The organism is Actinomadura sp. J1-007, assembly GCF_009793335.1.
GTDB classification, from domain to species: domain Bacteria; phylum Actinomycetota; class Actinomycetes; order Streptosporangiales; family Streptosporangiaceae; genus Spirillospora; species Spirillospora yumaensis.
In genome coordinates this window covers 4,206,231-4,263,901 of record NZ_WING01000001.1, presented here as the reverse complement: position 1 = coordinate 4,263,901, position 57,671 = coordinate 4,206,231, and the positions used below count along the sequence as shown (strand labels likewise).

The window sequence follows — 57,671 nt, the reverse complement described above, 5'->3', positions numbered from 1 at the left end:
TGCCGGGGAAGTCCATCTCGCGCTGGACCTCCCACAGCTCGTCGTGGCGGCCGGGCGGGAACGCCTCGGCCGGGTCGCCCGCGGCGATCCAGCCGATGGGCAGGACCGCGCCGGGGCCAGCCGCGAGTTGACGTGCAGGACGCTGTTGATCCGCAGCTCGGAACGGGCGCCCGCGACGGCGCCGGGGAACACCGACGCGCCGGTCGCGACGAAGACCTCGTCCTCGATCGTCGCGCCGTTGACGTGGGCGTGCGGCCCGATCAGGACGGCGTCGCCGATGACGGCGGGGCGACGGCCCCTGTGCTCGATCAGCAACGGCCCGTCAGAGCTTCTCGACCGGGGCGTAGCGCAGGACCAGGCGCTTGACGCCGTACTCGCCGCCGAAGTCGACGCTGGCCGCCGCCTTCTCGCCGCCGCCGTCGACGGAGACGACCGTGCCCAGCCCGAACGAGTCGTGCGTGACCTTGTCGCCCGGCGACAGGGACGGGACGGCGCGGTTGCCCGGGGAGCGGACGCCGGGGCGGGACGCCATCGACGCCATCGCGGGGGACGTGGTGGACGTCTCGCGCTCCCACTCCATGAGCGACGGCGGGACCTCGCCGAGGAACCGCGACGGCGGGTTGACCTGCGGGGCGCCCCACGAGCTGCGCATGGTGGCGCGGCTCAGGTAGAGGCGCTGCCGGGCGCGGGTGATGCCGACGTAGGCGAGGCGGCGCTCCTCTTCGAGCTCCTTGGGGTTGCTCATGGCGCGCAGGTGCGGGAAGACCCCGTCCTCCATGCCGGTGAGGAACACGACCGGGAACTCCAGGCCCTTCGCGGTGTGCAGGGTCATCAGCGTGACGACGCCCTGCTCGGTCTCCTCCGGCTGCTCGCCGGGCGGGACGGGCGCGCCCTTGGCGCCGCCGGGGATCGAGTCGGCGTCGGCGACGAGCGCGACCTGCTCCAGGAAGTCGGGCAGGCGGCCCTCGGCGGACTCGCCGTCGAGGCGCTCCTCGAACTCGCGGGCGACGGCCTCCATCTCCTGGAGGTTCTCCACGCGGGTCTCGTCCTGCGGGTCCTTGGACGCCTGGAGCTCAGCGAGGTAGCCGCTCTTGGTCAGCACCTGGTCGACCAGCTCGGCGGGCGTCGCCGACTCCGCCGCGCCGCGCAGTTCGTCGAGGAGCGCGACGAACTCGCGGACCGCGTTGATCGAACGGGTCGCCATGCCCGGCACGTCCTCGGGGCGGCGCAGCGCCTGCCAGAACGAGATCCGCTCGCGCGACGCGTACGCCTCGACGCACGCCTCGGCGCGGTCGCCGATGCCCCGCTTGGGCACGTTGAGGACGCGGCGCAGCGAGACGGTGTCCTCGGGGTTGGCGAGAACGCGCAGGTAGGCGAGCAGGTCGCGGATCTCCTTGCGCTCGTAGAAGCGGACGCCGCCGACGACCTTGTAGGGCAGGCCGACGCGGATGAACACCTCTTCGAAGACGCGGGACTGCGCGTTGGTGCGGTAGAAGATCGCGACGTCGCCGGGGCGGGCGTCGCCCGCGTCGGTGAGCTTGTCGGTCTCGTGCGCGACGAACGCGGCCTCGTCGTGCTCGTTGTCGGCCACATAGCCGATGATCTTGTGGCCCTCGCCCTGGTCGGACCAGAGCTTCTTCGGCTTGCGGTCGGCGTTGCGCTCGATCACCGCGTTGGCCGCCGACAGGATCGTCTGCGTGGAGCGGTAGTTCTGCTCCAGCAGGATCGTGGTGGCGTCGGGGTAGTCGCGCTCGAACTCCAGGATGTTGCGGATCGTCGCGCCGCGGAACGCGTAGATCGACTGGTCGGCGTCGCCCACCACGCACAGCTCGGCGGGGCCCACCCCCTCGACCGGGGCGGTCAGCTCGCGGACCAGCTCGTACTGCGCGTGGTTGGTGTCCTGGTACTCGTCGACCATGACGTGCCGGAACCGCCGCCGGTAGTGCTCGGCGGCCTCCGGGAAGACCTGGAGCAGGTTGACCGTCATCATGATCAGGTCGTCGAAGTCCATCGCGCCGGCCTGCTGGAGCCGCGCCTGGTACATCTCGTACGCCTCGGCGAGCGTCTGCTCCATGTGCGTGGACGCCCGCGCCTTGTAGGTCTCGTAGTCGATCAGCTCGTTCTTGAGGTTGGAGACCTGGGCGGAGAACGACTTCGGCGGATAGCGCTTGGGGTCGAGGTCGAGCTCGCGGCAGACCAGGGCCATCAGCCGCCGCGCGTCGGCCTGGTCGTAGATCGAGAAGCTCGTCGGGAAGCCCAGCCGCTTGGCCTCGCGCCGCAGGATGCGCACGCACGCCGAGTGGAACGTCATCACCCACATCGCGCGCGAGCGCGGGCCGACCAGGTCGTCCACCCGCTCCTTCATCTCGGCGGCGGCCTTGTTGGTGAACGTGATCGCCAGGATCTGCCCGGGGTGGACGTCGCGCTCGCCCAGCAGGTAGGCGATGCGGTGGGTCAGCACGCGGGTCTTGCCCGAGCCGGCGCCCGCGACGATCAGCAGGGGTCCGCCGGAGTGCTCGACGGCGGCGCGCTGCTGCGGGTTGAGGCCATCGAGCAAGGGGTGGGCTTCGGTCTTCGACATCATGTGCGAGTCTACGGCCCGCCGCGGACGAAATGCCGCCACTCCGGCCGCCGCGCACGTTCGCGGAACCGTCCGCGGGGCGCCGCCGCCCGGCCCGCGACATGGGTGTCCGGCCGGTCGCTCCTGGTCATCGGTCCGGATGCGGACAAACGATCGGGGACGCCGTTCACCTCGCTTGACGCACCCCGCCGTCCGGCGGACCGTAGGCCGGACAGGACGGCGCCGACGGCCCCTGATCACCTCTCACCTGGACGTGCTCCCCGCTCAGGGGACCGTCGTGTCCGCCCGCGGCAGCGGTGGGCCAGCAGGGGCCCACGCCCGGTGACGGAAGGTGGCATCGACGATGATCCACCAGCAAGCCCCAACCCAGCAGGCGGGCGAGCGGACGCTCGCGGGCCTGGAGGTCCCCGAGGCGCAGCTCGGCCGGCTGCCCGCGGCGCTGCGCGTCGAGGGCGCCGCGCCCTCCGCGCCGGACAGGCGCGAGGTGCCGGTCCCGGTGCCCGTGGTGAACGGCCACCGGTTCCTCGTCTACAAGCAGGACCCGTCGGTCACCTCGCTCGGGGTGCGCGTCGTGTTCGTCCCGACGGTCGTGCTGAACGGCCCGAAGGACACCCGCATCCAGACCGAGCTGGCGGACGTGGCCCCGGTCGCCCGCAACGCCGGAGGCGACTTCATCTTCACGCCGAACACCCCGCAGTTCGACTGCGCGCACACGTTCGCCGTCGCGCGCCTCACCCTGTCCATGTACGAGCGGCACAACGGGGGCGACCCGATCCCGTTCGCGTGGAACGTCGGCGGCAACACCGACCGCATCACCGTGCACCCGCACGCCGGAGTGGGCGCCAACGCGTTCTACAGCCGTACGGCCAAGGTGCTGAAGTTCCTGTTCTTCGTCCCGCAGGGGCAACCGGCGGACGGCAAGGTCTTCACGTGCCGTTCGCTCGACATCGTCGCGCACGAGATGGGCCACGCGATCCTCGACGGGCTGAAGCCCGGCTGGCTCTCCGCGGACAACCCGCCGCAGACCGGCGGGCTGCACGAGGCGTTCGGCGACCTCACGGCCATCTTCGTCGCGCTCGGCCAGCCCGACCAGGCGGAGGCGCTCGTCGCGCTCACCAAGGCCAACCTGCACGACCGGTCGTTCCTGCCCGCGCTCGCCGAGGAGTTCGGCCGGGCGCTCGGGCTGCCGACGGGCCTGCGCGACGCCGACAACGACCTCAAGCTGAGCGAGGTCGGCAACGAGGTGCACGCGATCTCGCAGGTGTTCACCGGCGCGCTGTACGACATCCTCGCCGACGTCTACGCGTTCGAGCTGGACCGGCAGCGCCGCACCAAGGACCCGACGGCCGTCCTGATCGAGGTCGCGAACGGGCTGTGCAAGCTGCTGTTCGACGCGATCGTCGCGTCCCCGGCCACCGGCGCCGCGTACGCCGACGTGGCCAACCAGATGCTCCAGCTCTCGGCGAGCCGGGGCGACCCGGCCGTGTACCGGACGTTCATCCGCAACCGGTTCGCGGTCCGCGAGGTCACCACGGCGGCGACCCCACTGGCGGACCTGATGAGCGGACGGATGAGGATGACCGACGCCGACTACACCGGCGACGGCCGGGACGCGACCGAGGTCGAGCCGTACGACGAGACCTCGGCGAGCCTGCGGGCCGAGCAGGACCGTTCGCGGTGCTGCGGCACCATGCAGATGCCGGAATACCGGGCCATCGGCGCCGACAGGCTCGCGCAGCGCGGCCCGCTGGACGACGACGACATCCTGCGCGACGATCTGGAGGAGCTGCGGCGGGCGTTCAGCAAGTAGCCCGCCGGACGACGCCCGAGGCCCGGCCGCCGCCCCGCGAGGACCGGCGGCGACCGGGCGGACGTCGGGCGGCGGGCGGTGGCCGCGGCCGGGTCGGGCGGTGGGCGGCGGAAGGCGGCGGGGTGCGATGCGGGTGAAGATCGAGAGCACGGGCGGGTTCGCCGGGCGCGAGGTGATGGTCGCCCTGTACGACACCGCCGACCTGCCCGCCGAGCAGGCCGAACGGGTCCGGGCGGCGGTGGAGGAGCTGGCGTCCGCCCGCGAGCCCGAAGAGGTCGGCGCGGACCTGCCCGCCTACCGCATCACGATCGACGCCGACGAATCCGGCGGGACCGACCGGACCGGCGGGACCGACGAATCCGGCGGGACCGATGAGGCCGGCGTTTCGGCGCCGCGCGTCTTCGAGGTGAGGGGCGACCCGACCGGGCCCCCGCTGACGTCCTCTCTCGCCACCCTCCTCCAAGGCCCCGGCTGACCCGGCCGCGAAGCCGCGCCCGCCCGCACGGCGCGGACGGGCGCCGGTCGCGGGCTCACGTCTTGCGGTGGTCGCGGGCCGATTCGGCGGCGGCCCGCACCGCGTCCAGGTCGGCGCCGGTCGCGGCCATGGACGCGGCGGCGATCGCGCCCTCGACCAGCGGGGCGTCCGCCAGAACGAGCCGTACGCCCCGGCCCGCCGCGCTTGCCGCGCCTGCCGCGCCTGCCGGGCCGTCGGCGTCTTCCTCCGCGTCCTCGATGGCGAGCTTCGCCGTCAGGACGGAGCTGCCGAGGTCGGCGAGCAGGACGACGCCGTCGCCGTCGTCGGCGGCGGCGATGGCGCGTTCGACCAGTTCGGGGCTCGTGCCGAGGCCGCCGCCGGTGTCGCCTCCGGCGGGTTCGACGACGGCCTTGCCGACGCCCATGGCCTGCGCGACCTCGGCGGTCCCGGCCGCCAGGGCGGCGCTGTGCGAGACGAGAACGATCCCCACCATGTTCGACTCCCCCTTCCGGTCAGCGGGACGACGCGACGTCGGCCAGGGCGCGCAGCAGCAGCGCCGTCGAGGCGGCCCCGGGGTCCATGTGGCCGACGCTGCGTTCGCCCAGGTAGCTGGCGCGGCCCTTGCGCGCCCGCATGGCGACGGTGGCCTCGGCCCCCTCGGACGCGGCGTCCGCGGCGGCCCGGACGGCGGACGGCAGGTCGGCGGCGGCGAGGGCGGCGGCGGCCGCCGGGCCGAGGGCGTCCACCATGGTCTTGTCGCCCGGCTCGGCCTGGCCGAGCTCGCGGACGCCGTCCAGCGCGGCCTGGAGTCCCGCGCCCAGGGCGGCCGCGTCGATCTCGGCGGCGTCGCCGAACGCCTTGCCCGCGCGGCGCAGGGCCGTTCCGTAGAGGGGGCCCGACGCGCCGCCGGTCTTGGACACGATCGCGCGCCCGGCGGCGATCAGCACCTTGCCCGGGGCGGCGTCGCCGGACGGCAGGGCGGCGACCGCCGCGGCGAACCCGCGGTCGAGGTTGAGGCCGTGGTCGCCGTCGCCGATCGCGGCGTCCAGTCGGGTCAGGTGCTCGGCGTCGGCGGCGACCAGTTCGGCCGCGCGGCGGATCCAGGCGGCGACGTCCGCGGCGGACAGGGCGGACGGGGCGTCCCCGGCGCTCACCGGCCCCACCTCAGGGCGGGCGTCTCGACCGGGGCGTCCCAGAGGCGGGTCAGCTCGGGCGTGAGGCGGCAGACCGAGACCATGCACCCGGCCATCTCCAGGCTCGTCACGAACGGCCCGACGAGGGGCCGCGCGACCGTCGCGCCGTGCCCGTCCAGCCACTCGGCCGCCGCCGCGTACGCGACGTACTGCTCGATGAGCGGCGTGCCGCCCATGCCGTTCACCAGGACGAGCAGCTCGGAGCCCGCGAGCGGCATGTCGGCGTCGATCGCGGTGAGCGCGGCGTCCACGATCTCCGCCGCGGTCGCGATCTTCACGCGCTCGCGGCCCGGCTCGCCGTGGATGCCGATGCCGAGCTCCATCTCGTCGTCGCCGAGCTGGAACGTCGGGGCCCCCGCGGCGGGCACGGTGACGGGCGACAGTGCCACGCCGAACGAGCGGCTGCGCTCGTTGACCTCCCGGGCGACGGCGGCGACGGCGTCCAGCGGGGCGCCCTCCTCGGCCAGCGCGCCCGCGATCTTCTCGACGAACAGGGTCGCGCCGGTGCCGCGCCGCCCGGCGGTGAACGTGCTGTCCTCCACCGCGACGTCGTCGTCCACCACGACGGAGACGGCCTCGATGTCCTCGTCCTCGGCCAGCTCGGCGGCCATCCGGAAGTTGAGGACGTCGCCGGTGTAGTTCTTCACGACGTACAGCACGCCCGCGCCCCCGCTGACGGCCATGGTCGCGGCGATGACCTGGTCGGGCACGGGGGAGGTGAAGACCTCGCCGGGGCAGGCCCCGTCCAGCATCCCGTACCCGACGAACCCCGCGTGCAGCGGCTCGTGGCCGGACCCGCCGCCCGACACCAGGGCGACCTTCCCGCGCCGCGGCGCGTCCGCCCGCACGACGGTCCCGGCGCCGGGGTCGACGCGCAGCGACGGGTGGGCCGCGGCGAGCCCGCGCAGCGCGTCGGAGACGACGTCCGCGGGGGCGTTGATGAGTTTGCGCATGTCTCTGCTGTACCCCGGTCCGGCCCCGAGTCCCAGCCCCGATCGAAGATCGCCGAGAACGCCGGGGCGGGCGCGGGCGCGGACCCGGCGGGAGTCGAGCGGGAGTCGAGCGGGGCTCGACCGGGCCTCGACCAGGGGGCGAGGGCGGGAAGGGCGTGAGCGGGCGGTCGGCGCATATGGTTGAAAGCGTGACCAACGTTATGGACGACAGTGACGTGCGGCGGATCCTGGCCGTGATGGCGCATCCCGACGACGTCGACTTCGGCGCCGCCGGAACGGTGGCGGGCTGGACGGACCGCGGGATCGAGGTGGTGTACCTCATGGTCACCGACGGCGACGCGGGCGGGTTCGACGACGGGATCACCCGCGCCGAGATGGCCGCGCTGCGCCGGGACGAGCAGCGCGCCGCCGCCAAGTGCGTGGGCGTGAGCGACGTCCGGTTCCTCGGCTATCCGGACGGGCGGGTGGAGGCGACCCTCGGCCTGCGCCGCGACATCGCCCGGGTGATCCGGCAGGTCCGGCCCGACCGGGTGCTGATGCCGAGCCCGGAGCGCGACTACCAGCGCATCTACCCGAGCCACCCGGACCACCGCGCGGTCGGCGCCGCGGCGCTCGACGCCGTCTACCCCGACGCCCGCAACCCGTACGCCTTCCCCGAGCTGCTCTCCGAGGAGGGCCTGGAGGCGTGGACGGCGCGCGAGGTGTGGATCAGCGGCGGACCGGCCGCCGACCACCACGTGGACATCACCGACCGGTTCGACCGCAAGGTGAGCGCGCTGCGGGCGCACGCCAGCCAGACCGGCCACATGGGCGACGGCCTGCCGGAGATGCTGCGCGGCTGGCTGTCGGCGAACGCGGCGTCCGCCGGGCTCCCGGAGGGACGGCTCGCCGAGTCGTTCCAGGTGGTCGACACCGCCTGAGCCGTCCCCGTCCACGGGTCCGGCGGCTAGACCAGCTCGTAGTACTCGTCGTGGTACGTGGCGTCGGGGGTCCCGTAGCCGACGGTCCTGGACCGGTAGACCGCCTGGAGGGCGTTGAGCCAGCGGAGCCGTTCGGCCCCGGTCTCGAAGAGGCACGACCCGAAGGCGAGCGCGCCGGTGCCGTGCGCGGTGTCCATGCGGCCGGTCCCGTGGAGGTAGACGACCTCCCCGTCCTCGGTGGCGACCTGGCCGCGCCAGTCCATCGTCCCGACGCCGTCGGGCGCGACGGCCATCCAGTCCGCCGCCGCGCCGGTGAGGCGGGCGGTGAGCCCGCGGCCCCGGAGGAACCCGTCCGTGATGCCGACGATCACCCGGGCGCCGGACGGGGTCCCGGGCAGCGCCAGCGGCGGCGCGATCCGCCAGACGCCGCGGAACAGGGGCTTGAGCCCGGCCGGCTCCGGCGTGCCCGGCAGCTCGCCGGCGATGTCCTCGATGGTCAGCATGGCGCGTCCCTCCGCAGTTACCTTGGCCCATCAATGTAACCGCTCGCCTTGAGAAGTCAAGGTAAGGTCGGCGGTATGACACCACGCGTGCGCCGGGATCCCGAGGAGGCCAGGCGGCTCATCCTGGAGGCGGCCGAGCGGCTGCTCGCCACCGGCGGGGTCGCCGCGGTGCAGGTCCGCGCCGTCGCCGCCCGGGTCGGGGTCACCGACGCCGCGGTCAACCACCACTTCGGCAACCGCGACCGGCTCCTCCAGGCGCTGCTCAGGCACGGCGGGGTCCGCCTCAAGCAGCGGCTGGAGAAGGTCGGCGGCGACGACGTCGAGCAGATCGTGGGATCGCTCGCCGCGGTGTACGCCGACGGCTACGCCGAGCTGGCCCTCGCGCTGCACCGGTCCGGGTGGCGCGACTCCGGCAGCGGGATGCTGGCGCCCGTCGTCGACGCGCTCTGCGAACGGGCCCGGGCCGAGGGCCGCGCGCGGCCCGACCGGCGGCGCGTCCAGCTCGCGGTCGCCGCGCTGCATCAGGGCGTCGCGCTCGACCCCGTGGTGGGCGCCGAGTTCCGGCGCAGCGCCGGCCTCACGGACGCCACGTCCGCCGAAACGCTCGCCTGGTGGACGCAGGCCATGATCCGGATGCTCGACTCCTAGGGCGCTCCCGGGCCGGGGCCGCGGATAGGATCACCGCCCGTCCGCACGTTGGGACGGCGGCCGTCCAGGCGCCCTCCCACGTCCCTTCCGGCTCCCAGGACGGCGCCTGTGCACAAGATCCTCTTCGACTGCGACACCGGCATCGACGACGCGATGACCCTGCTCTACCTGGCGGCCCTCGTCCGCGAGGGCGACGCGGAGCTCGCGGGCGTCGGCACGGTGCACGGCAACATCGACCCGATGACCGGCGCGCTCAACACCCTGCGCGTGCTGGAGCTGACCGGCGTACGGGACGTCCCGGTGGCGGTCGGCGCGGCCCGTCCGATGGCGCAGGCCGTCCACTACGCGCTGGACTGGCACGGGACGGACGGCCTCGGCGACACGCACCTGCCCGAACCCGCCGGGCGCCCCGTCGCCGAGACCGCGCCCGCGCAGCTCGTACGGCTCGCGCGCGAACACCCCGGCGAGCTGACGGTCCTCGCGACCGGCCCGCTGACCAACCTCGGGGCGGCGCTGCTGCTGGACGCCGAGCTGCCGTCGCTGGTCCGCGAGGTGGTGGTGATGGGCGGCGCGTTCGGCCACCCGGGCAACATCACCACGCACGCCGAGGCGAACATCTGGCACGACCCCGAGGCCGCAGACCTGGTGTTCGCCGCCGGATGGCCGGTCGTGCTGGTGCCGCTCGACGCGACGCACCCGACGGCCGTCCACGAGGACTGGCTGATCCGGCTCTCCGAGCACGACTCGGACGCGGCGCGCTTCGCGAGCGGCATCCTCCAGTTCTACGCCGACGCCTACACCGCGACGCTGGGGCGGCGCGGCGCCGTCATCCACGACGCGCTCGCCGCGATGCTGGCCGTCGACCCGGACCTCGGCGAGTACGTCGAACGAGCCGTCCGCGTGGAGCTGCGGGGCGAGCTGACCCGGGACACCACGATCTGGGACGCCCGTTCCCTGCCCGCCGAGGACCACCGTTCCCCGATCAAGGTGGCGGTGGGCAGCGACGTCGCCGCGTTCCAGGAACGGCTCCTCCGCGCCGTCCTCTCCCTGTGAGGCGTCAGGCAGGCGGGCCCTCGTAGGGGACGCGGCGGGCGAGGATCTCGTCCACGGTCTCCTCGACGGTCTGCTCCGAGGTGTCCAGCCAGAGGCCGATGCGGGGCGTGGTCGCGCGGAGGACGCCGTCGAGGTCGGCCACGCTGAACGTCCCGTACGCGCTCTTCGCCCGCGACGCCTCGCGCGCGGCGACCGCGTCGGGGCGCGGGGCGAGGACGACGACGTAGAGCGGACGGGTGCGCACGCGCGCGGCCGTCCACGTGAGCAGGTCGCCGAGGATCACGTCCTGGAGGACGGCGGTGAAACCCGCCTCGGCGTAGGTGTCGGCGGCGTCCGCCGCGAGCCGGTGCCGCAGCCGGAGCTGTCCCAGTGCCTCGGCGGACGGCTCGGCGTCCATCTCCTCGCGGCCCGACACGACGAACCGGCGGAACGCGTCGCCGCGCACGTGCGCCGACTTCGGGAACCGTTCGGCGAGCGCCTGCGCGACCGTGGACTTGCCCGCGGCCTGCACGCCGGTGATGAGGAAGACCGCGGAAGACATAGGGACCATGATGGCCCGCTCCGGCCGCCAACCTCTCCGATGGGAATAGTCGGGAATCAGCCGGGGTTGCCGCCGCCATGAGCATCGGAGTAGCGCTGTACACGCCGCCGTCCGGGAACTCCGTGGACGCGATCGTCGCCGACGCGCGGGAGGCCGCGGAGGCGGGCCTGCGGTCGGCCTGGCTCGGGCAGCGGACCGACTACGACGCGATCGCCCTCGCCGGGATCGTCGGCCGCGAGGTCCCCGGGCTCGCCGTCGGGACGTCCGCGGTGCCGATCTTCCCGAGGCATCCGCTGCTGGTCTCGGGGCAGGCGCAGACCGCGCAGGCGGCGACGGGCGGCCGGTTCCACCTCGGGCTCGCGCTCGGCGCGAAGGCGTTCGTCGAGCCGGTCTTCGGCGTGCCGTACGAGCGGCCGATCACCCGCATGGCCGAGTTCCTCACCGCGCTGCGGGGACTGCTGGCGGGCGGGCCGGGCGACTTCCAGGGCGAGACGCTGACCGTCGCGCCCGCGATGCCGACCGTCCTGCCGGGCGGGACCGAGCCGCCGGTGCCGCTGCTGGTGGCCGCGATGGCCCCGCGGGCGCTGCGGGTGGCCGGCGAGCTCGCCGACGGCACGCTGCCGCTGCTCGCGGGCCCGCGCACGCTCGGCGAGCACATCGTCCCGGCGATCACCGCCGCCGCCGAACGCGCCGGGCGTCCCGCGCCGCGCGTCGTCGCGTTCGTCGTCGGGGGCACGGCCTCCGACGTGGACGCCGCGCGGGAGGCCGCCGCGCGGCGGACCTCGTTCTACGACCGCATCCCCTCCTACCAGCGGGTCATCGCGCTGGAGGGCGCGGAACGGGCCGCCGACCTGGTCGTCCTCGGGGACGAGCGGAAGGTGGCGGACGCCGTGCGGAGCTACCGCGACGCGGGCGCGACCGAGATCGTGTTCACCCACTCCGACCTCGCCGGTCCGGCCGACCGGGCCCGTACCTGGAAGCTGCTCGGCGGCCTCGCGGGCTGACGCGCGCCGCCGGGCGGGTCGGCGCGACGCGGCGCGCGCGTCAGCGCGCTGACGGTGGCGCACGGCCTCTGTGAGCGTCCCGTCAGCGTTCCGTCAGCGCCTTCACCGACCCTTCGGAAGCAGGGACGCGGAAAGCACGACGACGAGAAGGCGGCGGAACATGAACGTACTCATCTCCGGGGCCAGTGTGGCGGGCCCGGCACTGGCGTACTGGCTGAGGCGGCACGGGTACGGGGTGACGGTCGTCGAGCGGGCGCCGGGCCTGCGCCCCGGCGGCCAGGCGATCGACGTGCGCGGCCCGGCACTGGCCGTGGCCGAGCGCATGGGGGTGCTGGAGGCGATCCGGCGCGACGGCACGAACCTGCGCGGCGTGTCGATGGTGGACCCGAACGGCGAGGAGCTGTTCCGCTCGACCGACTACACCGCGAGCGGCGGCGCGGTGGAGAGCCCCGACGTGGAGATCCTGCGCGACGACCTCGTCTCGATCATCGTCGGGGCGGGCGGCGACGGCGTCGAGTACCTGTTCGGCGACTCGATCGCGGCGCTGGAGCAGGACGAGCACGAGGTGCGGGTGCGGTTCGACGGCGGTACGTCCCGCACGTTCGACCTGGTCGTCGCCGCGGACGGGCTGCACTCCTCCACCCGCGCGCTGGTGTTCGGCCCCGAGCGCGAGCACCTGCGCCCGCTCGGCACGGGCCTGATCGCGGTCTGGACGGCGCCGAACTTCCTCGGCCTGGACCGCTGGCAGACGATGTACCAGGTCGAGGGCGAGCCGATGGGCGGCATGGCGATGAGCGTGCGCGGCAACGCCGAGCTGCGCGTCTACTTCGGGTTCGACGACGAGGAGGCGGCCGCCTCGTTCGACCCGCGCGACGCTGAGACGCACAAGCGGCTGATCGCGCGGCGGTTCGGGAAGGCGGCGCCGCCGGTCGACCGGTTCCTGGAGTACATGTGGGACGCGCCCGACTTCCACTGCGACACGATGGCGCAGATCCACATGGACACGTGGTCGGACGGCCGCGTCGCCCTGCTCGGCGACGCCGGGTACTGCGGCTCGCCCGCCTCCGGCCAGGGCACCAGCGTGGCGATGCTCGGCGCGTACGTGCTCGCCGGCGAGCTGAAGGCGGCGGACGGCGACCACCGCAAGGCGTTCGCCGCGTACGAGGAGGAGCTGCGCGGCTACGTCGCCGCCAACCAGCAGCTCGCGATCACCAACGCCGAGCGGATGCAGGCCGTGCACGCCTCCGCGATGGGGGAGGCGAGCGAGGAGCAGGAGCGGGCCGCGGCCGCCCTCGAAGAGGACTACAAGATGATCAATTCGTTCGTCCCCAAGGAGTACTAGGACAGGACGGCCGCGCCCGGGGCGGACGCCCGGGCGCGGGGCCGCTAGACGAGGCGGCGGGCGGCGGCCCAGCGGGACAGCTCGTGCCGGTTGGAGAGTTGAAGCTTGCGCAGGACGGAGCTCACATGGGTCTCAACGGTCTTGACCGAGATGAACAGCTCCTTCGCGATCTCCTTGTAGGCGTAGCCGCGCGCGATCAGGCGCAGCACGTCGCGCTCCCGCTGGGTGATCTGGTCCAGCTCCGGGTCCACCGCGGGCACGTCGCTCGCCGCGAACGCGTCGAGCACGAACCCCGCGAGCCGCGGCGAGAACACCGCGTCGCCGCCCGCGACCCGTTCGATGGCGTCGGTCAGCTCGGGGCCCGAGATGGTCTTGGTGACGTAGCCGCGGGCGCCGCCGCGCACGACCCCGATGACGTCCTCGGCGGCGTCCGACACCGACAGGGCGAGGAAGCGGGACGGCACGGCGCCGTGCAGCCGCCGCAGCACCTCGATGCCGCCCCCGCCCGGCAAGTGCACGTCCAGCAGCACCACGTCGGGCCGGACGGCCTTGATCACCGTCACCGCCTCGTCCACGTCGCCCGCCTCGCCGACGATCTCGACGGCGCCGCCGAGCTCGGCCTTCACGCCGGTGCGGAACATCTGGTGGTCGTCCACCAGCACGACCCTCTTCAACGGCTCGCTCACGTCGCTCACGACTTCCCGATCTCCAAACGCACTTCGGTGCCCTCGCCCGGGGCGGTACGGACCGTGGCCTTGCCCCCGTTGCGCTCCATACGTCCGATGATGGACCCCCGGACGCCCATCCTGTCCCCGGGGACCTGCTCCAGGTCGAACCCCTTGCCCCGGTCCCGGACGAAGATCTCGACGGTGTCGCCCTCGACCTCGGCGTACACCGACACCGACGGGGCCCCGGCGTACTTCGCCGCGTTCACCATGGCCTCGCGCGCCGCCTGGAGCGCCGAGCCGAGCCGCTCGTCCAGCTCGGTGTCCCCCACGCACACCACCTCGATCGGAACGCCGTGATCGTCCTCCACCTCGCCCGCGATCCGCTTGATCGCCGGCGCGAACGTCTGGTCCGGGTCGGCGCGCGGCTGGTACAGCCAGGTGCGCAGCGTGCGCTCCTGCGAGCGGGCGAGGCGCTGCACCTCGCGCGGGTCGGCCGCGTTGCGCTGGATCAGCGTCAGCGTGTGCAGCACCGAGTCGTGCACGTGGGCCGCCAGCTCCGCGCGCTCCTGCGAGCGGATCCGCTCGTGCCGCTCGGCCTCCAGGTCCTGCCAGAGCCGCACCAGCCACGGCGTGACGATCACCGCCACCCCGGTCAGGATGATCAGCATCGCGATGACGACCTCGCGGGCCTGCCCGGCGTCGACGTTGCGCACCACGAAGCCGCCGATGCCGCCGACCACCAGCAGCAGGCCGAGCAGGCTGCGCAGCCACCGCTGCCGCAGCGGCACCACCCAGCGCTGCCGCTGGTCGCGGTCGGCCTGCTGCCACAGGATCGCCGCGCCGACGCCGCCGACGACGAACGGCCACAGCCACACCTGCGCGACCCGCGTCCCCCACGGCAGGGCGGCGAGCCCGCACGTCACCGCGATGTACGCGGCGAGCTGGGCCCAGTCGCGCGCGGCCCAGCGGGACCGGGCGGGGGCGGCGCCGGCCGGCTGCCTCGGCGTGAGCACCCAGAACGCGATGTAGACGGCGAAGCCGATCCCGCTCGCGACCGTGAGCAGCACGAACGCGGCGCGCACGAACAGCACCTGGATGCCCAGGTTGTCCGCCAGCCCGCGGCACACGCCCGCGACCAGCCGCCCGTCGCGGCGGCGCTCCAGCCGCGGCGCGGACGGCACCGCCTCGTTCACCGTCGCCGCTCCCGCCATCAGTGGTCTCCCCAACATCAACGTCCCACGTCAACGATCGTCACATGCCCGGCCGCCGCGCGCATCAGGGCACGGCCCCGACCGGGCGCGCCGTTCCTCAGGGTCGGCTCAGGGGTTCCCCCGATGGCGGGCGCCCGCGCGAGCGGCGACGATGGTGGCCATGGCCGAGGAGCAGCACGCGACGACCGCGACACGACCGCCGGAGGAGGGCTACCGGCGGCTGACCCGCGACCCCGAGCGGCGGGTGCTCGCGGGCGTCTGCACGGGCATCGGGCGGTTCACCGGGATCGACCCGGTCGTCTACCGGGTCGGCTTCGCGGTCCTCGTCCTCGCGCACGGGCAGGGCATCCTGCTCTACATCGCGGCGGCGCTGCTGATGCCGGGGCGGCCCGGCGAGAGCTCGGCCGCCGAGAAGCTCTTCAAGCGGTGGCTGGACGGCGCCGGAGTGCTGTCGGTCCTCGGCGCGCTGCTGTGCGCCGGGGTGGCGCTGAGCCTGTTCGGCGGCGTCTCGACCGACTCGATCGCGGTCCTGACGGTCTTCGGCCTCGTCCTGCTCGTCGCGCACGCCCGGGGCGTGGACCTGGTCGGCACGGCGCGTTCGTTCCCCGAACGGCTCGCCGGGCATCCCCCGCGCCCCGCCCCCGCGTACGGGGAGGCGGCGTTCCAAGGGTCCGGCTCCGGGACGAGCCTGCACCAGGACGTCTTCGGGACGTCGCGCGGCGCGGGCGGCGGGCTGCCGGAGGGCATGATCGACCTGGCCACGCTCGGCTCGCCGCGCACGCCCGGGGCCGGGCAGGGCACGCCTCCGGCGGACGACGGGCCGTTCGGGACGGGCCTCCCGTTCCCGGGCGACGCGCCGTACCCCGGCGGGACGGCGGGCGCGACCGCGGCTCCCGCGCGGACCCGCGCGCCGCGCGCCAAGTCGCCGCTGACGCCGATCACGCTGCTGGCCGCGATGGCCGCCGCCGCGGCGATGACGCCCGTGGCGCACGGCCGGGAGCCGCTGGACGCGGCGCTGGTCATCATGGCCCCGGCGCTCGCCGTCGTGGGCCTCGGCATGGTGCTGGGCGCCTGGTTCCGGGTGCGGGGCCTCGCGACCGTCGGCGCCCTGCTCACCGTCGCCCTGCTGACGACCTCGGCCGCGACGGCGGTCCCGGCTGATATGAGGTACATGGACGTGGACTGGCGACCGACCGACGCGACCCTCTCCCATCAGGAGTACAGGCTCGGCATCGGCACCGCACGGCTCGACCTGACCGCGCTGCCGGTGGACCGCGGCCGCCGGGTGACCATCGACGCCAAGGTGACGGCGGGCGACCTGCGGGTCGCCGTCCCCCGCGCGACCCGCGTGGTGCTGGACGCCCGCGTCGGGCTCGGCGACCTCTCGGTCGGCGGCCGGACGATCAGCGGCCCCAACGCCAAGTCCGCCGACGTCCTCGAACCCGAGGGCGCGGCCGTCCGGAACCCGCCGGAGATCGTCCTGCGCATCCGCGCCCGGCTCGGAGACGTGAAGGTGACCCGTGACTGACCGGCCCGACACCACCAGGCCCGGGGACGCGGCGGACGCCGCGGCCCCGCCGCCCGCCAGGCACCCGTTCGACGCGGGCACCCTCCTCGCAGGGCTGTTCTTCCTCACCGCGGCGGGCGTGTTCCTGGCGGGCGGGCTCTCCGGCGCGTCCGTCATGGGCATGACCGCCCTCGTGCCGACCGTGCTGATCGGGCTCGGCGTGGTCGGCATCCTGCGCATCGTCACCCGCTCCCGCCGCCGCTGAGCCCGTACCTCCGCGCCCGATGTGACCAGGATCACACCCCTGCCCGGGAATCCACAAACCGGACATCAGGGTTAACTGTGCCCGTGAGGTTCTCCGAGAAGAGCGTTGTGCTCGTGGCCCGGCTGCACGTGGACCTGTGCCGCCTCGCCAGCGTCCTCTGTCGCGCCTGACCAGCTCCCCGCCCCCCTTCTCTTCTCCTTCTTCTCACCCCTCCGCCCTCCGGAACGTTCCGAGCCGCACCAGCGCCGGGCGCCCCGGGAACCGCCGCCCCGCGACGCGTCCGCGCCGTCCCGCCGGGGGCGTCCCGCCGCGCAGGCGGCGCCGCGCGACCGCGACCCGACGCGCACGGAAGCGACCCCCGGCAAGGGCGGACCCGACTCCTGGAGTCCCACCCGTGAACCTGCGCGTCTGGAAGTGGCAGTTCTGGCAGCAGATCGTGCTGTCGCTCGTGCTCGGCGTGATCGCCGGCGCCCTGATGAACAACCTCGGCGACGGCGAGAAGATCGCCGGGAACTGGCTCGACCCGTTCGGCGACGTCTACGTCAGCCTGCTGAAGGTCGTGGTCGTCCCGCTCGTGTTCGCCGCGATCGTGGTGAGCGTCGGGCGGCTGCGCAACGTCGGCAGCGTGGCCAGGCTGACCGCCAAGACCCTCGGCTGGTTCGTCGCCACCTCCGCCATCGCCACCGCGATCGGCCTGGCCGTCGGGCTGATCATCGAGCCGGGCAAGGGGCTCGGCAAGCTGGCGAGCGAGTCCACCGAGACCGACGCCGTCACCTGGACGCAGGTGCTGCACAACCTGTTCCCGTCCAACATCGTCAAGGCGATGTCGGAGGGCAACGTGCTCGGCGTCGTCACGTTCGCCGTGCTGTTCGGCGCCGCGCTGGTCGCGATCGGCGACCGCGGCGAGCGGCTGACCGGCCTGATCGACGACCTGTACCTGGTCATGCAGAAGGTCGTGTGGTGGGTCGTGCGGCTCACCCCGATCGGCTCGTTCTTCCTGATCGGCTCGGTCGTCGCGACGTACGGGCCGAGCTCGCTGTCGCCGCTGGCCAAGTTCACCGGCGCGATCTACCTGGCCGTCGCGATCATGCTGTTCGTCGGCTACCCGGTGCTGCTGCGGGTGTTCGGCCGCGTCTCGCCGCTGACGTTCCTGCGCAACTCCTGGCCCGCGATCCAGTTCGGCTTCGTCTCCTCGTCGTCCCTGGCCACCCTGCCGATCGCGCAGAAGGTCCAGATCGAGCGCAACGGCGTGCAGACCGAGTACGCGAGCTTCGCCCAGCCGCTCGGCGCCACGATCAAGTTCGACGGCTGCGGCGCGATCTACCCGGCGGTCGCCGCGATCTTCGTGGCCCAGTACACCGGCGTCCACCTCGGCATCGCCGACTACGCGCTGATCGCGCTCGCCGCGGTGATCGGCCAGCTCGGCACCGGCGGCACCCCCGGCCCCGCGCTGGTGGCGCTGACCCTGACGCTCACCACGGTCGGCCTGCCGCTCCAGGCGGTCGGCTACCTGATCGCGATCGACAAGGTCATCGACATGGCCCGCACCGCGCTGAACGTCACCGGCCAGCTCACCGTCCCGGTCCTGGTCGCCAGGTCCGAGGGCCTGCTGGACGAGAAGGTCTTCAACGGCCGCAAGGGCGACCTGACCTCGGGCCCCACCGAGCGGCCCGCCCCCGCCGAGCCCGCGCCGAAGACCGCCCCCAAGCCCGCCACGGCCTGACCACCCGTCCCGCCGGAGCGCACCCCGCGCCCCGGCGGGACACGTGCAAGGCCCCGCCGGAACGCACGCCGCTCCCCGCCGGAGCGCGCACCCCGCGCCCCGGCGGGGCGCGCGTCGGGCCCCGGACGCACTCCCCGCCGCCGAAGCGCTGCCGCAGCGCCGCTGAAGCACGGGTCGGCCCTGGGCGGGGGCGCGCGGGGGCCGTCGTTTCGGAACGGCGAGTAGTCTGTTCCGGACGGGCGGTCAGCGGGCCGTTCCGTTCAGGAGACCGAGAGACCGCGAGTTGCCGATGTCCGGGGATTCGGGGGCGGACGCGCTTCCAGGGTCGCGTTCCGCCCGGGAGCCGGAGCGGGCCATCAAGCCGGGACGGCACGGCCTCCCGCCCGAGACCGTCGCCGGGATCCAGCGCGACCGCCTCATCGACGCGTTCGTCCAGGTCGTCGCCCAGCACGGCTACCGCAACACCACGATCAGCCGCGTGACCGGCGCCGCGGGCGTCACCAAGAAGACGTTCTACGCCCACTTCGGCGACCTGGACGGCTGCTTCCTCGCCGCGTACGAGCGCGGCACCGCGATCGTGCTGGGCCGCATGGGCCGCGCCTACGCCAACGAGTCGTCCTGGGCCGAGGGCATCCGGGCCGCGCTGCGGGCGATGCTCGCCACCATGGCCGCCGAGCCGCACTTCGCGCGCGTCTCGCTCGTCGAGGTCAACGCGGCGGGGCCGCGCGTGCGGCGGGCCCGGATCGAGTACCTGCACGGCTTCCGCGGCTTCTTCACCGACCCCGCGTTCGACCTTGAGCCCGTCCCCGTCGCGGTCGTGGACGCCATCGTCGGCGGCGTCTACAGCGCCCTCTACGTACGGATCGAGTCGGGCGAGACGGCCGACCTGCCCGCGCTGCTCCCCGAGCTGACCTACTTCGCGCTGCTCCCCCTCGTCGGCAAGGAGGCGGCCGCACCCCACCTGGCCCGCCGCCCCTGACACACGGCCCGCCCCTCGGGGCGCTCGCGCACGGACGCCTCCTGCCGTCGCCGGTTGTCTCCCTGACCACAAGCGGACCGTCCCGAACGACCTCCTTGACGTGAAACACCCACGGGTTTCTATTAACGCTCACACGAGAAACCCGCGCCGTCGCGCGAAAACGCGCCGTCCCGGGCAAAAGCCGAAGGAGGCGATGGCATGGGCCATCGAGGTAGGCGGGCCGGGGCGCTCGCGCTGGCGGCCGTGGTGGGTACGAGCTCGTTCCTCGCGATCCCGGCCGCGCCGGGGCTGGCCGCGCCGGGCAAGGTCACCGAGATCGGCCTCCCGATCCCGGACGTGGCGCCGCTCGGCATCGCGAACGGCCCGAACGGCAGCGTGTGGTTCGCCGAGAACGGCGGCGGCGTCGGCAGGATCGACGGCGCGGGCAAGGTCACCGAGTACCCCGTGGCCGCCAACTCGCAGAAGAACCTCGGCATCCCCGACGCGATGGCGGCCGGCTCGGACGGCTCGCTCTGGTTCACCGACATCTCCGTCAGCGTCCCGCGCGTCGGCCGCGTCGATCCCGCCACCGGCGCGTCCACGCTGTACGAGCTGCCCCTGACCGGCGCGGTGAACTTCGCCAACGCCCAGGTCACCGGCATCGCGGCCGGCGCGGACGGCGCGATGTGGTTCACCGGCGGCTACTCCGGCGCGCTCGGCAGGATCGACGCGTCCGGCACCGTGACCGCGTACGCGACCGGCCTCACGCCGTACGCGGTGACGATCGGCCAGGACGGCGCGGTCTGGTTCACCAACAACGACGCGTCCATCGGGCGCCTGGACCCCGCGACCGGCAAGGTCACCTCCTACACCGCGCCGTCCGCCGGAACGGGGCTGCCCGCCCTCGGCGAGATCGTCCCGGGCCCGGACGGGCGGCTGTGGTTCACCGAGCCGGGCGTCGGCAAGATCGGCGCGCTGAACCCGTCCGACGGGCAGATCGCCGAGTACGGGGTGCCGACGGCCGACTCCAAGCCGACCGGCATCGTCGCCGGGACCGACGGCAGGCTGTGGTTCACCGAGTCGGCCGCGAGCAACGTCGGCTCGATCGACCCGGCGTCCGGGAGCGTCACCGAGCACCCCCTGCCCGCCACCCTGTCCTCCCCCATGCGGATCATGAACGGGCCCGGCGGCGAGCTGTGGTTCACCTCGCCGGGCCGCGGGAGGATCGGGCGCCTGGACCCGGCGGCGCCGCCGACCGGGACGCCCAACCAGTCCGTTCCGCCGCTGTCGGCCGGGTACCCGAACAACGCGGCCCGGTTCCAGAACCAGTGCCCGCGCGGGTCGATCTGCCAGACGCAGGTCACCACGGGCGGCAGCGTCAAGATCGGCACGTTCGAGCAGAAGCTGCCGAGCGGCGCGATCCGCATCACCGGCTACCTCGGCGACCCGGACGAGACGGGCGAGCCCGTCCTGAAGCCGCCGGTCACCGGGCAGCAGTTCGAGTCCGCGCCGGTCGAGGTGCCGGGCGGCCTGATCGGGCAGCTCCCGCTCGTCGGCCCGATCCTCGGCAAGACCCCGGCCGCGATGTGGGCGGTCAACAAGCTCACCGTCACGCAGTCGCTGGCGGGCCCCATCCACGTGTTCGTCACCGACACCGGCATCGGCGCGAAGGCCAGCCTGAACGTCAAGCTCAACAACACCCTGCTCGGCGGCAACTGCGTGATCGGCCCGATCGAGGCCAAGCTCGCGCCGACGTTCCGTTCCGGCGGGCTCGCGCTCGACCCGCAGCTCGGCTGGGTCGCGGCGCAGATCGGGATCGACGCGCCGATCGCCGTCCCCGCCGCGAAGGGCTGCGGGCCGTGGGGCATCCTCGACGGCGTCATCAACCAGATGATGGGCCTGCCGGCCGACCCGTCCAAGAACTCGATGAACCTCACCGGTGTGATGGCGCTCGGCAGCGGCATCAACGCCAGCAATGTCCCCGGCAACGCGCTGACGTCCGGGCCCGTCGCGGCGAAGGCCGGCAAGATCCTCAAGCAGCGGCAGGCGAAGCACGCCACCCGCAAGGCCCCGAAGAAGGTCACCCTCAAGCTCAAGGCCCGGCGCTGAACCCCCGTCCGTCCGGGGCGCGCCGCGGCGCACCCCGGGCGGGCGCCGACGAAGGAGGACCGATGATCCGGACGGCCGCCGCCGCGCTCGCGGCCGGGCTGCTGGTCACCGGCTGTAGCGGGAACGGACCCGACAGGGCGGACCCGCCCGCCTCGCACCCGGCGCCGTCCACGCCGTCCGCGTCCCGCCCGTCGCCGCCCACGGTCAACGGGGTGCGTCCGGGCGCGGAACGGCGGTCGAGCCTGGACGGCACCTGGACGTCCGGCAAGGTCGCGCTGCACCTGTTCCGCGGCGCCGCCGCGCTCAACCGCCCCACGTTCTGCTCGGGCACCGTCGCCGCGTCCGGCGACATCACCCTCACCTGCGCGAACGGCGACCGTACCCGGACGCGGGGGCGCGCGTCCCTGACCAGCCGCACGCTCACCGTCGGCTGGACCGGCGGCGTGCGGGACGTGCTCAGGAGGCGGTGACCGCCACCGCGTGCAGCGTCACCGCGTAGGCGGGGCCGGGGTTGGTCAGCTCGTGCGCGTGCCCGCCGCCGTGCACGCGCACCCGGTTGGTGCGCAGGGGCCGTTCGGCGACGCCGTCGGACGCGATCGTCACCTCGGCCAGCTCGCCCGCGATGACCGTGCTGACCGACGTCCCGCCGTGGTCGTGCACGCCCGTGCGGTGGCCGGGCGGCCAGGTCACCAGCCACGTCCGGACGCCGCGCGCCTCGCTCAGCGCGACCCGTACGGGCGCGTCGGGATCGAACGCGACGCGGTGCCACCAGTCGCCCGGGCGGGCGGCGAGCTCGCGCAGCCGGACGGCGAGCTGACCCACCGTCGGCGGACGGCTGCGCACCGTACGCCCGTGGGGATCGTCGTGACCACGCATCGTGAGGTCGGGAACCATGGGTCCAAGGTCCTTCGTGTGTTCGGAAGCCGGGCCGGTGAACGGGTCAGCGACAACACGAAGGACACAGCGCGCTGGCCACGCGGCGGAGGGCCACAGGGCTGGCGTGGGAGACGCGCGCTGACATGCCCCCAAGGAGACACGCAGCTACGGAGCGTTGTCAAGTCGCCCACGAAACGATCAACGCCGTTCACACCGCGGCCACCTCCGGTCCTGGCCGCGTACGCCGCCCGGCGAGACCATGCGCCCGGACCACCCTCAAGCGGAACGGAGCGGGCATGGACAGGCGGACACTCTTGCGCGGCGGCCTACTGACCGGCGCGGCGGTCGCGCTGCCGGGGCCGCGTCCGCGTCGGCCCTCGTCCGCCCGCGGCCGGGCCTCACCCACGGCGTGCAGAGCGGCGAGGCCACCGCGCACGGCGCCGTCGTCTGGGCCCGCGCGGACCGTCCGGCGCGGATGCTGGTCGAGGTCAGCCGCCGCCCCGACTTCCGGAACGCCCGCCACGTCCGGGGCCCCGTCCTCACGCCGCGCACCGACCTGACCGGCCGGGCGTTCCTGCGCGGCCTGCCGTCCGGCGAGGAGCTCCACTACCGGGTGCGGCTCGCCGACCTGGACCGGGGCCTGCTCTCCGCGCCCGCCGCCGGACGCCTCCGCACCGCGCCCCGCACCGCCCGCGACGTCTCGTTCGTCTGGTCGGGCGACCTCGCCGGGCAGGGCTGGGGCATCAACCCCGACATCGGCGGCTACCGCATCTTCTCCGCGATGAACGACCTCGACCCCGACTTCTTCCTGTGCAGCGGCGACCTCGTCTATTCGGACGGGCCCCTGGACGAGACCGTCAAGCTCCCCGACGGCCGTACCTGGCGCAATATCGTCACCCCGGAGAAGTCGAACGTCGCGCAGACCCTCGCCGAATACCGCGGCCAGTTCCGCTACAACCTCCAGGACCGCAATTTCCAGGCGTTCAACGCCCGCACGCCGATGCTCTACCAGTGGGACGACCACGAGGTCCTCAACAACTGGTATCCGGGCGAGATCCTGGACCTCCCCCAATACACCGAGAAGCGCGTGGACGTCCTCGCCGAACGCGCCCGCCAGGCGATGTTCGAGTACACCCCCACCGCCGCGCCCCGTTCCGGCCGGATCTACCGGAAGATCTCGTACGGCCCGCTCCTCGACGTCTTCATGCTCGACATGCGCACCTACAAGGACCCGAACGGCCCGAACAACTCCCCCACCTCAGAGAGCGGCCTCCTCGGCCGGACCCAGTCGGCCTGGCTCGAACACGAACTGCGCCGTTCCAAGGCCACCTGGAAGGTCATCGCGAACGACCTCCCCCTCGGCCTCGTCGTCCCCGACGGAACGGCCCAGGAAGCCGCAGCCCAAGGCGACCCCGGAGCCCCCCTGGGCCGCGAACGCGAAATCGCCGAGATCCTCTCGTACGCCAAACACCACCGCGTCCGTAACATGGTCTGGCTAACGGCCGACGTCCACTACACGGCGGCCCACTACTACGACCCGTCCAAGGCGTCCTTCAAAGACTTCGACCCGTTCTGGGAGTTCGTCTCAGGCCCCCTGAACGCCGGCGCCTTCGGCCCCAACCCCCTGGACGCCACGTTCGGCCCGCAACTCAAATTCCACCAGGCGCCTCCGCACGCCAACACCTCCCCGGCCGAAGGCTCCCAATTCTTCGGCCAAGTCCAAATCGACGCCGAATCCCGAACCCTGACCGTACGCTTGCGCGACCAGGACGGCACAGTCCTCTACACCAAAGCACTCACCCCAGCGACGCCGTGAGGCCCAGCGACCTGGCGAACACCTCGCGCGCCAGGGCGTTGACGGCCGTCGCGGGCGTTCGGCGTTGGCTGGAAGGGTGTCTGGGCGGGGGGCTGGCTGTCCGGAATGGTGGTTCTGGGGTGGTCTTTGGGGTGGGTGGGGATTCGCGGTTCCGGGGGCGGTGATGACCCCGCGCGGCTGTGCCGTGCAGGTACCGCGCGGTGACACCCATCCTGAGAGACACATGTGCGTTGAGCCGCGGATGGGTCTTGACGGAAAAGCCGGAGAAAGCAAGACAGTGCCACTACCGTCGGTGTCGGGTCGCGCACGCTACGCGGCGCGGCGGTGGTGCGGAACCTTCTGGAGGCGACGTGACTCGGACCGATGCCGAGGAGCTGACGTACATGAGGCAGGTGGACGTGCATCCCGACGTCCATCGGGCCACCGAGACCGACGAGGAGACCCTGCTGCGGGAACTGTACGGCGAGCCGGACTCCGACGGCGTCTACCGCGGGGAGGGCGACCGGTGAGCGCCGCGGGGATGCTGGCGCAGGCGCGCAAGACGCTGGGGATGTCCGGCCGGCCCAACAAGATCACGCGGGAGTACGCCAAGAGGCACGGGGACGAGTTCCTCAAGGCGTCCTGGTGCGACATGGCCGTGACCTACTGGGCGCGGCACAGCGACAACGCCGACGCCGTCCTGCCGGGCGGCGACCGGGCCTACACGGTGTGGCACGCGCAGGACTTCCAGAAGGCCGGGCGCTGGCACAGCGGCACGACGGCCAACGTCAACAAGGCCAAGCCCGGCGACATCGTGTTCTTCGACTGGGGCGCGACCAACTCCGTCGGCGCGATCGACCACGTCGGGATCGTGGAGAAGGCGCTCGGCAACGGGCGCGTGCAGACGATCGAGGGCAACACCTCCGACGCGTGCAAGCGCCGCGTCCGCGCCTCGAACGTCATCGCCGGGTACGGACGGCCCGCCTACGGCGGCAACGACTGGATGGAGGCCATGGTGAAGAAGCTCCCGCAGCTCGCGAAGGGCGACCACGGCGAGCACGTCGAGTCCGTTCAGGGGCTCCTGCTCGCGCGCAGCCACCCGGAGGTGAGCGTGACCGGGCGGTTCGACGACACGACGGAGAAGGCCGTGCGCGCCGTCCAGAAATGGGGCGGTATCGACGCCGACGGCGTCGTCGGACCGAAGACCTGGCCCGTCCTGCTCCGCGTGCACTAGGCGCCCGCCGGGCCCCGTCCCCGCGCGGGACGGGGCCCGTGCAATTAGGGAGAACGGGGGACTAGTACGCGGTTCGGCCCCGTCATACCTTCGGATGGTCGCCTTTCCCGGAGGTGGGCCCCGATGGCGTGGCCGGACCGTCAGCGCGCCCCTCCCGCCGAGGACGTCTCTCCCGTGCAAGCCCGAACCGAGACGCCCCTGGGGAGGAACGCATGCCACGAATCCGCGTCGAGGTCGACGGAACGGCGTACGAGGACGACGTCGAACCGCGCCTCCTGCTCGTCCACTACCTGCGCGACCGGCTGGGGAAGGTCGGAACCCCCGTCGGCTGCGACACCACCAACTGCGGAGCCTGCACCGTCCTGATGGACGGGCTGAGCGTGAAGAGCTGCTCCGTGCTCGCCGTCCAGGCGGACGGCCGCGACATCACCACCGTCGAGGGGCTCGGCGGCGACCACCCCATGCAGCGGGCGTTCCACGAGGACCACGCGTTGCAGTGCGGTTACTGCACCCCCGGCATGATCCTGGCCTCGATCGACCTGCTGCGCGACAACGCCGACCCGTCCGACGGGGAGATCCGCGAGGGGCTCGAAGGCAACCTGTGCCGCTGCACCGGCTACCAGAACATCGTCCGGGCCGTACGGCGCGCGGCCGACGAGATGCGGCGGCCCGCAGACCAGCGGCCCGCGGGGCAGGAGGTGGCGCCATGACCGCGGCGCCGGAGGCCGGGGCCCCGGAGGTCGGCGCCCCGCGCCGGAGGTCCGAGGACGCGCGGCTGGTCACGGGCAGGACGCGCTGGACCGACAACATGCAGCCCGCCGGGACGCTGCACGTGGCGTTCCTGCGCAGCCCCCAGGCGCACGCGCGGATCGTCCGCGCGGACGCCGAGCGGGCGCGGGAGCGTCCGGGCGTCGTCGCGGCGTTCACGGGCGCCGACCTGGCGGACGAGCAGGGATCGCTGCCCTGCGCGTGGCTCGTCACCGACGACATCAAGCATCCGGACCATCCGCCGATGGCGGTGGACGAGGTGCGGTACGCCGGGGAGCCCGTCGCGTGCGTGGTGGCCCGCGACCGCTACGCGGCGTTCGACGCGCTGGAGGAGATCGACGTCGACTACGAGCCGCTCGCGCCCGTCGTCGACATGGACGCGGCGGTCGAGGACGGCTCGCCCCTCGTGCACGAGGGCCTCGGGACCAACAAGTCGTACACGTGGGTGTTCGAGAACGGCGACCTCGACGCGGCGCTGCGCGACGCGCCCGTGGTGCTCGAACGCCGGTACGTCCAGCAGCGGCTGATCCCCACCGCGATGGAGCCGCGGTCGGTGCTGTGCGTGCCGGAGGGCGACGAGTTCACGCTGTACTCCGCCACGCAGATCCCGCACATCCTGCGGCTGATGCTGGCGACGGTGACGGGGATCCCCGAGCACCGGCTGCGGGTCGTCGCGCCCGACGTGGGCGGCGGGTTCGGCTCCAAGCTCCAGGTGTACGGGGAGGAGGTCATAGCGCTGCTGCTCGCGCGCCGGCTCGGCCGCCCGGTGAAGTGGACCGAGTCGCGCAGCGAGGGCAACATGGCCGTCCACCACGGCCGCGACCAGATCCAGCGGCTGACCCTCGCGGCGGACGAGGACGGGCGGATCCGCGGGCTGAAGGTGGACCTGCTCGCCGACATGGGCGCGTACCTGATGCTGGTGACGCCCGGCATCCCGATCCTCGGCGCGTTCATGTTCAACGGCATCTACAAGATGGACGCCTACTCGTTCACGTGCACGGGCGTGTTCACGACGAAGACGCCGACCGACGCGTACCGGGGCGCGGGACGTCCCGAGGCGACGTACGCGATCGAGCGGCTGATGGACGAGCTGGCGGCGGAGCTGGACCTCGACCCGATCGAGGTGCGGCGCCGCAACTGGATCGCCAAGGAGGAGTTCCCGTACGAGACGGTCGCGGGGCTGACGTACGACTCGGGCAACTACGAGGCCGCGACCGAGAGGGCCCTCGCGCTGTTCGAGTACGACAAGCTGCGCGCCGAGCAGGCCGACCGCAACGAGCGGCGCGACCCGGTGCGGCTCGGGATCGGGGTGTCCACGTTCACCGAGATGTGCGGGATCGCGCCGTCCCGGGTGCTCGGCTCGCTGTCGTACGGCGCGGGCGGCTGGGAGCACGCGTCGGTGCGGATCCTGCCGTCCGGGAAGGTCGAGGTGGTGACGGGGTCGTCCGCGCACGGGCAGGGCCACGAGACGGCGTGGGCGCAGATCGCGGCCGACCGGCTCGGCGTGCCGTTCGAGGACGTCCGGGTGCTGCACGGCGACACGGCGATCGCGCCGAAGGGCATGGACACCTACGGGTCGCGGTCGCTCGCGGTCGGCGGGGTGGCGCTGTACGCGGCGTGCGACAAGGTCGTGGACAAGGCCCGGAGCATCGCCGCGCACCTGCTGGAGGCGGCGGAGCAGGACCTGGAGTTCACCGGCGGCCGGTTCGGGGTGCGGGGCGTCGCGGGCGAGGGCGCGACACTCCAGGAGGTCGCGCTCGCCGCGTTCGCCGCGCACGACCTGCCGGACGGGCTCGAACCGTCGCTGGACTCCGACGCGACGTTCGACCCCGACAACTTCTCGTTCCCGCACGGGACGCACCTGTGCGCGGCGGAGGTCGACACCGAGACGGGCATGGTCAGGCTCCGCTCGTACGTCGCGGTCGACGACGTCGGCAAGGTCGTCAACCCGCTGATCGTGGAGGGGCAGGTGCACGGCGGGCTCGCGCAGGGCATCGCGCAGGCCCTCTACGAGGAGGCGGTGTACGACGCGGAGGGCAACCTGACCACGACGACGATGGCCGACTACCTGCTGCCGTCGGCGGCGGACCTGCCCGAGTTCACGACCGACCGCACCGAGACGCCCGCGACGTCCAACCCGCTCGGGGTGAAGGGCGTGGGCGAGGCGGGCACGATCGCCTCGACCCCCGCGGTGGTGAACGCGATCGTGGACGCGCTCAGGCCGTTCGGCGTGTCCGACGTCCCGATGCCCTGCACGCCCGAACGCGTCTGGCGCGCCCTGCGCGGCGAACGCGGCGAACGCGGCGGCGAGGGCGCGGAGCCCGGGGCCGGGGGCGGTCTCGGATCGGCTGGAGGTGCGCGGTGATCCCGGCGGCGTTCGAGTACGTGCGGCCCGCGTCGGTCGAGGAGGCGGTCGCCGCGCTCGCGGAGGCGGGCGAGGACGCCAAGGCGATCGCGGGCGGGCAGAGCCTGATGCCGCTGCTGCGGCTGCGGCTCGCCTACCCCGACGCGCTGGTGGACCTGGAGCGCATCGGGGAGCTGCGCGAGATCCGCGACGACGGCGACGCGCTGCTCATCGGCGCGACGGCGACGCACCACCAGGTGATGCGGGACCCGCTCGTCCGCGAGCACGCGCCGCTGATCGCGGCGGCGACCGCGACGGTGGCCGACCCGGCGGTACGGCATCGCGGCACGTTCGGCGGCTCGCTCGCGCACGCGGACCCGGCGGGCGACCTGCCCGCCGCGGCCCTCGCGCTCGACGCGGTCGTGCTCGCCCGGTCGGTGCGCGGCGAGCGGCGGATCCCGGCGGCCGAGTTCTTCGTGGACTGGATGACCTCCACGCTGGAACCGGACGAGGTGATGACCGCCGTCCGGATCCCGAAGCTCGGCGCGGGCTGGGGCGTGCACTACGAGAAGTTCCACCGGACGGCGCAGGCGTGGGCGATCGTCGGCGTGGCGTGCGCGGTCCGCCGCGAGCGCGGCGCGATCGAGGACGCCCGGGTGGCGCTCACCAACATGGGCCCCGTCCCGGTGCGCGCGTCCGCCGTCGAACGCTTCATCGAGGGCCGAACGGTGTCGGAGAACTCGTTCCGTTCAGCAGGCGAACGGGCCGCCGAAGGCACCGAGCCCCCGACGGACCTGCACGGCTCGTCCGAGTACCGGACCCACCTCGCCACGGTCCTGACCACCCGGGCCCTGACCGCCGCCGCGACCGTCTGACCCCGCCACGGGCGGCGCCGTTCCCGAGCGACTCCATGGGGGCGGCGCCGCCCGCGCACGGGGGCGTGGGCGCGCGGGCGGGGCGTTCGTGGGGCGGGTGGGTGGCGGGGCGGCGCGGGGGGTGTCTGGCGGCGGGACGGGTGACCGCCGTAAGGTCACGAACAAGCCCCCCGGATGAGAAGGGTCCACGACATGGAGCTCGACCACGAATTCACCGTCCCCGTACCGGTGGATCGGGCCTGGTCGGTGCTGCTCGACGTCGAGCGCGTCGCGCTCTGCATGCCGGGTGCCACGCTGGACTCGGTCGACGGCGAGGAGTACGCGGGCCGGCTGAAGGTCAAGGTCGGCGCGATGACCGTCACCTACCGCGGCACCGCCCGCATCGTCGCGGCGGACGAGTCGGCGCGGACGGTCACGATCGAGGCCGCCGCGAAGGAGGCCCGCGGGCCGGGCACCGCCTCCGCGACCGTCCAGGCGCGGCTGCACGACGGCGACGGCGGGACGACACGCGTCACCGTGCACACCAAGCTGAACGTGACGGGCCGTCCCGCGCAGTTCGGCCGCAACATCCTCTCGGAGGTGGGCGCCAAGCTCATCACCCGCTTCGCCAAGGCCCTCGCCCAGGAGATCGAGTCGCCCGCGGCGGCGCCCGAGATCGAGCCGAAGCCCGCTCCGCGGATCGAGGCGAAGCCGGACGCGCCCGCCGCGCTCGCCGAGCCGCCCGCCGCGCCGCCCGCCGCCGAAGCCGAGGCCGTCTCGCCTGTGGAGCGCGTTGAGCCCCCTGAGCCCGTTGAGCCTGTGAAGCCCGTGCCGTCCGTTCCGCAGCAGCGGCCCGCCAGCTCGGTCGAGTCCACAGCCTCGGACGCCGAACGCGAGCCGAAGAAGCCGGAGCCCAAGGCCGAGGCGGCGTCCGCGGCCGCGCCGTCAGCTCCCGTCACGCCGCTGCGGCGGCGGGAGGACGACGACGCTATCGACCTCCTGGAGGTCGCGGGTCCCTCGGTCGCCAAGCGGGCCGTTCCGGCGGTCGGGGCCGTGGTGCTGTTCCTCCTGGCGGTCCGGTTCCTGGTCCGCCGCCGGCGGCGCCGCTGAACGCCGGGACGGGACGAACGCCAGCGCCACGGCCAGCGCCCCGAACGGGAACGCGGGCAGCACGTACCGGTAGTCGAAGTCGGCCGTAGCGGCGGGCACGACCAGCAGCCCGAACGAGACCGTCCACGGCAGCACGGCACGCGACGCCGCCCCGTTCCGCCGTCCGCGCACGATCCCGGCGGCGGCGGCGAGGAGCAGGACGCCGAGGACCGTGCCGGGCAGGTACGCGCCGCGCTGGTAGGCGCGCATCCAGCGGGCGTACGGCTCGATGACCGGCCGCGTCCCGGCCGCGCCCGCGTAGGGCCGCGCCACCTTGGCCTGCCTGGCGTTGAGCCGCCGCTCGCGCGCGGGGAACTCGTACTTCGCGAACGTCCACGGCGACGGGTACACCGTGCGGCTCCAGGCGAACGCCCGCGCCGTGTCGCGCACCACGATCCGCAGGTAGTCGAGGGGCTGCGCGCGGATCGCGGCCCAGGCGAACTCGCCCGCGATCCGGTTACCGCCCGCCTTCCCGCCGGGCATGGCGGCGAACGGCGACCGGTCCGTCCACAGGGCGGCGTACGCGGGAGACACGTCCTCGGGCGGGGTGCGCGGGCACAGCCGCGCCAGCGCGGGACGGGGCCTGATGGCGCCGCAGTCGGCGAACGCGGCGGTCCGCCCGTACAGGAAGACTTTCTCGGTGCTGGTGAGCGCGAACCTCCCGTGCGCGGCGCGGAACCACGTCGCGTACAGCCCGATCGGCACCGCGCACGCCACCGCCAGCGCCAGCGCGGGGACGACCGCCGCCCGCCGACCGCGCCGACCGCGCAGGGCGAGCCAGGCGAGGGCCACAAGCAGCAGGGGGAGGGCGACGGTGCGGGTGACCGCCGCCAGGCCGAGGAGCAGGCCCGCGAGGACGGCCGCGCGCGCCGTGACGTCCGTCCGCCACAGCAGCGCGGCGACCCCGGCGACCAGCAGGAACGTGAACAGCGTGTCGGACAGCAGGAGGTGTTCCAGCTCGATCTGGTACGCGTCGAACAGCACGGGCGCGGCGACCGCCGTCCCGGCGGCGCTCGGCGCCCACCACCGGCCGCCCCACGCCGACGCCCGCACGTGCCTGTGGACGAGCGCGTACAGCAGCACAGCGGTGGCGAGGCCGATGAGGTGCTGGACGGCGGCGACGGCGGTGAGGCTCCGCAGCGGCGACAGCGCCCCCAGCATCACCGAGTAGGCGCTGGCGCGCGTCCCGGACGGCGTCAGGGTGAGCGCCGACCGCAGGTAGCCGACCGAGTCGCCGAACCACAGCGCGCCCGGATACCCGAGTACGGCCAGCAGCCGCAGCGACGCGGCGACGACCAGCGCGAACGCCATCAGCGCATGGGCGCGCGCGAAGGTGGACGACGCCCTCGGCATGGAGTGACCCCCCGATCACCTCGGTCCGGTCCGCGATCACCGGCACCGTTCCGTTCCTGCCCCGGGACCGCGCCGCTCACGCACCGTGCGGGCGCGGTGCCGGAGCGTTCCGCCGCCGGTCCGGCAGCGGGCCGGGCGCCTCGCGATCTTCCGGCCAAGAACGGGTCAACGCTGTGCCGGGCGCGGCCCTGACGCTGGCGGGCGGCGTCCGTGATCACGTCGGCTGGTGCCGTGGACACCATCGAGATCCAGCGGATCGCCGAGGTCGAGGACGAGAGCTGGTGGTACCGGGAGCGCCGGGCCGCCGTCGCCCGCGAGCTGCGCCGGATCGGGACGCCGGGCCGGGCCGTCGACATCGGCGCGGCCGGGGGCGGCAACACCCGGGTCCTCGCCGCGCACGGCTGGGACGCGGTGGCCGTGGACGGCTCGCCCGCCGCGGTCCGGCTCGCGCGCGCACGCGGCGTCGAGGCGTACGAGGGCGACGCCGCGTACCTGCCGCTGCCGTCCGGGCACTTCGACTTCGCGATGGCGCTGGACGTTCTGGAGCACGTGGAGGACGACCGGGCGGCGGCGGCCGAGATGGCGCGGGTGCTGCGGCCCGGTGGGACGGCGCTGGTCTCCGTGGCGTGCGACCTGTCGCTGTGGTCGGCGCACGACGTCGTGCTGGGGCGCGTCCGCCGCTACAGCCGCCGGGCCCTCGCCGAGGTGATCGAGGGGGCGGGCCTCCTGGTCGACCGGATGTGGAGCTGGAACGTGCTGCTGCGCCCGTTCGTCCGCTGGCGGCGGCACCGCGCGGCCGGCTGGGGCCTGGAGCGTTTCCATCCCGCCGTCAACGCGGGCCTGCGCGCGGTCGCGACCCTCGAACGCCACCTTCCGGTCAAGCAGCTCCCCGGCGTCACCCTCTTCGCGAGGGCCCACCGTCCCGTCTGAACGCCGGAGTCAGCCGTCGGCCGTCAGCGTCCGGCGCGGCGGACGGCGACGACCGTCTCCCGGCCGGCGCGCGTCACGTCCCACCGGTCCGGGGTGAAGTTCAGCGGGGTAAAGCGCACCGCCGGCTTGTGGTGCAGGGGACGCCACGTCCAGACCCGCCCGGCGTTCTCGTTCCGCAGGACGAAGACGTCGATCGGGCCGAACGGGGTGGCGGCGGAACGGCGCGCGAAGGCGGCGGCGTCCCCGGAGGCCGCGAGCGCGCGCAGGGCGGCGAACCGGTCGTCCCAGCGGGTCGGGGTCAGCGCGGCGGTGCGGTCCACCGCGATGTAGCCGCGCCACGGCAGGTACGAGAAGAGGCGCTCGTCGTAGGCGAGGGTGCGCGGGCGGGCGCCGCGCCCGAGACGGGACTCCACGGCGGCGCGTACCTGCTCGACGGGGAACCGCCCCTGTCCCGGCAGCGCGCGCGGGAAGTCGCGGCGGCCGTCCGGCGCGGGCTCGGCGTGCGCCCGCGCGACGGGCGACGTGCCCGCGGCGCGGACGGCGGCGCGGCCCGCGCTGCCCGGCATCCACGCCTCGTAGCAGGTCGCGCCCGTCCAGGCCGCCGCGCAGGCGAGCCCGAGCGCGCCGAGGCCGCGCGGCGGGACGGCGCGCAGCCGCCGCCCGAGCCCCGGCAGCGCCCGCGCGGCCGTGAGGACCCCGGCGAGGACGAGCAGCGCGTCGGTCATCACCGCGGCGTGGTGGATCATGCCGGTGTGCCCGGTCAGCAGGTACCGGACGGCGCAGCTCAGCCGGTAGAAGTACGTGCCGAGGACGAGCGCGGTCAGGGGCGGCGCCCACCAGGCCGCGCGCCGGTACCAGACGAGCCCGGCCAGCCCGGCGAGCTGGAGCAGCCCGGCGAACGACGGCCGCAGGAACGGGAACGGGTTCAGCGCGATCGCCCACGCCCCGAAGTGGTCGGCGACGACCTGCCCGCCCGACAGCAGCGCCGCGCCGTACGGGACGAGGTAGGGCGAGGCGATCAGCGCGGCGAGCCCGGCCGTCCGCCCGGCGTGGGCGAGGTGCGCGCGCCGGTCCGGCGCGCCGTGCCAGCCGATGGCGACCAGCGCGGCGATCCCGGCGGCGGAGTAGATCAGGTAGCCGTGGTAGGTCAGCAGGATCAGCCCGCCGATCACGCCCGCGGGGAGCCAGTGCAGCCGCCCGCGCGGCGGGCCGGCGAACGCCGCCAGCAGCCACGGCACGGTGACCGCGAGCGCGAGCACCTCGAACGCCTTCCACGGGTCGTGGAAGACGGCCAGCCCGGCGAGCGCCAGCACGAGCGCGAGGCCGGGCGGGACGAGCCGCCGCCACAGCAGGAACGCGGCGACGACGGTCGCGGAGGTGACGAGGACCTCCGCGTCGCCGAGCAGCCGCCACGCCGGGACGCCGGTCAGCGCGGCCGTCCGGCCGACCAGCCACGGGTAGAGCAGCGGGTACTCCGACGGGACGCCCGCCACGATCCCGTCGCTGCTGAACGCGGTGACGCCGTAGCGGGTGGCCATCGCGGTCATCCGCGCCATGTCGCCGTACAGGCCGTTGAACCCGAACGGCGTGCCGTGCAGCGCGGCCCGCATGACCAGCGCCGTCCACGACGCGAACAGCCCGGCGCTCGCCGCCACCAGCGCGTCGGACGCCCGCCACAGCCCGGCCGCCAGCGCCGCGGCGAGCAGCAGCGCGCCCGCGACGAGCGGCAGCATCGTGCCGCGCAGGGTGAACGGGCCCGCGGCGTCGCCCGCGAGGCCCGGCAGCGCCATCGCGACCGGCAGCGTGCACGCCCACGCGCCGACGGCCCAGGCGGCGACCGGCAGGCGGACGGCGGCGCCCGCGCCGAACGGCCACCGCCGCCGCGCCCGGCCGTCCTCCCCCGCCCGCCCGCTCTCCCGGCCGGGCGCCTCCAGAACGGTCACAGGGCGCCGCCGAAGACCCGCTCCACGACGCGGATCGTCGCCTTGCCGTCATCGAGCGGGCAGTGCCGTTCGGTGAACGCCCGGTACGCGGCGGCGTGCTCGTCCGCGACCGCGTCGAGGTCCTTCAGGGCGTCCACGACCTGCGCGGACGTGGACAGCAGCGGTCCGGGCGCCTCGGCCTCGAAGTCGAAGTAGAAGCCGCGCAGCGAGTCGCGGTACGACTCCAGGTCGTAGGTGAAGAACAGCATCGGCCGCCCGGTGACCGCGAAGTCGAACATGGCCGAGGAGTAGTCGGTGACCAGGACGTCGGCGACGAGCAGCAGCTCCTGCATCTCGGGGTACAGCGACACGTCGAAGACGAAGTCGCGGCCCGCCTCGGGCACGCGGTCCACGATGTTCGGGTGGCGGCGGACGAGCACGGCGTACTCCTCGCCGAGCTCCCGCCACAGGGCCTCCAGGTCGAGCCGCAGGTCGAGCCGGTACTTGCCGCGCCGGTAGAACTTGTCGTCCCGCCACGTCGGCGCGTACAGCGCGACCTTCCTCCCCTCCGGCACGCCGACGGCGGCCCGGACGCGGGCGGCGAGCGCGTCGCGTTCCGGCGCGAAGAACACGTCGTTGCGCGGGTAGCCGGTCTCCAGCACCTCCCCCTTGAACCGGAACGCGCGGCGCAGCACGGACGTGCACCAGGGGCTCGGCGACACCAGGTAGTCCCACTGGCCGACCTCGCCCGCCAGCCGCTCGTGGTAGTCGCGCGTCGCGAACTGCACCTTCTCGATGTCGAACCCGATGCGCTTCAGCGTGTTGCCGTGCCACGTCTGGACGACGGTCTGCTCCGGCCGCGCCTCGAACCACGACGGCAGGTGCGAGTTGACGACGACGTACTCGGAGCGGGCGAGCGCCTCGAAGTGGTCGCGGCCGAGCCTGCGGACCGGCGTGACGCCGTCCGGGACCTCCGCCTGCCCGTTGTCGACCACCCACAGGTACTCGAACGGCGCGTCGCGTCGCCGCAGCTCCTCCAGGACGGCGCGGGGGCTGTCGGAGTACTGCCGCCCGAAGTAGCTCTCGAACAGCACCGCCCGCCGCAGCGGCTCGGCCCGGACGCGCGGGTAGAAGCCGTCGCGCAGGTCGTCCTGGGCGCGGCGGCCCCGCTCGTCCGGGAGCAGGTCGTTCTCGGCGGTGAGGACGGGCGACTCGCCGCGCACGTCCGTCAGCGTGAACGCGCGGCCGTCCACGACGCAGCGGGCCGGGAGCCGTTCGTGCAGGGTCTCGTCCACCTGCGCCGGGGCGTCGGCGGCGTCCGCGCCCTCGCCGACGCGGGCGGCGAGCCGGTAGCCGCCCGCGGGCAGCGGCAGGACGCCCGCGAGCGACGCGACCCGTCCGGGCGAGAACTCCACGGTGAAGCGCTGCCCGATCCGGCCGAGCGGGAGGACGGTCTCCTCCGCGCGGCCGTTCGCGGCGATCACGAACGCGGCGGGCACGCCGTCCGGGAGCGGGAGGTCGCCGCCGAGGACGAGCCGCCCGTCGCCGGTCCAGTTGACCGAGTCGAGCACCGGGCAGACGGCGCGTTCGCGCAGCTCCAGCAGGCCGCGCGCGGTGCGGTGCACGGCGACCTCGCGGCGCGCCTCCGGCCCGCGCGGGAACCGGGGCCTCGGCGCGGACCCGGCCAGCCGCACCGCGAGGTCCCCGTCCCGCCCGCCCGCCAGCCGGACGGCCCAGGCCGCGCCGTCGCCGAGCGCCCGCGCCTCCGGGCTCATCGGCGGGAACGGCCCCGGCGCGCCCGCCCCGAGATCGTCCACCGGCACCCGCGCGGTGAACCGCCACACCCCGGCCCGGCCGTCGGCCGCCTCGCCCGTGCCCGCTTCGCCCGTGCCCGCTTCGCCCTCCGCGCCCGGCTCGTCGGCGTACGCGAGCGGGTAGCGGCGCGGGAAGCCGCCGGGCGCCCGCGTCAGCGTCAGCTCGCGGGGCCGCGCGCCGGGCTCGTCGCCGCCCCGGCGCCCGCCGCCGCGATCTCACCGGCGAGCACCAGCTCCGCGCCGTCCAGCCCGACGCGGGTGACGGTCGCGCAGCGGCGCTCGACCCGGACGACCAGCCCGCCGCTCTCCGACCACTCCGGGCAGACCCGCGCGCCGCCGCCGATCTCGCGGTGCCCGGGGCGCTGCGCCGGGCCGGACGCGGGCGGGCCGAGCTCGGCGCGGCGCAGGTGGCCGCGGTTGAGCACCCACAGCTCGACGCCCCACTCCCCCGGGCCGTCCGCCTTGCCCGTCAGCCGCCTCGGGTCGACGGTGACGCGGAACCCGCCCCAGTCGCGGGAGCGCCCGTCCGCCCCGGCCGCGGTGCGGCGCACGCACGCCGTCGGCAGCGGCAGCCGCCGCCCCGTGTCGGCGTTGACCAGCCACGCGAACACCTGCTGCTTCCAACGGCGGTTCGGTGGCAGGTACCTCAGCGCGGCGCGGCCCTCCACCACGAGCCTCCCGTCCTCCCAGCGGACGGCCTCGACCTTCTGCCGCAGCCCCACCTCCTCGCGCAGCCGGTACACCTCGCGCGGGACGCCGACGGCGGGATCGTCCAGGAACGGGTACCGGCCGTAGTAGTGGCGGCCCTTCCGGACGACGCCCGCTCCGGCCATCTCCCGGCTCTTCTGGAACGTCAGCACTTCGAGCAGTTCGGGGACCATGCGCCGCCGCACCAGGTGCCACTTCAGCCGTTCGATGGCGGGCAGGTCGTCCAGGACGCCCGGGACGGCGTCGTCCAGGTAGGCGTTCGCCAGGTCCAGGAACCGGGTCCGGTAGCCGTCGTCGCCCGCGTCCATCTCCTGGAGGAACAGCCGCAGGTCGTCGCCCACCACGACGCGGTCCCAGAGGAGCCGCTGGGCGTCCATGCCGCGTTCGGCGAGGAAGCCGCCGACCGCGCGCACCGCCCGCACCCGGTGCTCCAGCGCCTGCCCCGCCACCCGGTCCTGCGTGATCGACTTGTCGCCGTCCGGGCGGACCCGCCACAGGTAGACCGGGTGGCTCAGCTTGTCGACCGCCGCGGCGCAGAAGTGCCCGGTCAGCGCCACCACGATGTCCTCGTGCAGGACGCCCTCGGGGAACGCCATGCCCTGCGCGTCCCAGAACGACCGCCGCCACAGCTTGTTGGTGACGAGCCGGTCGGTCAGCAGCCCGGTGTCGCGGGTGACGTGCGTGCGCGGCTCCGGCGTCCGGAAGATCTTGCGGTGCATCGGCGACGGCGCCACCCCGTGCCCGTCGAAGCGCCGCACGTTCCCCGTCGCGAGGTCCGAGCCGGTCTCGGCCAGCGACGCGGCCAGGTACTCCAGCGCGTACGGCGGGAGCAGGTCGTCGCTGTCGACGAACGCCAGGTACTCGCCGGCCGCCTCGGCGATCCCGGTGTTGCGGGCCGCGCCGAGGCCGCCGTTCTCCCTGGTGACGAGGCGAAACCTCCCGTCCCGTTCGGCGAACGCGGCGGCGATCGCGCCGCTGCCGTCGCTCGACCCGTCGTCCACCATCACCACGTCCAGGTCCCGGAGGGTCTGCGCGGCGAGCGACTCCAGGCACGTCCGCAGGTAGGGCTCGACGTTGTAGATGGGCACGACGACGCTGACCGTCGGGGACATGCGGACCTCCAGATCACGGGGCGGGCACCGTCCCGCCAGCATGGCGACGCCGGGCGACCGCCCGAACGCGCATAGCGATGCCAGAACCAACGCCTGACCGACCCTTGACCGGCCGGGCCCGGCGGCCGGATCAGGCGGGCGCGGGCGCGGCGCGGGCCGTTCCCAGGCGGCCGTTCACGGCGCCTGCGCGGCGGCCCACTGGAACGCCGGGCCGTCGGCGTCGGACGGGTGCGGGACGCGCTCGAACACGCCCCACTGGGACAGGCCGCCCCGGACGGACGTCTCGACCGGCCGGAACTCCTCCGGCAGGTCCCGCAGGTAGATCAGGTGCGTGCGCGGGCTCGTCCGGCGCTCGGCGAGGCCGAGGCACTCCAGCAGCCGGCAGGCCCAGTCCAGGTGCGGCACGGGCGTGGTGACCATGAGCCGCCCGCCGGGCCGCAGCAGCGCCGCCATCGCGTCGAACAGGTCGCCGTGCTCGATCACGTCGAACGCGACGACCACGTCGTAGGAGCCCGGCTCCAGCCCGAGCCGCGGCCACTGCCGGACGTCGCCGAGCACGAACGGGTGCGGCGGCGCGGCGGGCGGCGCGACGGCGTCGATCCCGGTGAAGCGCTGCCAGCCGCCCGCGACGGCGTACTGCCCGACCCATCCGTCCGCGCAGCCCACCTCCAGCACGCGCGCGTCCTTGTCGATGCCCGCGAAGAAATGGTCGAGCTTCTTCCTCCGGGCGTACCGGCTCAGCACAGCGGTCATGAAGCCTCCGGTGTCGCGGGCGGCGCGGCTGTACCGCCGTGCCGCCACCGCGAACACGTGATCGGCGATCGGCAGCCGGCCCCTCGCCGGCGACCGGGACGCGACCATCGTCACCCGCCGTCCGCCGGGCCCGCCGCAGCGCCGGACCGGCTAGACCATGATTTTGTACGCCGGTTGCGGGGACAGCACGCGCCCGCGCCGCGCCGTGCGGGCGTCCGGGAACGCGAAGGACCCCGCGCCTGGGTGGCGCGGGGTCCGGGTTCCGCGGGCCGAGCTCCAGGGGTGCGCGATACCGGTTGCGGGACTGGCACCGTGCGCCCGAGCCGCGGGAACGGGGCTCGCGGAGGGTCGGCGGTCGCGGACGTCAGGAGTCGCGGCGGCTCCGGAGGATCACGCGCGGCGGGGCCGTGATGGCCCGCCCGACGCGGAAGCTCGCCGACTCCTTGAGCGACTTGATCCGCCGGTCGCGGGCCTTCAGGCGGCGGCGCAGCAGCGCCACCTCCGCCTCGTACCGGGTCAGGCTCTCCTTGGCGCGGCGCAACTCCTCGCGCTGGTTGGCGGGGGCCTGCCTGCCGACCTTGCCCGTGTGCTTGACCCGGATCAGCCGGGCCCCGGCGACCCGCTGGACCTCGTGCCAGGTGTCGCCCGTCTCCGCGAGCCACTCCAGCAGCGCCTCCTGGAACGGGGCGGGGTCGGCCCACGTCCCGTACAGCTTCTGCGTGGTGACGCAGATCGGGCGCAGCTCGCCGCTCTCGACGGCCGCCCAGACGGCGGCGGCCACTCCGGGCGTGTGCTCGGAACGGTAGTCGTCGCACACGACGACGCCGTCCTCGCGGAGCGCGGCGCGGGCGGCGGAGATGTCGCCGACGACGTGCTCGTAGAGGTGGGACGCGTCGATGTGCACGAAGCGGCACGACCCGTTCTCGACGCGCGCCGGGACCTCCGACGTCGGCGCCTGGACGATCGTCGGCAGCCGTTCGTGGAACGCCCGGTAGTTGCGTTCGAACGCGGCGCGGGTCAGGTTGCCGTAGGACGTGGACATCTCGGCCTGGTTGGCGCCGTCCGGCGCGGGCGAGTCGAACAGGTCGCAGACCGTGAACGTCTCGTCCCCGCGCAGGTACCGGCCGATCAGGACCGCGCTCTTGCCCAGGTAGCAGCCCATCTCCAGCAGGTCGCCGCGGACGTCCAGCTCCTCCTGGCGGTCCAGGAGCCAGCCGAACAGCCGCTGGTCGACCCGCGGAAACCAGCCCGGCACCTCGTCGATGGTCGTCGGGGCTGGGCCTTGTTCTGTCATAGGCGCTCTCGCTTTCCGTACGTCGGGTACGTGGGATCGGATCCGGTCGCTCATCCGGTCGCGGGCACCCGGCCGTCCATCCGGGCCGGGGGGAGCGCCCGTCGCCGCGATGGCTCCGGAGATCGTAGGTGCACACCCCCGCCGATCTCCAGACACCCGCGGTGACCGACGCCGCCGAGCGGCGCGGTCAGCGGAGGGCGGCGGTGGCGGTCGCCATGACGTGGTCGAGCACGCGGGCGGCGGCGCGGCCGTCGTCGCGGGCGCAGTACCTGGCGGCGAACGCGGCGTACGCCTCCGAGCGCCCGCCGGGGAGCGTCCCGTGGTCGCGGAGCGCGTCGAGGACGTCGTCGGCGGCGCGCAGCACCGGCCCCGGCGCCTCCGCCTCCAGATCGAGGTGGAACCCGCCCGCACGCTCGCGGTACGCCTCCAGGTCGTGGACGAGCAGCACGATCGGACGGCCCGTGACGGCGAAGTCGAACATGGCCGAGGAGTAGTCCGTGACGAGCACGTCGGTGACCAGGTACAGCTCGGCGATGTCGGGGTAGGCCGACACGTCGACGACGCCGTGGCCGCCGCACGCGGGACCGGACCGGAGCGGCGGGAACGGCGCGAGCGGCGCGCCCCGGCCGCTCGGGTCGTTCGCCGTGCGGTGGTGGCCGCGCAGCAGCAGCACGTGGTCGCCGCCGAGCGCCGCGTCGAACCGCGCCGCCAGCCGCTCGGGCGGGTGCGCGCCGCCCCGGTCGCGCCCCGCCCCGGCCCCCCGCCCGCCGTGGCCGCGGCGGGCGGGCGCGTACAGGACGACGCGCGTGCCGTCCGGGACGCCGAGCCGCCTCCGGACGGCGGCGGCGATCTGGTCGCGGTGCGGGCTGTTCAGGATGTCGTTGCGGGGGTGGCCGCTCTCCAGGACCGGGCCGTCGTAGCCGAACGCCTCGCGGAGGATCGGCGTGGAGAACGCGTTCTGCGCGAGCAGCAGGTCCCAGTGCGGGACGTCGTGCGCGGCGTCGCAGCACGGCGTCCTCTTCAGCGGCGTGCCGTGCCAGCACTGGACGTACGTCTGCCCTCGCGCCCGGCGAACCACGGCCGCTGCGGCCCGTTGCCGAACACGTACCGCGCGCGGGCGAGCGCCTCGTAGTGCTCGCGCCCGCCCGCGAGGACGGTCCGCGCGCCCGCCGGGTCGCCGAACGCGCCGTCCTCGGTGACCCACACGCAGTCCAGGTCGGTGCCGCGCCGCCGCAGCTCGTCGTAGACGCCGCGCGGGTTGCACGAGTACTGGTGGCCCCCGTACGCCTCGAACACGGCGAGGTCGCGCACGGGCCGGGCGAGCTGGCGGCGGTAGTGCCCGGACCGCAGCCGCTCCTGCGCGTACGGGCCCCGTTCGTCGTCGGCGAGCGCGGGCTCCACGAGGAGCTGGAGGAGGTCGGAACGGCGCGCGACGACGCTGACGCGGTGGAAGCCCGACTCGCACCGTTCGGGCAGCGTGGGCAGGACGTCGCGGCGCATCGGGACCGGCGTCCAGCGGCCCCGCCCCCGCGCGGTCGCGCCGGCCGTCCCGGGGGACCGGCCGGTGGGCCCCGCCTCGGGCGCGAGCAGGTCCCAGCGGCCGGAGCCGAGCGGCCGGGCGAGGCCGAGCGCGGGCATCCGGGACGGGGCGAACGACGCGCTGAACCGGTCGCCGTCCCACGCGAGCGGGACGCGCCGCTCCTCGCCCGTCCCGCGATGGCGCAGGATCATCGCGTCCGGACGGCCCGCCGCCCCCCGCGCCGCGCCCCGGTACGAGCCCGCGATGATCAGCACGCCGCCCGCCGCCGACCAGCCGACCCGGGCGACCACCGGCCCGCGCTCCCGTACGACGATCTTGAAGTCGCCGCGCCGGGTCCGGGCGGGCTCCAGCTCCTCGTGGCCGCCGGGCGCGGGCCAGGACGCCCCGCCGACCGCCCCGTCCAGCAGGGGGCGGCCCGCGCCGGACAGCGCGATCCGCCACTCGCCCGGCGTGCCGAGCTCCACGATCGGCAGCCGCGCGGTGAACGGCGTGCCGCGCCCGCCGGACGCCGAGGCCGTCACGGGACCGGCCTCCACGGGCCCGGTGACGATCTCCGTCGCCGGGGCTCCGCCCGCGCCCGTGCGGGTGGCGGTGACGGCGGTGCCGGCGGCGAGGCCCGCGCGGGTCCAGCCGCTGATCTCCAGCACGCCGCCCGCCCGGCGGCACGACGTCACCACCGCGTCCACCCGCCGCACCTGGATCACGTACCGGCGTTTGGACGCCACGCCGCCCACGAGCACGTCCGGCGCGCACTCGTGCGGCTCGGGCCAACGCTGCGCGGTCAGCGCGGGCTGGGCGAGCGTGCGCCGCCGCCGCACACCGCGCGCCCACACCTCCACGCACGGGATCCAGTCGACCGTCCGCCACCGCCCGAAGATCCGCAGCGCCGCCGGGTCGATGTCGGCGACGAACCCGGAGCAGTCGTACGACACCGCCGACTGCCCGGAATCCGCGGTCACGTCCGGCCGCCGCGTCCGCCGGACCGGGACGCGGAGCAGCCCGCGCCGGTTGCCCGCGACGAGCCAGAGCCGGATCCGGGAGGCGTCCTCGGCGGACGCGTCGAGGTGCCGGATGTAGGCGTGGCCCTCGATCCGCAGCCGCCCGTCCACCCACCGCGCGCGATCGACCGCCGCGACGGGTACCAGCTCGTCGGTCACGTCGTACACGTGCGCGGGAACCCGCCGGTCGCCGAAGAACGGATAAGGCGCGTACCAGCGTGGACGCAGCCCCCGCCGCACCACCTGCGTCCGCCCAGGCCCGCCCTCGCGGACGAAGCGCAGCACCTCCAGCAGCTCCGGCACCATCTCCACTTTGAGCAGGTGCAGCGGGAGCCGTTCGATCGCGGGCAGTCCGTTCAGGACGCGCGGGCCGAGCCCGGCGGCGAGCGCCGCGCCGACCCCGACCAGGTCATCCCGCTCGCGCTGCCCCACGCACGGCAGCGCGTCCAGCAGCGCGCGCAGCTCGTCCACCAGCACCCGTTCGTCGAACGCGGCGAGCAGCCCCGGCGCGTGCTCGGCCACGACCGCCCGGACCGCGCCCGCCTCGATCAGCCGCCCCGCGAGGTCGCCGTCCTCCACCGGCTCGCAGACGGCGTCCGGCAAGACGTCCACCGACTTCGCCAGCGCGTACGCCTTGGCCGACAGCGCCCACGGACCGTCCTCGAAACCGAGCCCCGCGCGGTCCCAGAACGCGCGGCGGAACACCTTGTTCCAAGGCGTCCGGTCGTACAGAAGCCGCGGTCCGGCGCCCGGCCGCACCCCCTGGACGGCGCCGCACGCGACGTCGGCGCCGGTCCGTTCCAGCGACCCGACCAGCTCCTCGTACGCGTGCGCGGGCACCCGCCCGTCCGGCCGGGCGAACGCCACGTACTCGCCCGTCGCGGCCGTCTCCCACCGTTCGGCCGTCCGGAACCGCCCGTCCCGCTCGCACCACGCCCCGGCCGCGGACGACCCGACCACGACCACCTCCAGCTCCCGCAGGGTCTGCGCGGCCAGCGACCCGAGGCACTCGTCCAGGCGCGGCGCGTCGCCGAGCACGACGACGCTGAGCTTCGGGGGCAAGACCGGCCTCCCAATCGGTCGGGCGGGAAGAACGCGTACGACGAGCATGGCGACACCGGCCCCTGGAGCGTCCGCGCATCGCCATCCCGGGCCCGTCACCTGACCCAGACTTGACCGTCCTCTGGCCGCCTCGCGCGGCTCAGCCGCGGGCCTCCGCGACCGCCGCGCGGATCCCCTCGGCGAGCGCCTCGAACTCGGCGGCGCGCGGCGAGGTGGAACGGTAGCCGAGCCCGATCCGCCGGTACGGCGCCGGCTCGGCGAACCGCCTGAGCTGGAGGTTCGGCGCGCGGCGCGTCTCCACCGGAAGCGCCGTCTCCGGAACGAGCGTCACCCCGAGCCCGCCCGACACGAGCTGCACCAGCGTCGCCAGGCTCGTCGCGTACGTGGCCGCGGCGGCACGCGCCCCGACCTCGCGGCACACGTCGAGCGCCTGGTCGCGCAGGCAGTGCCCCTCGTTGAGCAGGATGACGTCCAGCTCGTTGAGCGCCTCCCGCGCGATCGGCCCGTCCGCTACGTCGTGCCCCTCCGGCGCGACGAGCACGAACTCCTCGTCGTACAGCACCAGCTCCGTCACGCCCGCCGCCGGAGTGGGCAGCGCGAGCAGCACGACGTCCAGCCGCCCGGCGAGCAGCTCGGCGACGATGTGGTCGGTCTGCTCCTCGTGCACCGACAGCTCCAGCTCGGGATACTCCCGCGCCAACCTCGGCAGAACGACCGGCAGCAGGTACGGCGCGACGGTCGGAATGACCCCGACCCGCAGCGGCCCGACCAGCGTCCCCCGCACGGCCCGCACGTCCTCCACGAGCCGGTCCAGCTCCGCGAGCACCCGCTCGGCCCGCCGCGCGACCCGTTCCCCCGCGGGCGTGAGCAGCACCCTGCGCGTCGTCCGCTCCACGAGCTGGGTGCCGAGCGTCTCCTCCAGCGCCGCGACGGCCCCGGACAGCGCGGGCTGGCTCATCCGCAACGCCGCCGCCGCGTCCCGGAAGTGCAGATGCTCCGCCAGCGCCATGAACGCCCGAAGCTGAGCCACCGTCGGCCTACCGATCCCAACCCCCCGATCACCACCCCAAAAACTACCCCACCCCAGCTCAGCCCCCCTGCTGGCCTCCTCCGTACAACCGAGAAGACACCAATGGGGGCACGAACCCCACGTCCGTGCCCCCATCGACCAACCCGCCTACAGGTCGAGTTCGCCCGCCTTGACCCTCGCGACCAGCCCGGCCAGCTCAGACCGCCCCAACACCAACCTCGGCCCTCAACATCCGTGGAATCACGCACCAACGTGCACCCGGCAACGTTGACGGAAACCTCGACGCACTCCCCCTGGCCTTGGCCTTGGCTGTGACTGCTCTTACGCCACTGGATCATCAAGCCTCCATCCGATCGGGGACGGTGGGGGTACGAACCACCCGTTCGCACCCCCACCGGTTATGCCGCCCTACAGGTCGAACTCGCCCGCCTTGACCCGCGCGACCAGCCCGGCCAGCTCAGACCGCCCCAGCATCAAGCGCGGCCCCTCAACATCCTTGGAGTCACGTACCAACGTGCACCCGGCAACGTTGACGGAAACCTCGACGCACTCGCCTTCGCCCTGCCCCTGGCTGTGACTACTCTTCCGCCACTGGATCATCACGCATCTCCTCCATCGTCTGCCGGATCAAGGACCGGCTGGCGTTTTCCGAGAGGGCTCGTCCCCTGAGCTCGTCGAACCTGAGGCCCGCCCTAATGACCTCTGGTGGGTTTTGGATCAGTCTGCCACCGAACTGAGCTTCGGCATAGCCGACCCTGCTGCGGTCGGCCTTGCTCAGCACGACGATCGGACCGTGCAGACCGTAATACCAACCCTGGGAGAACTTGATGATCTGAAGATGCACCCTCGGTAGCTCGCTCCTCTCCAGCAAGTACTGAAGCTGTTCTCTCATGACTTCTCTGCCACCGACCGGACGCACTATGACCGCCTGGTCGAGAACGGCGAAGAAATGAGGTGGGTCGTTGTCACGAACCAGAGCCTCCCGCCGAGCCAAGCGCCTGGCGATGCCTTCCTCAACGCGCGTGTGCGGGAGTGCGTTGGCTCTCATGTACCCCTCGGTCTGGAGGAGGCCGGGGATGTAGAGCGGTTGGAAGGTTCGGATTTCCGTGGCCTCGTTCTCGTGGGCGACGTACGCCTCGAACCACTCGTTCAGGTGCTCGCGCTGCGCATGGTGCCAGAGGCCCTGGAACAGTTCCCCGGTGCCGAAGAACTCGTCGAGCATCTTGCAGAACGTCTCGTCCGGGCGGTTGCGGCCGCTCTCGTAGGCGGCAATGGTCTCGCGCGTCGTATAGAGCTCCTTGGCGAGCCGGTCCTGGCTCAGTCCTTTCATTTCGCGCATCATCCGCAATGTGAAGGAGAGCTGAGCTTTCATGCTCGCCCGGGGATCGATCGGCACAGAAGCGGGCATAGGGGACCTCCGCACTTGGTATGTCGCGAAGTACCGGGGCTTGGCGTTCCCCACCTTAGATCTCACCGGTCACGCTGTGGAGGCGGTCCGCGACAAATCCGAATCCCACGAAGGCGAAGAAATCCATGACCTCCGTACGGCACCGGCCTGCCGGTCATCCGGTGATCAATATCCCGCGGAAAGAGTTCAGCGGTTCCTATCTCGCGACGCCGTCGGTCGTCGGCGCGGCCAGGCGCGCCTGCGAGGGCGCGGCGCTCGGCTGGGGCGTGCCCCGGCCGACCGTCGAGGACGTCGGGGTCGTCGTGTCGGAGCTGCTCACCAATGCCGTGCGCGCGACGCCGCATCAGGAAGTGCGGGTGTCCGTCGCGCTGAACGGGTCCGACCTCTCGGTCGAGGTCTGGGACGCGAGCCCCGAAGCGCCCGAACAACGCACACCCGGCCTCGAAGACGTCGCGGGCAGGGGGCTCGCGATCGTTGAAGCCTTGTCGCGCGAGTGCGGCGTACGGCCCGAGCCGTCCGGAGGCAAAACCGTGTTCGCCGTCCTCACCTGCTGACTTCCGCCGCTCGCAAGGCCGGGGTTCAGCCGCCGGGGGTGGTGACCGACATGCCGCCGCCTCCGACCCTCAACTGCGTCGCGCCGGGCACCGGCTTGCCGATGCGAATGGTCGCGCGTCCGGCCTCGGCGCGGACGAAGGTCAGCGAGATGCCGTTGACGTTGACGGAGTCAGGCGGCCCCGGCTGGGTGAATGTGGCCGCGCCGGACGCCATCGTGTAGACGAGCTTGTCCGGCCGGACGGACTTCACCTTCAAGTCCTCGAAACCAGCCTTGCGCGCAGCGCGTCCCGTGAACCGGATGGTCTCGCCCGCCTTGACCTGAACCTCGCAGCGGGCGTCCGAACAGGCCGCCAGCCGCTTGCCGTCCTTCGCCTTGACCGGCGCCGGGGTCGCCGACTTCGAGGGCGGCGCGCTCGCGCTGGACGGCGCGGACGGCGGCGGCGTGCTCGCCGCCGACGAGTGGCCAGCACCGGAGGACGGCTCGTCATCGCCGCACCCCGCAAGCGGCAGCACCAGCACCGGCGCGAGCACGAGCCACACCACGCGCCGTTCCCGACGTCGTTCTCGGTCCATGTCTGCCGCTCCCCTCGTCCCGCCCCCGAGCCGCCGACACGCTAACCCGCACACCTCGGGACCCGTCCCGGGTGAGGAGGGGATTAGGTGGGGTTGGGGGTTTGCGGCTACACTCCGTGTCTGCGGTCGGGACGGCCCTCGCTGTGATCTTGGTCATCGCCGGGCGGGTGACGGGAGGCGGGGCTCCGGCATCGTCCCTGGACACGCGGATGTCCTCCGCGATTGATAGGACGGCCCTATCAACGCGATGGGATAGATCGATTTCTCTTTTCAACCGGGCTGCGGCACGCTGAGTCACATCGGCCGCTGGGTGAACACAGGCCCCGGCGGCACGTTCCCAACATCGAAGCCCCGCCGTGCGGGGCTCTCATTCGTGAAACAAGGAGCATGCGTGCTTAGTGTCGGTGACCAGTTCCCCGAGTACGAGCTGACCGCCTGCGTCTCGCTGGACGCTGACAAGGCCTTCGAGACCATCAACCACAAGTCCTACGAGGGCAAGTGGCGGGTCGTGTTCTTCTGGCCGAAGGACTTCACCTTCGTCTGCCCGACCGAGATCGCCGAGTTCGGCCGCCTCAACGAGGACTTCGCCGACCGCGACGCCCAGGTGCTCGGCGCGTCCGTCGACAACGAGTTCGTCCACTTCGCGTGGCGCAAGGACCACCCGGACCTGCGCGAGATCCCGTTCCCGATGATGTCGGACCTCAACCGGGAGCTCGTCTCGGCGCTCGGCATCCTCACCGAGGACGGCGTGGCCCAGCGTGCGACGTTCATCGTGGACCCGAACAACGAGATCCAGTTCTCCATGGTCACGGCGGGCTCGGTCGGCCGGAACGTCAAGGAGGTCCTGCGGGTCCTCGACGCCCTCCAGAGCGACGAGCTGTGCCCCTGCAACTGGAACAAGGGCGAGGACACCCTCGACGCCTCCAAGCTGATGGCCGGGGTCTGATCCCCCTCCCCAGCACGAACGGCGGCCGGTCGCGACGCGGCCGGCCGTCCGCGTTGAAAGGAACGATTGTGAGCGTTGACACGCTGAAGGACGCCCTCCCGGGCTACGCCAAGGACACCAAGCTCAACCTCGGCTCGGTGACGTCCACCTCGCAGCTCTCCGAGCAGCAGCTCTGGGGGACGGTCCTGGCCTGCGCCCTCGCCACCCGCAGCGCCACGGTCATCCGCGAGCTGGCCGAGGAGGCCGGCGACTACCTGTCGGCCGAGGCGTTCGAGGCCGCCAAGGGCGCCGCCTCGATCATGGCCATGAACAACGTCTACTACCGCGCCACGCACCTCATCGGCGACGAGACCTACGCCACCCTCCCGGCCAAGCTGCGGATGTCGATCATCGGCAAGCCGGGCGTCGACAAGGTCGACTTCGAGCTGTGGTGCCTCGCGGTGTCGGCGGTGAACGGCTGCGGGCGCTGCCTGGAGTCGCACGAGAAGGTCGTCCGGGACGCCGGGCTCTCGCGCGAGCTCGTCCAGGAGGCCCTGCGCGTCGCCGCGGTCGTCAACGCGGCCGCCGCGACCCTCGACGCCGAGGCGGCCCTGGCTCCCGCCACGGTCTGACCGGCGCGCGAAAAGGCCCGGGTGCGAACGCACCCGGGCCCTTCTCATGCGTCACTCCCACTCGATGGTGCCGGGCGGCTTGCTGGTGATGTCGACGGCGACCCGGTTGATCTCCCTGACCTCGTTGGTGATCCGGGTGGAGATCCGCTGGAGCACGTCGTACGGGAGCCGGGCCCAGTCGGCGGTCATCGCGTCCTCGCTGGTCACCGGGCGCAGCACGACCGGGTGGCCGTAGGTGCGGCCGTCGCCCTGGACGCCGACCGAGCGGACGTCGGCGAGCAGCACGACCGGGAACTGCCAGATGTCGCGGTCGAGCCCCGCGCGGGTCAGCTCCTCGCGGGCGATCGCGTCGGCGTCCCGCAGGACGGCGAGGCGCTCGCGGGTGACCGCGCCGATGATCCGGATGCCGAGGCCGGGGCCGGGGAACGGCTGGCGCCATACGATCTCGGCGGGCAGGCCGAGCTGCTCGCCGAGCCGCCGCACCTCGTCCTTGAACAGCGTGCGCAGCGGCTCCACCAGCTCGAACCGCAGGTCCTCGGGCAGTCCGCCGACGTTGTGGTGCGACTTGATGTTGGCCGCGCCCGTGCCGCCGCCCGACTCGACCACGTCGGGGTACAGGGTGCCCTGGACGAGGAACTCGACCGGCTCGCCCTCGGCGCCCCCGACGATCTCGCGGGCGGCCTCCTCGAAGACCCGGATGAACTCGCGGCCGATGATCTTGCGCTTCTGCTCGGGGTCGGTCACCCCGTCGAGCGCGGCGAGGAACCGCTCGCGGGCGTCCACCACGTGCAGGTTGACGCCGGTGGCGGCGACGAAGTCCTTCTCGACCTGCTCGGGCTCGCCCTTGCGCAGCAGCCCGTGGTCGACGAACACGCAGGTCAGCCGGTCGCCGATGGCCCGCTGGACGAGCGCCGCGGCCACGGCGGAATCGACCCCGCCCGACAGCGCGCAGATCGCCCGCTTGCTCCCGACCCGTTCGCGGACGGCCTCGATCGACTCGTCGGCGATGTTGACCATCGTCCAGCTGGGCCGGCAGCCCGCGCCCTCGTACAGGAACCGGCGCAGGATCTCCATGCCGTGCTCGGTGTGCAGCACCTCGGGGTGGAACTGCACCCCGAAGAAGCCGCGCTCGCGGTTCTCCATGCCGGCGACCGGGGTGACCTCGGTGCTGGCGGTGACGGTGAACCCGGCGGGGGCGCGGCTGACGAAGTCGCGGTGCGACATCCACACCGCCTGCTCGCCCGGCAGCCCCTCGAACAGCATCCCCGGGTCGGCGACGGCGACGGACGCGCCGCCGTACTCGGCGACGTCGGAGTTCTCGACGGTGCCGCCGAGGGCCTGCGCCATGACCTGGTGCCCGTAGCAGATGCCGAGCATCGGGACCTCCAGGTCGAACAGGCCGTCCGGGGCGATCGGCGCGCCCTTCTCGTACACCGACGCGGGACCGCCGGACAGGATGATCGCCTTCGGGCGCTTGGCGAGCATCTCCGCGGCGGGCATCGTGGACGGCACGATCTCGCTGAAGACGTTGCACTCGCGCACCCGCCGCGCGATCAGCTGCGCGTACTGGGCGCCGAAGTCGACGACGAGCACGGTGTCAAAGGACTGGTCTACGGGCACCGAGGACGCCTTTCGCGGAACGGCACGGGATATCAGGGAGACCCCCAGTCTACGGGCCGCTGCCTGCGCCGATACCGGCCGCCCCGGCCCGGGGCGCGTGCCGGGCCCGTCCCGCCCGCCGCCCGGAGGCCGGGTTTGTGCATGGAAGAGCGTCCGGATGGTAACGGTCGGCTTGCTTTCGGCCTCAGAGCGCACCTCGGGCGGTCTCTCTCTGGTACGAGTTGGTAACGCCCTGTGTCCGGGCTCGCCTTCGTGGGTCTCCCGCCCTCGTCCATAGGAGTGTTGTGAAGCTGCTCGCAGCCGCCGCCCTGATCGCCGCCTCCGCGCCCGCCGTCCCGGCCGCCACGCCCGTGGCCCCTGCGGCGCCTGCCCGCACCGTCCACCTGGCGGGCCCCGGCGGCTGCGCGAGCCCCGGCGCCCCGGCCGTTCCCGGCGTTCCCGCCGTTCCCGCGTCCGGCCATGGCCGCGCCGGCGCGGACGCCCGCGTCCGCGACCCCGACTCGGGCGCGCGCGAGCGCAACGAGCTGACCCCCGCGCAGGCGGCGACGGTCGAGCGCGACCTCGCCGACGTCCTCGCGGGCCTCGGCATCGGACGGCGCGCGGGCGAGCACCGGTCACCCGAGGCGGAGGAGCAGGTCCGCAGAGCGCAGGTCAGGATCCCGGTCTACTTCCACGTCCTGCACGACGGCGCGAGGGGCAACGTGTCGAACGCCCTGATCGACCGCCAGATCACCGTGCTGAACGACACCTACGGCGGCCGGAAGGGCGGCGCCGACACGGGCTTCTCGTTCGAGCTGAAGAAGGTCACGCGGTCCGACGACGCGGCCTGGTACTCCGATCCCGAACGCCACGAGGCCGCCTTCAAGCCCAAGCTGCGCCAGGGCGGGGCCGGCGCGCTCAACCTCTACAGCGCCGACCTCGGCAAGGACCTGCTCGGCTGGTCGACGTTCCCCTGGAAGTACAAGGGCGACCCGAAGAAGGACGGCGTCGTGGTCCACGCCGGGTCCATGCCGGGCGGGTCGATCGAGCACTTCAACCTCGGCTACAGCGCCGCGCACGAGACCGGCCACTGGCTCGGGCTCTACCACACGTTCCAGGACGGCTGCGGCGGCGCGGGCGACCGGGTGGCCGACACCCCCGACGAGCGCGACCCCACCAACGGCTGCCCGACCGGCAAGGACACCTGCCCGTCCGCCGGCGACGACCCCGTCCACAACTTCATGGACTACGCCTGGGACAGCTGCATGCACGAGTTCACCAAGGGCCAGGGCGAACGGCTCCACAAGGTCTGGGCCGCCTACCGCCGCTGAACGGCCGCGCGGGCGCCGGGGCCTCGGCGCGCCGCGGGAGCCGCAACGTCGGCGCGCCGCCTCGGGGGCGGCGCGCCGACGCGCGTCACGTGACGTCGGCGAACGCCTGTCAGGTGATGCCGGCGATGGGGAGGCGGAGCGCGGCCGGGGCGTCCACGGGGACGACCGGGTTCTTCGGCGCGACCGCCGCCAGCCTCCGGTACGGGGCGCCGAGCGCGGGCCGGGCGTCGTCCTCGCCCTTGTTGGGCCACAACGACATCGCCCGTTCGGCCTGGGCGGTGATCGTCAGGGACGGGTTGACGCCGAGGTTGGCCGAGACCGCCGAGCCGTCCACGATGTGCAGCCCGGCGTGCCCGTAGACCCGGTGGTACGGGTCGATGACCCCGCTGTCCGCCGAGTCGCCGATCACGCAGCCGCCGAGGAAGTGCGCGGTCAGCGGGACGTCGAACAGGTCGCCCCAAGCGCCGCCCGCCATCCCGCCGGTCTCCTCGGCGAGCAGCCGGGTGGCCTCGTGCCCCTCGGGGATCCACGTCGGGTTGGGCTCGCCGTGGCCCTCCTCGGCGCGCACGTCCCAGCCGAACGGGCCCTTCTTCGGCCGCAGCGTGATCGAGTTGTCGCGGACCTGCATGACCAGGGCGATGACGGTCCGTTCCGACCAGTGCCGCACGTCGAAGAGCTGCGCGAGGTCGCGGGGCCGCCGGGCCACCTCGCCGAGGAACTTCGCCCAGCGCGGCCGGTGCCGTTCGCCCGGCCGGTCGCCGTCCACGAGCAGGGTCTGGAGGCCGGCCATCAGGTTCGAGCCGCGCCCGTACCGGACGGGCTCGATGTGGGTGTCGGGCGTCGGGTGGAACGACGAGGTGATCGCGACGCCCTCGGAGTAGTCGGGGCCCGCGACGCCGTTGCGGCGGCCCGCGCCGAGGATCGCCTCGGAGTTGGTGCGGGTCAGCGCGCCGAGGCGGGGCGACAGGCCCGGCAGGCGGCCGGTCGAGCGCAGCTTGTGCAGCAGCTTCTGCGTGCCGTACGTCCCGGCGGCGAAGACGACCTGCTCGGCGGTGAGCGTCTTGCGGTTGCGCCCGAACGACCCCGTCCGCACGATCTCCACCCCGTACCCGCCGCCCGCGAGGGGGGTGACCTGGGTGACGCGGCTGAGCGGCATGACCCGCGCGCCGGCCTTCTCGGCGAGGTAGAGGTAGTTCTCGGTGAGCATGTTCTTGGCGCCGTGGCGGCAGCCGACCATGCACTCGCCGCACTCCAGGCAGCCGCGCCTCCGGGGCCCGACGCCGCCGAAGTACGGGTCGGCGGTCTCGATGCCCGGCCCGGCGCCGAAGTGCACGCCGACGGGCGTCCGGACGAACGTGTCGCCCTTGCCCATCCGGTCCGCGACCTTCTTGATCACCTTGTCGGCCTCGGTCGTCGTCGGGTTCCGGACGACGCCGAGCATCCGGCGGGCCTGCTCGTAGTACGGCCTGAGCTCGTCCTGCCAGTCGGTGATGTGCGCCCACTGCCGGTCCTTGAAGAACGGCTCGGGCGGCACGTACAGCGTGTTGGCGTAGTTCAGCGACCCGCCGCCGACCCCCGCGCCCGCGAGCACCATGACGCGGCTGGTCTTCGCCCGCGGATCACGTGGACGCGCTGCATCCCGGTGAGGCCGAGCGCGGGCGCCCACAGGTAGCGGGAGACGCGCCAGTTGGTCTTCGGCAGCTCGGGGTAGCGGGACCCCGGCGCGCCGGTCGGGTTGGTGTCGAAGCGGCGGCCCGCCTCGACCACCCCCACCCGGTAGCCCTTCTCGGTCAGCCGCAGCGCCGTGACGCTGCCGCCGAACCCCGAGCCGACGACCAGGACGTCGTAATCCATCGGCACGTCCCCGCTCACTTGACGCGCAGCCGCTTCATGAGCTTGATGCCGGTGGCCATGACGTCGGCGAACGTGTCGTAGCCGATCTTCCCGGGAGGTTCGAGGTCCATGAAGTGCTGGCTCGCGACCGTCTGCACCTCGGTGAACTTCAGCAGCCCCTCCGAGCCGTGGCGGCGGCCCATCCCGGACTGCTTCATCCCGCCCATCGGCGCGTCGTACGAGGCGAACGCGGCGCCGAACCCGTCGTTGACGTTCACCGTCCCGGCCTCCAGGCGGGCGGCGACGCGGCGTCCGCGCGCGACGTCCTTGGTCCAGACCGAGGCGTTCAGCCCGAACTCGGTGTCGTTCGCGCGGCGGATCGCCTCCTCCTCGCTCTTGACCTTGTAGATCGCGACGACCGGGCCGAACGTCTCGTTCGCGCACAGGTCCATCTCGCCGGTCACGTCCGTGAGCACGGTCGGCTCGTAGAACAGCGGGCCGACCTCGGGGCGCGGCCTGCCGCCCGCGAGGACCGTCGCGCCCTCCTTGACGGCCTGCTCGACGTGCCGGGTGACGACGTCGAGCTGGCGCGGGTAGGTCAGCGAGCCCATCTCGACGTCGAAGCTCAGCTCGGTGCCGAGCCTCAGGTTCTTGGTGATCTCGGCGAAGCGGGGCACGAACCGGTCGTAGATCGCCTCGTGCACGTACATCCGCTCGATCGAGATGCACAGCTGCCCGGCGTTGGTGAAGCAGGCGCGGACGGCGCCGCGGGCGGTGCGCTCGACGTCGGCGTCGTCCAGCACGATCATCGGGTTCTTGCCGCCGAGCTCCATCGAGTAGCCGACGAGCCGGGAGGCGACCTTCCCCGCGATCGCCTTGCCGCCCTTGGTGGAGCCGGTGAACGACAGGTAGTCGGCGTTGTCGATCAGCGGGTCGCCGATCTCCGCCGGCTCGCCGACGACGACCTGCCACAGGTCGCGCGGCAGCCCGAGGGAGATCAGCAGGTCCAGCACCCACAGGCTGGACAGGCAGGTCTGGGTGTCCGGCTTCTGGATCACCGCGTTGCCCGCCATCAGCGCGGGCGCGATGTCGCTGGCGCCGAGCGCGAACGGGTAGTTCCAGGGGGCGATCAGCGCGACGACGCCCTTCGGGTGGCGCAGCTCGCGGACGCGCGTGACGCCCGGCATCATGCCCTGGCGGCGGCGCGGCCTCAGCAGCCTCTCCGCGCGGCGCGCGTAGTAGAGCGAGCACAGCGCCACGTCGAGGAACTCCTCCATCGCGTGGCGACGCGCCTTGCCCGTCTCCAACTGGATGACGTCGAGGATCTCGTCGCGGCGGTCCACCAGCGCGTCCGACAGCCGCAGGAACGGCTTGACCCGTTCGGACACCGGCAGCCGCGCCCAGGAGCGCTGCGCCTCGCGGGCCCGCTCGTAGGCCTTCAGCACGTCGGCGGCCGTGGAGACCGGGACGGTGGCGAGGGGCTCGCCGGTGAACGGGGTCGGGATGGTCGCGGTCTCGGCGCCGTCCGAGGCCACGTGGGAGGCCAGCCGCTCGATCAGGGTCCTGGGGAGCTTGTGCTCTGCCGCGCCTTTGGCGGGAACCGTCGGGGATGCCATGAATGCAGACTATGACCCCCTGGCCACCTCTGACTACCCGCAAGTAACAGGCTACTTGCGGTGATTTGCGGCACGCTTTCCGTGACGGTCGATCGGATCGTTCCATGTCGGCCGACTTCCCGAAGTCGGTGATTGACCATGCACTGGCGGTGTATTCCGTAACAAGGAGGAGAAGCGGCGTTCGGCCGCCCGCTCCCGGCCGTTCGCTGCCGCGCGCGCCGGGCCCGCGGACGGCCCGCGCCCGCGTGCGGAGGAAGGGAACACCACATGATCGACGCCCACGACGGCCAACGGCCCGAGGGAACCGGCGGCAGCGGACCAGAGGACCCCCTCGAAGCAGCCGAAGACCAGGAACGCACGGAGGCCGCGGCGCGGGCCGAGGCTGCGCGCACGGAGGCCGCGGCACAGGCGGAGGCGCAGGCGCGGGAGGCGGCGGAACGCGCGGAGGCGGCGGCGCGGGCGGAGGCGCAGGCGCGTGTGCGGCGGGAGCGCCGCGCGCGCACCCGGGACGCGCTGCTCGGCGCCGCGCAGCGGCTCTGGGCCGAGCGCGGCATCCACGGCGCCTCGCTCGACGACGTCGCCGCGGCGGCGGGCATGACCAAGGGAGCGGTCTACTCCAACTTCGCGGGCAAGACCGACCTGCTCCTCGCCCTGCTGGACCGCCACACCCGCGACCACGCGGGCGGCGAGATCTGCGACGAGCTGCACGGCGAGGGCACCCTGGACGAACGCTACGAACGCGCCGCCCAGGCGTACGCCCGGCGCGACGCGGGCGAAGGAGCGCGGCTGCACGGCATGCTGATGGTGGAGTTCTGGCTGTACGGCATGCGCGAGCCCGCCGTGGGCGCGCGCATCGCCGACTGGTACGCCGAGCGCCGCACCCGCCTGGCACGCGCCCTCGACACGGCGGACGGCGTCGAACCGCTCGACCGCGCGACCCTGGCCGTGGCCCTGGACACCGGCCTGGCCCTCCAGCACCACCTGGACCCCGACCGCGTCCCCGCCGCCCTCTACTCGACAGGTCTGCGCCTACTGAAGCCCCGACCGTGTTGATCAGGCCCCTGCCCAGGCCCAGGCCCTAGGGCCCGCTCCCTGGCCGCGGGACGTGGCGGCGGTCAGGGGGTGGCCGGGGCCTCGGTCTCGGGGAGGTTCAGTTCCTTGGTGGTGACCGGCTCGTTCTCCGGGTCCACGGCGTTGTCGGGAACGGTCTTGGTCGGGTTCCACGGGGCGATCGAGAGCCTGCCGTACGCCGCCGCGTACACCCGGTTGAAGTTGCGCAGGTAGACGCCGTAGGTGCCGCTGTACGGGATGGTGAGCATCGACTCGTCGTTGAGGCGCAGCGCGGCGGTGGTGTAGCTGTGGCTGCCCGTCATCACCATCTTGCGGCGGTGCCCGGCGTACACGCCGTCGATCAGCAGGTACTTGGAGTGCGCCTGCTTGGCCTGCTTCGGCGTGAACACGTGCACGGCGGGGCCGCCGTGCGGGCCGGGCTTGGCGAGGGCCTTCGCGGCCGACTCGCCGAGGCTGCCGCTGACGACCTTCACGTCGCAGCCCGCGTCGTCCAGCTTGGAGAGCTGCCGGGACACGCTGGTACGGGTGAACATGCCGCTCGACAGCCGCAGCCGCGTGCCGCCCTTGCAGCTCACCTTCTTCAGCGCGTCCACGATCGGGTCGCCGGACGCCTTCGGGAAGTACGACACCGAACGCATCCCGGAGGAGCGGGTGCGGTAGTAGTTCCCGTTCGGGCGGCGCTTGGCCAGGTCGTAGAAGTACCGGCGGTACGCGGTGTAGAGCTTCGCGTCGACCATCGTGTACGCGTCGTTGTACTGGTTGTACATCCCGCCGGTCGCGTTGCCGGACGTCTGCACGACCACGTTGCGCGAGTCGTACGTGCGGGAGAACGCGTAGAACTTGTTGTGGTTCTTGCTCCACTGCCCCTTCACGTGGGGCGCGATGCAGCCGCGCCCCTTCGGGCAGGTCAGGATCCACGAGCGGCGCTTCGTGCTGGAGCCGAGGTTCTTGCGCAGGTACGTGTAGACGTGGCCCCGCTTCTTCAGCGAGTCGCTGTCGATGACGACCCGGACCTTGGCCTTGCGCTTGTGGGCGCGGACGAGTTCCCTGGCCATCCCGTCGGTCTGGAGCCGGAACAGCGACACGTCGATCTCGGAGCCCGCCGGCGCGTGCCGGATCAGCTTCTTG

At 73.6% G+C, this 57,671-nt stretch carries 48 protein-coding genes and 2 pseudogenes (1 of these 50 only partly in view); 26 read left to right on the top strand and 24 right to left on the bottom strand.

The features are described from left to right. Positions 1-322: 322 nt before the first annotated feature. Positions 323-2,581 carry a DNA helicase PcrA gene (gene pcrA, locus GEV43_RS19455; protein ID WP_206681217.1) on the bottom strand — a complete coding sequence of 753 codons (2,259 nt, stop codon included), beginning with the start codon at positions 2,579-2,581 and terminating at the stop codon, positions 323-325. Between the two features lie 343 nt (positions 2,582-2,924). Here pcrA and GEV43_RS19450 point away from each other — a divergent pair, with 343 nt between their 5' ends. Beyond that, positions 2,925-4,391, top strand: a complete 1,467-nt coding sequence (locus tag GEV43_RS19450) for a hypothetical protein (RefSeq protein WP_160821913.1) — start codon at positions 2,925-2,927, stop codon at positions 4,389-4,391. Positions 4,392-4,518: 127 nt separating this feature from the next. After that, on the top strand, positions 4,519-4,866 hold the full coding sequence (locus tag GEV43_RS19445) for a protealysin inhibitor emfourin (protein ID WP_206681216.1): 348 nt from the start codon (positions 4,519-4,521) through the stop codon (positions 4,864-4,866). Positions 4,867-4,921: 55 nt separating this feature from the next. On the opposite strand, the gene GEV43_RS19440 is transcribed toward GEV43_RS19445, so the two are convergent. The 3 genes from GEV43_RS19440 to dhaK are packed head-to-tail and all read right to left on the bottom strand — an operon-like array spanning position 4,922 to position 7,012. After that, the gene (locus GEV43_RS19440) at positions 4,922-5,359 is read right to left on the bottom strand and encodes a PTS-dependent dihydroxyacetone kinase phosphotransferase subunit DhaM (protein WP_160821911.1); all 438 of its coding nucleotides are present in this window, start codon (positions 5,357-5,359) and stop codon (positions 4,922-4,924) included. 19 nt (positions 5,360-5,378) lie between these two features. Next, entirely contained in the window at positions 5,379-6,020 is a 642-nt protein-coding gene (gene dhaL / locus GEV43_RS19435; RefSeq protein WP_309239719.1) for a dihydroxyacetone kinase subunit DhaL, read from the bottom strand. Continuing rightward, positions 6,017-7,012 carry a dihydroxyacetone kinase subunit DhaK gene (dhaK, locus tag GEV43_RS19430; RefSeq protein ID WP_160821910.1) on the bottom strand — a complete coding sequence of 332 codons (996 nt, stop codon included), beginning with the start codon at positions 7,010-7,012 and terminating at the stop codon, positions 6,017-6,019. Before dhaK ends, dhaL begins: the two co-directional genes overlap by 4 nt. Positions 7,013-7,212: 200 nt before the next feature. On the opposite strand from dhaK, the gene GEV43_RS19425 reads away from it, so the two are divergent. Next, positions 7,213-7,932, top strand: coding sequence for a PIG-L deacetylase family protein (locus GEV43_RS19425; RefSeq protein WP_160824634.1), 720 nt, complete (start codon positions 7,213-7,215; stop codon positions 7,930-7,932). A gap of 26 nt (positions 7,933-7,958) precedes the next feature. On the opposite strand, the gene GEV43_RS19420 is transcribed toward GEV43_RS19425, so the two are convergent. Then, positions 7,959-8,435, bottom strand: coding sequence for a DUF3237 family protein (locus GEV43_RS19420; protein ID WP_160821909.1), 477 nt, complete (start codon positions 8,433-8,435; stop codon positions 7,959-7,961). Between the two features lie 75 nt (positions 8,436-8,510). On the opposite strand from GEV43_RS19420, the gene GEV43_RS19415 reads away from it, so the two are divergent. Beyond that, the gene (locus GEV43_RS19415) at positions 8,511-9,083 is read left to right on the top strand and encodes a TetR/AcrR family transcriptional regulator (protein WP_175250092.1); all 573 of its coding nucleotides are present in this window, start codon (positions 8,511-8,513) and stop codon (positions 9,081-9,083) included. A gap of 108 nt (positions 9,084-9,191) precedes the next feature. Next, positions 9,192-10,136, top strand: a complete 945-nt coding sequence (locus GEV43_RS19410; RefSeq protein ID WP_309239718.1) for a nucleoside hydrolase — start codon at positions 9,192-9,194, stop codon at positions 10,134-10,136. A 4-nt stretch (positions 10,137-10,140) separates the two neighbouring features. Here the strand turns inward: GEV43_RS19410 and GEV43_RS19405 are convergent, their stop codons facing one another. Next, positions 10,141-10,677: an AAA family ATPase gene (locus GEV43_RS19405; protein ID WP_206681215.1), complete on the bottom strand. Its 537-nt coding sequence runs from the start codon at positions 10,675-10,677 to the stop codon at positions 10,141-10,143. A gap of 77 nt (positions 10,678-10,754) precedes the next feature. Here GEV43_RS19405 and GEV43_RS19400 point away from each other — a divergent pair, with 77 nt between their 5' ends. Then, positions 10,755-11,681, top strand: coding sequence for a TIGR03564 family F420-dependent LLM class oxidoreductase (locus tag GEV43_RS19400; RefSeq protein WP_160821907.1), 927 nt, complete (start codon positions 10,755-10,757; stop codon positions 11,679-11,681). A 160-nt stretch (positions 11,682-11,841) separates the two neighbouring features. Further along, positions 11,842-13,023: an FAD-dependent monooxygenase gene (locus GEV43_RS19395; RefSeq protein WP_160821906.1), complete on the top strand. Its 1,182-nt coding sequence runs from the start codon at positions 11,842-11,844 to the stop codon at positions 13,021-13,023. A 44-nt stretch (positions 13,024-13,067) separates the two neighbouring features. Here the strand turns inward: GEV43_RS19395 and GEV43_RS19390 are convergent, their stop codons facing one another. Further along, complete coding sequence (locus tag GEV43_RS19390) at positions 13,068-13,718, bottom strand: response regulator transcription factor (protein WP_160821905.1); 651 nt, start codon at positions 13,716-13,718, stop codon at positions 13,068-13,070. Next, positions 13,715-14,902 (bottom strand): ATP-binding protein, encoded by a 1,188-nt coding sequence (locus tag GEV43_RS19385; protein WP_175250091.1) that lies wholly within the window; start codon positions 14,900-14,902, stop codon positions 13,715-13,717. Before GEV43_RS19385 ends, GEV43_RS19390 begins: the two co-directional genes overlap by 4 nt. A 160-nt stretch (positions 14,903-15,062) precedes the next feature. Here GEV43_RS19385 and GEV43_RS19380 point away from each other — a divergent pair, with 160 nt between their 5' ends. The 6 genes from GEV43_RS19380 to GEV43_RS19355 all read left to right on the top strand — a co-directional run bounded on the left by GEV43_RS19380 (position 15,063) and on the right by GEV43_RS19355 (position 21,934). Next, positions 15,063-16,430 carry a PspC domain-containing protein gene (locus tag GEV43_RS19380; RefSeq protein WP_160821904.1) on the top strand — a complete coding sequence of 456 codons (1,368 nt, stop codon included), beginning with the start codon at positions 15,063-15,065 and terminating at the stop codon, positions 16,428-16,430. Further along, complete coding sequence (locus tag GEV43_RS19375; protein ID WP_160821903.1) at positions 16,423-16,674, top strand: hypothetical protein; 252 nt, start codon at positions 16,423-16,425, stop codon at positions 16,672-16,674. Before GEV43_RS19380 ends, GEV43_RS19375 begins: the two co-directional genes overlap by 8 nt. A 394-nt stretch (positions 16,675-17,068) precedes the next feature. Next, entirely contained in the window at positions 17,069-18,397 is a 1,329-nt protein-coding gene (locus GEV43_RS19370) for a dicarboxylate/amino acid:cation symporter (RefSeq protein WP_160821902.1), read from the top strand. Positions 18,398-18,686: 289 nt separating this feature from the next. Then, entirely contained in the window at positions 18,687-19,376 is a 690-nt protein-coding gene (locus tag GEV43_RS19365; protein ID WP_160821901.1) for a TetR/AcrR family transcriptional regulator, read from the top strand. A gap of 198 nt (positions 19,377-19,574) precedes the next feature. Beyond that, entirely contained in the window at positions 19,575-21,464 is a 1,890-nt protein-coding gene (locus tag GEV43_RS19360; RefSeq protein ID WP_160821900.1) for a hypothetical protein, read from the top strand. A gap of 62 nt (positions 21,465-21,526) precedes the next feature. Then, entirely contained in the window at positions 21,527-21,934 is a 408-nt protein-coding gene (locus GEV43_RS19355) for a hypothetical protein (protein ID WP_160821899.1), read from the top strand. Here GEV43_RS19355 and GEV43_RS19350 read toward each other — a convergent pair. Then, complete coding sequence (locus tag GEV43_RS19350; RefSeq protein ID WP_160821898.1) at positions 21,921-22,358, bottom strand: cysteine dioxygenase; 438 nt, start codon at positions 22,356-22,358, stop codon at positions 21,921-21,923. The two genes, GEV43_RS19355 and GEV43_RS19350, sit on opposite strands and share 14 nt — an antisense overlap. Positions 22,359-22,749: 391 nt before the next feature. Here GEV43_RS19350 and GEV43_RS19345 point away from each other — a divergent pair, with 391 nt between their 5' ends. The 8 genes from GEV43_RS19345 (at position 22,750) to GEV43_RS19315 (ending at position 32,767) form a co-directional block, all read left to right on the top strand. Further along, on the top strand, positions 22,750-24,156 hold the full coding sequence (locus tag GEV43_RS19345) for an alkaline phosphatase D family protein (protein ID WP_309239717.1): 1,407 nt from the start codon (positions 22,750-22,752) through the stop codon (positions 24,154-24,156). A gap of 350 nt (positions 24,157-24,506) precedes the next feature. After that, positions 24,507-24,665, top strand: coding sequence for a hypothetical protein (locus GEV43_RS46895; RefSeq protein WP_164717141.1), 159 nt, complete (start codon positions 24,507-24,509; stop codon positions 24,663-24,665). After that, a complete protein-coding gene (locus tag GEV43_RS19340) occupies positions 24,662-25,369 on the top strand; it encodes a peptidoglycan-binding protein (protein ID WP_309239716.1) in 708 nt (235 codons plus the stop codon). The genes GEV43_RS46895 and GEV43_RS19340 overlap by 4 nt, the downstream gene beginning before the upstream one ends. A gap of 212 nt (positions 25,370-25,581) precedes the next feature. Then, the gene (locus GEV43_RS19335; protein WP_160821897.1) at positions 25,582-26,079 is read left to right on the top strand and encodes a (2Fe-2S)-binding protein; all 498 of its coding nucleotides are present in this window, start codon (positions 25,582-25,584) and stop codon (positions 26,077-26,079) included. Beyond that, positions 26,076-28,502, top strand: a complete 2,427-nt coding sequence (locus GEV43_RS19330; RefSeq protein WP_160821896.1) for a xanthine dehydrogenase family protein molybdopterin-binding subunit — start codon at positions 26,076-26,078, stop codon at positions 28,500-28,502. The genes GEV43_RS19335 and GEV43_RS19330 overlap by 4 nt, the downstream gene beginning before the upstream one ends. Next, positions 28,499-29,356 carry a xanthine dehydrogenase family protein subunit M gene (locus GEV43_RS19325; RefSeq protein ID WP_160821895.1) on the top strand — a complete coding sequence of 286 codons (858 nt, stop codon included), beginning with the start codon at positions 28,499-28,501 and terminating at the stop codon, positions 29,354-29,356. The genes GEV43_RS19330 and GEV43_RS19325 overlap by 4 nt, the downstream gene beginning before the upstream one ends. A 174-nt stretch (positions 29,357-29,530) precedes the next feature. Continuing rightward, positions 29,531-30,445: an SRPBCC family protein gene (locus GEV43_RS19320; protein ID WP_241682953.1), complete on the top strand. Its 915-nt coding sequence runs from the start codon at positions 29,531-29,533 to the stop codon at positions 30,443-30,445. Between the two features lie 1,623 nt (positions 30,446-32,068). Continuing rightward, positions 32,069-32,767 carry a bifunctional 2-polyprenyl-6-hydroxyphenol methylase/3-demethylubiquinol 3-O-methyltransferase UbiG gene (locus GEV43_RS19315; protein WP_160821894.1) on the top strand — a complete coding sequence of 233 codons (699 nt, stop codon included), beginning with the start codon at positions 32,069-32,071 and terminating at the stop codon, positions 32,765-32,767. Positions 32,768-32,790: 23 nt separating this feature from the next. On the opposite strand, the gene GEV43_RS19310 is transcribed toward GEV43_RS19315, so the two are convergent. From GEV43_RS19310 to GEV43_RS19265, 10 genes and pseudogenes are all read right to left on the bottom strand, one after another. Continuing rightward, on the bottom strand, positions 32,791-34,710 hold the full coding sequence (locus GEV43_RS19310; RefSeq protein WP_160821893.1) for an arabinofuranosyltransferase: 1,920 nt from the start codon (positions 34,708-34,710) through the stop codon (positions 32,791-32,793). After that, complete coding sequence (locus GEV43_RS19305; RefSeq protein ID WP_309239715.1) at positions 34,707-36,506, bottom strand: CDP-glycerol glycerophosphotransferase family protein; 1,800 nt, start codon at positions 36,504-36,506, stop codon at positions 34,707-34,709. The genes GEV43_RS19310 and GEV43_RS19305 overlap by 4 nt, the downstream gene beginning before the upstream one ends. A 155-nt stretch (positions 36,507-36,661) precedes the next feature. After that, positions 36,662-38,323 (bottom strand): glycosyltransferase, encoded by a 1,662-nt coding sequence (locus GEV43_RS19300; protein ID WP_160821892.1) that lies wholly within the window; start codon positions 38,321-38,323, stop codon positions 36,662-36,664. A 174-nt stretch (positions 38,324-38,497) separates the two neighbouring features. Then, positions 38,498-39,076 (bottom strand): bifunctional 2-polyprenyl-6-hydroxyphenol methylase/3-demethylubiquinol 3-O-methyltransferase UbiG, encoded by a 579-nt coding sequence (locus GEV43_RS19295; RefSeq protein ID WP_160821891.1) that lies wholly within the window; start codon positions 39,074-39,076, stop codon positions 38,498-38,500. Between the two features lie 364 nt (positions 39,077-39,440). Next, positions 39,441-40,370, bottom strand: a complete 930-nt coding sequence (locus GEV43_RS19290) for a class I SAM-dependent methyltransferase (RefSeq protein ID WP_160821890.1) — start codon at positions 40,368-40,370, stop codon at positions 39,441-39,443. Positions 40,371-40,557: 187 nt separating this feature from the next. Further along, positions 40,558-41,870, bottom strand: a pseudogene (locus GEV43_RS50525) (CDP-glycerol glycerophosphotransferase family protein). A 2,239-nt stretch (positions 41,871-44,109) separates the two neighbouring features. Continuing rightward, complete coding sequence (locus GEV43_RS19280) at positions 44,110-45,000, bottom strand: LysR substrate-binding domain-containing protein (protein ID WP_309239714.1); 891 nt, start codon at positions 44,998-45,000, stop codon at positions 44,110-44,112. Beyond that, on the bottom strand, positions 44,925-45,338 hold the full coding sequence (locus GEV43_RS54955) for a DUF397 domain-containing protein (protein ID WP_160821888.1): 414 nt from the start codon (positions 45,336-45,338) through the stop codon (positions 44,925-44,927). Before GEV43_RS54955 ends, GEV43_RS19280 begins: the two co-directional genes overlap by 76 nt. A gap of 70 nt (positions 45,339-45,408) precedes the next feature. Then, positions 45,409-45,600 carry a DUF397 domain-containing protein gene (locus tag GEV43_RS19270; protein WP_160821887.1) on the bottom strand — a complete coding sequence of 64 codons (192 nt, stop codon included), beginning with the start codon at positions 45,598-45,600 and terminating at the stop codon, positions 45,409-45,411. Then, positions 45,578-46,396 (bottom strand): Scr1 family TA system antitoxin-like transcriptional regulator, encoded by an 819-nt coding sequence (locus GEV43_RS19265; protein WP_160821886.1) that lies wholly within the window; start codon positions 46,394-46,396, stop codon positions 45,578-45,580. Before GEV43_RS19265 ends, GEV43_RS19270 begins: the two co-directional genes overlap by 23 nt. Positions 46,397-46,533: 137 nt before the next feature. Here GEV43_RS19265 and GEV43_RS19260 point away from each other — a divergent pair, with 137 nt between their 5' ends. After that, positions 46,534-46,962 (top strand): ATP-binding protein, encoded by a 429-nt coding sequence (locus tag GEV43_RS19260; RefSeq protein ID WP_160821885.1) that lies wholly within the window; start codon positions 46,534-46,536, stop codon positions 46,960-46,962. A gap of 25 nt (positions 46,963-46,987) precedes the next feature. Here GEV43_RS19260 and GEV43_RS19255 read toward each other — a convergent pair whose 3' ends face one another. Further along, positions 46,988-47,494 carry a hypothetical protein gene (locus GEV43_RS19255; RefSeq protein ID WP_160821884.1) on the bottom strand — a complete coding sequence of 169 codons (507 nt, stop codon included), beginning with the start codon at positions 47,492-47,494 and terminating at the stop codon, positions 46,988-46,990. A gap of 433 nt (positions 47,495-47,927) precedes the next feature. On the opposite strand from GEV43_RS19255, the gene GEV43_RS19250 reads away from it, so the two are divergent. Both GEV43_RS19250 and GEV43_RS19245 read left to right on the top strand, forming a co-directional pair. After that, positions 47,928-48,482: a peroxiredoxin gene (locus tag GEV43_RS19250; protein ID WP_160821883.1), complete on the top strand. Its 555-nt coding sequence runs from the start codon at positions 47,928-47,930 to the stop codon at positions 48,480-48,482. Positions 48,483-48,550: 68 nt separating this feature from the next. After that, entirely contained in the window at positions 48,551-49,093 is a 543-nt protein-coding gene (locus tag GEV43_RS19245; RefSeq protein WP_160821882.1) for a carboxymuconolactone decarboxylase family protein, read from the top strand. A 51-nt stretch (positions 49,094-49,144) separates the two neighbouring features. On the opposite strand, the gene guaA is transcribed toward GEV43_RS19245, so the two are convergent. Next, positions 49,145-50,713 (bottom strand): glutamine-hydrolyzing GMP synthase, encoded by a 1,569-nt coding sequence (guaA, locus tag GEV43_RS19240; protein ID WP_160821881.1) that lies wholly within the window; start codon positions 50,711-50,713, stop codon positions 49,145-49,147. A 284-nt stretch (positions 50,714-50,997) separates the two neighbouring features. Between guaA and GEV43_RS19235 the strand changes: the two genes are divergently transcribed. Continuing rightward, the gene (locus GEV43_RS19235; RefSeq protein WP_309239713.1) at positions 50,998-52,023 is read left to right on the top strand and encodes a zinc metalloprotease; all 1,026 of its coding nucleotides are present in this window, start codon (positions 50,998-51,000) and stop codon (positions 52,021-52,023) included. A gap of 109 nt (positions 52,024-52,132) precedes the next feature. On the opposite strand, the pseudogene GEV43_RS19230 reads toward GEV43_RS19235, so the two are convergent. Next, positions 52,133-53,877 (bottom strand): annotated as a pseudogene (locus tag GEV43_RS19230) (GMC oxidoreductase). 14 nt (positions 53,878-53,891) lie between these two features. Then, the gene (locus GEV43_RS19225; RefSeq protein WP_160821880.1) at positions 53,892-55,472 is read right to left on the bottom strand and encodes a succinic semialdehyde dehydrogenase; all 1,581 of its coding nucleotides are present in this window, start codon (positions 55,470-55,472) and stop codon (positions 53,892-53,894) included. A gap of 267 nt (positions 55,473-55,739) precedes the next feature. Between GEV43_RS19225 and GEV43_RS19220 the strand changes: the two genes are divergently transcribed. Beyond that, positions 55,740-56,525 (top strand): TetR/AcrR family transcriptional regulator, encoded by a 786-nt coding sequence (locus GEV43_RS19220; RefSeq protein ID WP_160821879.1) that lies wholly within the window; start codon positions 55,740-55,742, stop codon positions 56,523-56,525. A 62-nt stretch (positions 56,526-56,587) separates the two neighbouring features. Here GEV43_RS19220 and GEV43_RS19215 read toward each other — a convergent pair whose 3' ends face one another. Next, on the bottom strand, positions 56,588-57,671 hold the 3' portion of the coding sequence (locus GEV43_RS19215) for a phospholipase D-like domain-containing protein (RefSeq protein WP_160821878.1). The gene runs 263 nt beyond the window's last position; the window shows 1,084 of its 1,347 coding nt (coding positions 264-1,347); its start codon lies beyond the right edge, outside the window; its stop codon occupies positions 56,588-56,590.

Coding starts and splice junctions, on each gene's coding strand:
- pcrA (WP_206681217.1), bottom strand. CDS start 2,581: ATGTCGAAGACCGAAGCCCACCCCTTGCTCGATGGCCTCAACCCGCAG.
- GEV43_RS19450 (WP_160821913.1), top strand. CDS start 2,925: ATGATCCACCAGCAAGCCCCAACCCAGCAGGCGGGCGAGCGGACGCTC.
- GEV43_RS19445 (WP_206681216.1), top strand. CDS start 4,519: ATGCGGGTGAAGATCGAGAGCACGGGCGGGTTCGCCGGGCGCGAGGTG.
- GEV43_RS19440 (WP_160821911.1), bottom strand. CDS start 5,359: ATGGTGGGGATCGTTCTCGTCTCGCACAGCGCCGCCCTGGCGGCCGGG.
- dhaK (WP_160821910.1), bottom strand. CDS start 7,012: ATGCGCAAACTCATCAACGCCCCCGCGGACGTCGTCTCCGACGCGCTG.
- GEV43_RS19425 (WP_160824634.1), top strand. CDS start 7,213: ATGGACGACAGTGACGTGCGGCGGATCCTGGCCGTGATGGCGCATCCC.
- GEV43_RS19420 (WP_160821909.1), bottom strand. CDS start 8,435: ATGCTGACCATCGAGGACATCGCCGGCGAGCTGCCGGGCACGCCGGAG.
- GEV43_RS19415 (WP_175250092.1), top strand. CDS start 8,511: ATGACACCACGCGTGCGCCGGGATCCCGAGGAGGCCAGGCGGCTCATC.
- GEV43_RS19405 (WP_206681215.1), bottom strand. CDS start 10,677: ATGTCTTCCGCGGTCTTCCTCATCACCGGCGTGCAGGCCGCGGGCAAG.
- GEV43_RS19400 (WP_160821907.1), top strand. CDS start 10,755: ATGAGCATCGGAGTAGCGCTGTACACGCCGCCGTCCGGGAACTCCGTG.
- GEV43_RS19395 (WP_160821906.1), top strand. CDS start 11,842: ATGAACGTACTCATCTCCGGGGCCAGTGTGGCGGGCCCGGCACTGGCG.
- GEV43_RS19385 (WP_175250091.1), bottom strand. CDS start 14,902: ATGGCGGGAGCGGCGACGGTGAACGAGGCGGTGCCGTCCGCGCCGCGG.
- GEV43_RS19380 (WP_160821904.1), top strand. CDS start 15,063: ATGGCCGAGGAGCAGCACGCGACGACCGCGACACGACCGCCGGAGGAG.
- GEV43_RS19365 (WP_160821901.1), top strand. CDS start 18,687: ATGTCCGGGGATTCGGGGGCGGACGCGCTTCCAGGGTCGCGTTCCGCC.
- GEV43_RS19360 (WP_160821900.1), top strand. CDS start 19,575: ATGGGCCATCGAGGTAGGCGGGCCGGGGCGCTCGCGCTGGCGGCCGTG.
- GEV43_RS19355 (WP_160821899.1), top strand. CDS start 21,527: ATGATCCGGACGGCCGCCGCCGCGCTCGCGGCCGGGCTGCTGGTCACC.
- GEV43_RS19350 (WP_160821898.1), bottom strand. CDS start 22,358: ATGGTTCCCGACCTCACGATGCGTGGTCACGACGATCCCCACGGGCGT.
- GEV43_RS19335 (WP_160821897.1), top strand. CDS start 25,582: ATGCCACGAATCCGCGTCGAGGTCGACGGAACGGCGTACGAGGACGAC.
- GEV43_RS19330 (WP_160821896.1), top strand. CDS start 26,076: ATGACCGCGGCGCCGGAGGCCGGGGCCCCGGAGGTCGGCGCCCCGCGC.
- GEV43_RS19320 (WP_241682953.1), top strand. CDS start 29,531: ATGAGAAGGGTCCACGACATGGAGCTCGACCACGAATTCACCGTCCCC.
- GEV43_RS19300 (WP_160821892.1), bottom strand. CDS start 38,323: ATGTCCCCGACGGTCAGCGTCGTCGTGCCCATCTACAACGTCGAGCCC.
- GEV43_RS19295 (WP_160821891.1), bottom strand. CDS start 39,076: ATGACCGCTGTGCTGAGCCGGTACGCCCGGAGGAAGAAGCTCGACCAT.
- GEV43_RS19290 (WP_160821890.1), bottom strand. CDS start 40,370: ATGACAGAACAAGGCCCAGCCCCGACGACCATCGACGAGGTGCCGGGC.
- GEV43_RS54955 (WP_160821888.1), bottom strand. CDS start 45,338: ATGATCCAGTGGCGTAAGAGCAGTCACAGCCAAGGCCAAGGCCAGGGG.
- GEV43_RS19270 (WP_160821887.1), bottom strand. CDS start 45,600: ATGATCCAGTGGCGGAAGAGTAGTCACAGCCAGGGGCAGGGCGAAGGC.
- GEV43_RS19260 (WP_160821885.1), top strand. CDS start 46,534: ATGACCTCCGTACGGCACCGGCCTGCCGGTCATCCGGTGATCAATATC.
- GEV43_RS19225 (WP_160821880.1), bottom strand. CDS start 55,472: ATGGCATCCCCGACGGTTCCCGCCAAAGGCGCGGCAGAGCACAAGCTC.
- GEV43_RS19220 (WP_160821879.1), top strand. CDS start 55,740: ATGATCGACGCCCACGACGGCCAACGGCCCGAGGGAACCGGCGGCAGC.